Raw genomic sequence first — 56694 nt, forward strand, 5'->3', positions numbered from 1 at the left:
TGACCGGCCCGCAGCGGAGCGAGGAGCCGGTCATCAGGAGCACAGTCCCGCGGTCAGGCCGACGCCGGAGCGCAGCGGAGGTGGCGGCATGACCGCTGACTGGGTACGGCAGCTGCTGACCGTCACGGACGTGTTCATCCTGACGTACTTCCTGCTGATCAACTCCAGCTACCTGGTGCTGATCGTGCTCGCGTCGGCCGAGTTCGTGCACCACATGCGGCGGGTGCCGTTCGCCGGGCACGAGGAGACCTACCGCAGCCCGCTCACCCAGCCGGTGTCGGTGCTGGTCCCGGCGTACAACGAGTCGGCGGGCATCGTGCAGTCGGTCCAGGCGATGCTCGCCCTGCGCTACCCGGTCTTCGAGGTCATCGTCATCGACGACGGGTCCACCGACGACACGTTCGAGCGGCTGCGGGAGGAGTTCGGCCTGGTCGAGGTGCCCCGCGTGGTGCCCGACGCGACCCCCACCCGGGGACGCATCCAGTCGGTGCACGTGCCGCGGGAGCGGCCGGACCCGCTCGTCGTGGTGCGCAAGCAGAACGGCGGCAAGACCGACGCGGTCAACACGGGCATCAACGTCGCCCAGTACCCGCTCGTCTGCATGGTCGACGCCGACTCCGTGCTCGACCCGCAGGCGCTGCTGTCGGTGGCGAAGCCCTTCACCGACGACCCGATGCGCACCGTCGCGTCCGGCGGCGTCATCCGCGTCGCGAACGGCTGCACGGTCGTCGCCGGTCGTATCGTCGACGTCCGAATGCCGCGCAACTGGCTCGCCAGGGTGCAGGTGGTGGAGTACCTGCGGGCGTTCCTGCTGGGCCGGACCGGCTGGTCGAGGATCGGCGGGCTGCTCATCATCTCCGGCGCGTTCGGCATCTTCCGCCGGGACCTGCTCGTCGAGGTCGGCGGCCTCGACCACGACTGCATCGGCGAGGACGCGGAGCTGGTCGTCCGGCTGCACCGGCACCTGCGCCGGCAGCGCCGCGACTACCGGATCGTGTTCGTCGCCGAGCCGGTGTCCTGGAGCGAGGCGCCCAGCTCGCTGAAGGTGCTCGGCAAGCAGCGCCGCCGCTGGCACCGGGGCATCACCGAGATCCTCGGCAAGCACCGGTCGATGATCCTGAACCCGAGGTACGGGCGGATCGGGCTCGTCGCGATGCCCTACTACGTGCTCTTCGAGCTGCTGGCGCCGATCATCGAGCTGGCCGGGGTGGTCCTGGTCCCGCTCGGGCTGTACGTCGGCGCGATCGACGGCCGGTTCGCGCTCGTGTTCATCGCCGTCGCGTACGGCTACGCACTGCTGCTCAACCTGATCGCGCTGACGGTCGAGGAGTACTCGTTCCACCGGTACCACCGCTGGACGGACCTCATCGCCTCGGTCCTCGCGTCGGTGCTGGAGAACTTCGGCTACCGGCAGCTGACCGCGATGTGGCGGACGCTGGGCATGTGGGCCGCGATCAAGGGCGGCAAGCACGAGTGGGGGCAGATGACCCGCACCGGCTTCCAGACGGTCCTGACGCCCGAGAAGACACCCGAGAAGTCGGCAGAGAAGTCACCAGAGAAGAAGACGTCCGGGAGGACACCGGCGGAGGAGGCACCGGCGGAGAAGCCGGCGGAGAAGCCGGCGGAGCCGGTCACAGCCAAAGAGGACGTTCGCGTGGAATCCTGATCGTGAAGGTGGTGCCGGCGCCGACGACGCTGTCGACGGCGATCTCGCCGCCGTGACCCTCCACGATCGTCTTCGTGATCGCCAGGCCGAGCCCGGCACCCTGCACGGCCTCACGGACGGCGAACGTGCCGCGGAAGAACCGCGTGAAGAGCTTCCCCTGCTCCACGTCGTCGATGCCGACCCCCGTGTCACGGACCGCGACCACCACGTGGTCGCCGTCGTGCTGCGCGGTCAGCTCGATGAGCCCACCGTCGGGGGTGAAGTTGATCCCGTTGACCAGCAGGTTGACCAGGGCGCGCTGGAACTGCTCGGGGTCGGCGTCGACGGTGCCGAGGTGCGGGGCGGTGCGCAGCTCCAGGCGGTGGCCGCGGCGCTTGGCCCGCGACTCGACGGCGCGGCGCGCGGCGACGAGCACCTCGGTGAGGTCGGTGCGGACCAGCTCGAGGTCGAAGACCCCGGCCTCGACCTTGGAGATGGTGAGAAGGTCCTCGATGAGCGCCCGCAGCCGGTCGGAGTTGCGGCCGATGACCTGCAGCATCCGGGCCTGCGCCGGGTTGAGCTCGCCGGCCTCGCCGGAGGTGAGCACCTCCAGGTGGCCGATCACGTTGGTCAGCGGCGTGCGGAACTCGTGCGACACGGTCGCCACGAAGTCGCTCTTGACCAGGTCGAGCTCGCGCAGCCGGGAGACCGCCTCGCGCTCGTGCTCGTAGGCGGCGCGCAGCGCGTCCTCGGTGCGTTTGCGGTCGGTGATGTCATGCACGAAGGCGTTGAAGCTCCAGCCCTGCATCGCGTCCCGTACGGCCCAGACGGCGAGCTCGACCGGGAACTCGTAGCCGTTGGCGTGCCAGGCGACGATCTCGATCCGGTTGTCGAGCACGTGCCGCTCGCCCGTGGTCAGGAAGCGGCCGACGCCGAGGTGGTGGGCCACGCGAAACCGCGGCGGCACGATCGTGTCGGCCAGCCTGCGGCCGATCGCCTCTTCCTTCGACAGGCCGAAGACCTTCTCGGCGGCGGCGTTCCAGCCGGTGATCATGCCGCCCTCGTCCATCGCGACGAACGCCTCGATGCAGCTGTCGAGGATGCGCTCCATGCGCTCGGTGCCGAAGCGCAGCGCCTGGGTGGCGGCCATCCGGTCGGCGACCCGGCCGAGCTGGATGCCGACGTCGGCCATGATCTCCAGCAGCCGCGGGTCGGGCTCCGCCGGCTCGCGGGTGAAGAACTCCAGCACCGCCGCGACGACGCCGCGGGCGGTGATCGGGAAGGCGATGGCGGCCCCGACGCCCGCGGTCGCGCCTGGGAAGCGGGCGCGCAGGAAGTTGACGTCCGCGGAGACGTCCGCGGTCCAGACGGGGCGGCCGGTGCGGGCTGCGGTGCCGACGATGCCGCCGCCGTACGTGAACCGGAGCCCTTCGCTCGCGCTGCGCAGCGGGCCGAAGGTGCCGGGGACCTCCTCGTACCAGATGTCCGTGGACACGAAGACGCGCCGGTCGCGCTCGTCGGGCAGGCACAGGTGGCCGGCGTCCCAGCCGGTGGCGGCGCAGACCGCCCGGATCACCGGCAGCCCGGCGTCGGCGATGCTGTCCGCCTCGTTCGCGATCCGGGTCGCCTCCTGCAACAGGGAGACGAGGACGAGTTCGCGATCCTTCGGCACAACTTCGATCCTAAAGTCGGACCCGCCGTGATCTGCCCTTTTCGAGCGGATAACGGCGGGTCCTGGCTGGATCGCGGGCGGAACAGTTCCGAGCCGTGGCCGGCTCGCGGGTGGACGTTTCCAGCCGTGGCCGGTTCGCGGTTGAGACCGTTCAGGCCGTGGCCGGCGAGCACTGCAGCGCCGCCGCGACCTCGCGGACGTACCGGTAGTAGCCGACCTCGCTGGCGCGGACCGCGTCGCTGACCGCGACCAGCCGCACGCCGCCCTCGGCGCACGCCTGGGCGAAGCGCAGCCCCGGCAGCCGGTGCCGCTCGCTGACCTCGACGACCGTGCCGTTGGCGCGGCACGCCTCGACCAGGTCGGCGATCGCCGTCTCCGGCACCGCGGACTCCTCGATGCCGGCCCGGGAGAGGAAGTCCAGCGGGCGGGCGAGGCGCGTCGGCGCGTAGCGGGAGACCCGCTCCACGGCCAGGCCCGTCACGGTGACGACCTGGTCGATGACGTCCAGGGCGCGCATGGTGCCGTTGTCGATGAGCCCGCGCACGGCGTCGGGGCTGAGCAGCCCGGCGGGCAGCGGCAGACGGTTGAGCCCGACGGAGATGACCTCCAGGCCGTTGAGGTCGGACGGGAACGCCAGCCAGCCGTCGATGCCGATCGCCTCGACCTCGACGCCGCGGCGCAGGACGAGGTCGGTGCGCTGCTGGGCGCGCTGGATCGAGGCGAGGTACGGCGACAGCCAGCTCGTGTCGGGACCCACGCGGTCGGCGAACGTCACCTCGGTCAGCCCCGCCTGCTCGGCGCTGGCGACGAGGACGCTGACGCTGTCCCGGCCGGACGAGAAGGCGGTGTGGACGTGACCGTCAACGTGCTGGTCGATCATGTGGGCTCTCTTCCCTGGGGCTGGCTGTTATTTCCAGCTATCAGGCTGCCGGGCCCGGGTCCTTTCCCCCGGTCCCGGCCAGTTGCGCTTGGGTTGACGCGGTCCGTCATTCGCCGGCACGGTCCAGGACCGGCCGCCGGTACCGGTAGCCGAACCCCCGCACGGACTCGATCGGCGACGCGTCCGGGTCGGTCCAGCCGAGCTTGCGCCGCAGCCGCAGGACCGCGAACTTGACCCGCTCCGGGCCGATGCCGGTCGGGTCGTCCCAGGCCTGGGCGAGCAGCTGGTTGGGCGACAGCACCGCGCCGGCGTGCCGGACCAGCACGTTCAGCAGGCGGAACTCGGTGGGCGTGAGGCGCACCTCGTCGCCGGCGACGAACGTCCGGCGGGCGGCCGGGTCGATGCGCAGGACGCCGTCGTCGTACACCTCGTCGGCCCAGGACGCGGGTCCGGCACTGCGTCGCAGCAGCGCCTCGACCCGTGCCACGAGCTCCGCGTTGGTGAACGGCTTGGTGAGGTAGTCGTCCGCGCCGCCGCGCAGCCCGCGCACCTTGTCGGACTCCTGCCCGTGCGCGGTCAGCAGCAGCACCGGGACGTCACTGACGTCGCGCAGCCGCTCCAGGACCTGCCAGCCGTCCATGCCGGGCAGCCCGATGTCGAGGATGACGAGCTCGGGGCGCTCCGTATAGGCGTCCCTGAGCCCGGTCCTGCCGTCCTTGGCGTGTGCGACCTGGTGTCCGGCCCGCGTCAGCAGCAGGCGCAGTGCCATGGCGATATCCGGATCGTCCTCGACCACGAGAAGCCGGCTCACGATCATCCCCCATTTCGTGCTGGTCGCGAAGGCAACGACAGCGTGACCGTCGTGCCGACCCCTTCGGTGCTGGCGACGCTGATGCCGCCGCCGTGTAGTTCGACGATGGCCCGGCTCACCACGAGCCCGAGCCCCGTGCCGGGCATGACCTGCCGCCCGACCACCGCGGCGACGTTGGAGCCGCGGAAGAATGCGCTGAAGAGCCGGGGCAGGTCAGCGGCGGGTATGCCGACACCCGAGTCCGCCACGGCGACCGTCCAGCCGTCGCCGTCGGGCCCTGCCCGGACGGTGACCCTGCCGCCGCTCGGGGTGAACTTCACGGCGTTGCTCACCAGGTTGTCCACCACCTGGTGCACCCGGGTGTCGTCGCAGATCACCTCGGGCCCGTCCTCGCACTCCAGCACCAGCTCGAGCCCGGCCGCGAGCGCCGCCGGGGTCCGCTCGGCGACGGCGACGGCGAGGAGCTCAGGCAGCCGGGTCGGCATCGGCCGCAGCTGGAGGGTGCGCGCCTCGAGCCTGGACAGCAGCAGCAGGTCCTCGATGAGGCGCAGCAGCCGGTTGGCGTTGCGGTCGATCACGTCGAGGTAGGTGCGCTGGTCCTCGCTCAGGTCGCCGGTGGTGACGTCGCCGAGCAGGTGCGCGAACGCGACGACCGACGACAGCGGGCCGCGCAGCTCGTGCGAGACGGTGGCGACGAACTCGTTGTTGAGCGCGGTCGCCTCGACCAGCGCCTGGTTGCGCTCCTCCAGGCCGCGGCTGCGCTCCTCCAGCCCGCGGCGGACCGCGACCCTGGCGGTGACGTCCCGGAGGTGCACGAGCGAGCCCGAGTCCGTCTCGCCGGGGCCGGCGACCGGCACCAGATCGATCTCCAGGACCCGCCCGTCGTCGAGCGGGATCTCCTCGCCGACGATCGCGTGCCGCAGGACGAACGCCTCGCGCAGCCGCTGGATCCGCGCCGAGTCCCTGCCGGCCCGCTCGACCGTGCGGCCGATGACCGCGGCCCAGTCGAGCGGGTCGTCGTCGGTCAGGTCGCCGCGCGACGTGCCGGGGCCGACCATGCCGGTGTCCAGGAGCCGGTGCGCGGCGAGGTTCGCCAGCCGGACCCGGCCCTGCTCGTCGAGCAGCAGCAGCCCGTCGTCCATCGTCTCGACGAGCCGCGCGAGGCGCTGCCGCTCGACGGCGGCGGTGCGCTCGGACTCGCGCTGGCGGGTGACGTCGATGCCGAAGAAGACGACGACGCCGACCTGGGCGTCGTCGACGAAGCTGCGGGCGGCGACCTCGATGACGCGCCACCGGCCGGCGGCGGTACACAGCCGCAGGTCTGTGGTCCCGGCCGGGTGGTCGCCGGCGCAGCAGGTCAGGAACATGGCGACGGCCGCGGGCCGGTCGTCGGGGTGGATCAGGTCGATGAGGCGGTAGTCCGGGGGTCTGTGGCGGTCGTGCCCGAGGACCGCGCCGAACGAGTCGGACAGCGCGCTCCATCCCCGGGCGGGGTCGACGGTCAGGATCATGGCCCGCGCGCCGGTGGTGATCGCCCAGGCGAGCGGCGAGCCGAGCATCGGCGGTGGCGGCACGGCGCGGCACGGCTGGGCGAGGGCGCGGTCGGCGGCGGCGGCGATCTCCGCGGCGGCGGCGAGCAGCTCGGTGCGGGCGGGCGCGGCGCTGAAGTCGACCCGCAGCTCCTGACCCCACTGGGCCGGTCCGACCGGGAGCCGCTCCAGCAGGTCGAGCTCGCCGACGACCGGGGTCAGCGCGGCGACGATCTCCGCGGAACGGACGCCGGAGAAGCCCCGCAGCTCCGCGACGAGGCGCTGCGCGTCCACCACGGTGGTCGCGCTCGCGGCACGGACCACCAGGTCGACCACGGCACCTTCGATCAGGCCCGTGTCAACCAGACGGTCGGTCTCTCCACGCAAAGCTCTCCTCGGCCGGCAGCCTTTGCGACATTCGCCGCTTACTGTCGGTACACACATATCCTACGCAATGTAATGACATGTCCTGTAACGTTTCCGAAGGACCGAGGGGGTGCTCATCGCTGACGACACCGCCACAGAAACCACCGGATCGCCCGACACGACGACCGGCTCCGGCATGTCCCAGCTGGGGACCGAGTTCATCCGGGTGGCCGCGCACGAGCTGCGGACGCCATTGACCTCGATCATCACGTTCGCGAACATGCTCGACGCCGCCGAGGACATCCTCGAGCTCGACCCGGCCGACCGGCACTCCGCGCTCGCCGCCATCCGGCGCAACGCGGAGCGCATGCAGCTGACCGTCGCCGACCTCATGCTGCTGGCCGAGCTGGAGTCCGCCGAGGCGCCGCTCGACGCGGTCCGGGTCGAACTGCGGCCGCTGCTCCAGGAGGTCACCGGCGGGCTCGCCATCGCCCTGGACGTGCCGGACGCCGCGCACCTCTTCGGTGACGGGCCACTGCTGCGGCAGTTGCTGCGCACCGCCGTGGACGTCGCGGGCGCGGTCAACGACGCGGACCGGCCGATCACCGTGACCGCCTCCCGTGCCGGCGGCACCTGGACGGTGCTGGTGGCCGCCACGGTCGCGGGCCCGCTGAGCGCCGAGCGCCTGCTGTCCATGCGGATCCCGCACCCGGACCACCCGGGCGAGCACCGCACCGCGGCACTCGCGCTCATGCTCGGCCGCGAGATCGCCGCTCGTCACGGCGGCGGCATGGTGACCTCCGTCGAGCAGCGCGGCGTCACCGTACGGATCACGCTGCCCCATTCCTGACGGCGGTTGTCAGGTTCGTACGGGAGGCTGCGACCCATGGAAACCAAGGCCGTCGCGCCCTTCACGATCGAGACCTGGGAAGAGGACGCCTGCGACGAGCGCTCCGGCGCCCGCCTGATGCGCACCAGGATCACCAAGACCTTCACCGGCGACTTCGCCGGCACCAGCGAGGCCTTCACGGTCATGTGCCACGCGGCGGTCCAGGAGTCCTCCGCGTACGTCGGCTTCGAACGCTTCCTGGGCAGCCTCCACGGCCGGTCCGGCACGTTCGTGCTGCACCACACGGCGTCGGGCGCCGGCGCCTCCTGGACCGTCGTCCCGGACACCGGCACCGGCGAGCTGACCGGCATCCGCGGCACCGCCGACATCTCGATCGCCGAGGGCGGCGCGCACACCCTGACGCTGCGGTACGAACTGGGCTGACCAGCAACTTTCGGCGCCTATGGTCGCACCATGACCAGCGCATCGCACTCGAGCACGAAGACGCGCGCCTTCCCGGTGCCGGCCGACGAGCAGGAGCGGCTGCGGTCCCTCGCGGACTACGGCATCCTCGGGGTGCCCCCGCTGCCGGACCTGCCGTCGGTCGTCGAGCTCGCCGCCTACATCTGCGGCGTGCCGAACGCGGTCGTCAACATCATCTCCGCGACCCAGCAGCACCAGATGGCCGCCTACGGTTTCGAGCCCGGCATCTGCGACCGCGGGGACTCGATGTGCGCGATCAGCATCGTCGAGCCGGAGACCGTCGTCGTCCGCGACGCGACCCTCGACCCCCGCTTCAACCGCAACCCGTTCGTCACCGGCGAGATCGACGACGTGCGCTTCTACGCCTCCGCGCACCTGCGCGACCGGGACGGCCACGTCCTGGGCAGCCTCTGCGTCTTCGACCAGCGGCCGCACGAGCTCAACCCGCAGCAGCGCGAGGGCCTGGAGAAGCTGGCCCGCATGGTCATGGACGTGATGGACCTGCACCGGCACGGCCAGCTGCTCGAACAGGCCCTCGACACGGTGCGGCGCACCACCCGCGAGCTGCAGCGCTCCAACGCCTCCCTGCAGCACTTCGCCGGCCAGGTCAGCCACGACCTCAAGAACCCGCTCACCGGCGTCCTCGGCTTCGTGGCGATGCTGGCCGAGACCGACGCGGTGCTCGCGGACGCCACCGCGAAGCGCTGCGTCGACAAGGCCCTGTCCTCCGCGACCCGGATGTGGCGCATGATCGAGGACGTCCTGTCGCACGCGTCGCTCGGTGGACGGCCGTCCTTCGCCCAGGTCGACCTCGGCGCCGTCGTGCAGCAGGTCCTCGACGACGTCGGCGCCGCGATCTCGGCCGCGCGGGCGACGGTCGACACCGGTCCGCTGCCCATGGTGTACGGCGACGCCACCCAGCTGCGCGTCCTCGTCCAGAACCTGGTCAGCAACTCGCTGAAGTTCCGCGACCGCAGCCGCGCCTGCCACATCTCGATCACCGGCGCCGAGGACCCCGACGGCTGGACCTTCGCCATCGCCGACAACGGCATCGGCATCGCCGAGGAGGACCGCCCGCGCGTGCTGGAGATGTTCACCAGGCTGCGCACCGACGTGGAGGGCTCCGGCATCGGCCTCGCCACCTGCCAGCGCATCGTGGAGGCGCACGACGCCAAGCTGGTGATCGACGAGACGCCCGGCGGCGGCACCACCATGCGCATCACCCTGCCCCGCGACGCCCTGCCCTTCCCGGTGCTCCTCTCCTGAGCGCCCGGGCCGCTCGGGAAGGTGCGAATCCGGCCGGATAGCTGACGGTGTCCACCGGTGTCCGATTGTCCTGCGGTGCAGCACGGTTGCCGACGAGCGCAGGTCAATTGCAGCGTCTGGCACCCGGCCGGTGCGTCCTGCGACGCTTACCAGGCAATGATCCACGCCGTAAACGTGCAGGCCACGACACCCTTTCCTGAGGAGCCCAGATGACGATCCGACTGGTCGCCGTCGATGAACACGTCCTACTCCGACTCGGCCTCAACCGTGTCGTGGCGACCGTCCCGGACATCACTCTGGTCGGCGAGGCCGGCAGCGCCGCCGAAGCCGAGCGCGTCGTCGCCGAGACCCGCGCCAACGTCGTCACCATCGACGCCTCCCTCGCCGACAGCGACGGCATCAGCCTCGCCCGCCGGCTGCGCACCGCCAGCCCCGACCTCGGCGTCGTGCTGCTCAGCGCCGTCAGCGACGACAACCTCCTCTACCGCGCCCTCGACGCCGGCCTCTCCGCCTACGTCACCAAGGCCGCCCCGATCCCGTCGGTCCTCGCCGCCATCCGTCACGCGGCGGTCGCCCCGCACTCCTTCACCGCCCCGGGCCTCTCCTCCGCCCTCTCCCGGCGCCGCGGCCAGACCGGCCTGCTCAGCCAGCGCGAGCAGGAGGTCCTCTCCCTCATGCGCGACGGCCTGAGCCTGCCGACCATCGCCCAGCGCCTCGCCGTCTCCGAGGCCACGGTCAAGACCTACGTGTCCCGCCTGTACAGCAAGCTCCGCGTCAACAACCGCTCCCAGGCCCTCATGGCCGCCGTCAACCAGGGCCTCCTCGTCTCGGTGGACGCCGCCTAAAACGCTGCACCCACAGTCGAAACGCGGACCGGCACCCCCTCGCCGGTCCGCGTTTTTGCCGTCTGTACGTCATGCTGCTGCGCACGGACCGCCAGGCACCTGCCACCTCGGCTGGTGGGCCAACTCCTCCACAGCGTTCAGCGCCGGCGATCCGGGTCACTGCACGATGACCGGGCACACCGACCCGACCGCTGGCCGACCTCGAAGGTCCGGCCGGCGTGGGCCCAGGTGGTGAGGGTCAGCGGAAGTGCGACGTCCGCCGCGGCGAGCTCCGGCTCGTCGAGCAGGTCACCGCTTGCCCGCACGAGGTCGGTCGCTGCCCGGCCCGCTGAGGTTGATCGCCGGTTCGCTTCAGTACAGGATTGCGAGGTGCACGGTGACTGGTCGCTGTTGCGGTGTGAGGCGATCGCCTGGGTCGACCGGGACTGGCCGGGCTGGATCAGGGTACGTCTCGTGGATGCCGACGGCCGGGAGTGGCAGTTCGTGGACAAGGTTCCGATCTTCACGGCGGCCCTGGGACCTGACGAGGAGAGCGTCCCGATCCCGGTTCACCTTCGTTGCGACATCGAGGACGGTGACGACCAGGTCCTCATCGTCACAACCGGTCGCGATCACGTGGCGGCGACGGACGGGACTTCGCGGTTCCGCGTCCGTCGTGATCAGGTTGAGCAGCACACGGTCCAGTAACGCAGCCGGCGGCGGCCACGTCCGGGGTGAGCCGGGCGTGACCGCCGCCGTTGTTCGTACCGGCGCGACAACCGCCTACAGGGCGAGGTCGTACTGGTAGAGGTTGTACTTCTGCATGAGCGCGACCAGCTTCGTGGTGTAGAGCGGGTCGGTGGCGTAGCCGCCCTTGTGGACCTCGGCGACGAACTGGTTCGGGTCGTTGACGTAGTTGAAGGCGGCCGCGTAGCGGGACAGGTTCTTCAGGGCCATGCCGTGGTCGGTGAACGAGGCGGCGGCGGTGGCGTACGTGCGGAACGTGGCGACCGTCGTGCCGCAGAGGCCGGCGGCGGTGCACTCCTGGGTGCTGTAGGACTTGCAGCCGGAGGCGTAGGCGCCCGGGGCGTTGTTGAAGCACTTCATGCCGAAGAAGTTGCGGTCGTTGGCCGACAGGGAGCTGCGGCCCCAGCCGGACTCGAGAATGGCCTGGGCGAGGGTGACGGAGGTCGGCACGCGGGTGTCGCGCTGGCTCTGCTGGGCGGCGGGGATCGACGCGGCCAGGAACTGCGCGTTGGTCATCGTGCCGGTCGGGCCCATCGGGACCGCGGCGGCCGGGGGCGCGACGGGCGCGGCGGTCGTGGGCGCCGGTGCGGGGGCGGGCGGGGCGATGACGCAGGTCGGCAGCTTGGGGTTGCCGGAGACGTACGCGTGGGAGATGAAGTCACCGATCGCGGTGCGGTCCCACTGGGCGGTGCGCCGGACCTTGCCGCGCAGGTACTGGCCGGTGACCTTGCAGGTGACCGTCACCTTCTGCTTGTTCTTGATCTGCCGGGTCTGCGCGAACCAGTTGGCGGCGCCGCTGCGGGCGGCGAGGGTGCCGCTGACGCGGACGGAGACGACTGCCGCGTCGGCCGGGGCGGTGGTCACGACGAGCGTCGTCGCCGTCGCGGCGAGCGCCAGAGCGGGAACGAGGACGTACTGCTTGAAGCTTCGCAACATGAACTGATCTCCCATGAGGGGTGGGTGGTCCCCTTCAAGGTCGCCAGCTCAGGTAGCTCGACCAGGTACGCGCCGGGTTGCCGGAGCGTTGCCGCCGTCAGTTCGTGCCGTACTGCTGCTTCAGGGTCAGGTAGTCGCCGAGCCCGAGCCCGCGGTAGGCGGTGGAGCAGTCCGGGAGCCCGTCGGTCATCGTCTGCGTCCCGTGCTCGGCGAACGGCACGTGCCCCAGGCCGAACGCGTGGCCGAACTCGTGCGTGACCGTGCCCTCGAGATCCCAGCGCGACGAGCAGTCCGGGGGCGTCGTGGTGAAGAACAGGCCCTCGGTGTCGTCGATGAGGATGTCGGTCTCGACGCTGCGGCCGTTCTCCTTGCCGCCGAACCACCAGATGCACGTCACCGCGAGCAGCCCCTGCTCCAGCCGCCCGAACGAGACGGTGTTGTGGCCGTCCCGCTCGCCGCAGCCACCCGCGGCGGTCACGCCCGCCTTCTGGTCGGTGCGTCCGGCGTACGACTCCTGGATGCCGAGATTCGCCGGCAGCCCGCAGTCGTTGCGGCCGATGTCCACGTTGGTCGCCGCGCTGCGCAACGAGTCCACGACGGTGCTGCGGTCGCCGAGGTACGCGGGGATCGTCTGCTCGTTGACCCGCCAGCGCAACTCGTTGCGCCAGTGCATGCCCAGCCACGTGCCGGTCGCATCGGCGCACCGGCCGCCGCTGTCGGCGGCCTCCGCGGGCTCGCCGGTGGGTGGAACAGGAATCACCGGCAACCAGCCGCGCGCGACCGCGGCGCGTGACACGTTCACCGACGCCGTTGGTGCGGTCAGTGAACCGGCCACGAGGACCAGCGCGAGCAGCTTTGCCAGACCAATGTCGATCTTTGGCACAGACTCATTCTGGTCCGCGCGCCACCCCGAAGGGGTGACTTTCCGCAAACAGGGTGCCGACATGGCCCGCTGAATTCCCTTCTGCCGCCCTCCGACACCTCCCCGGCAACCCCATGTCAGGCGTTCATCCCGCCCTCACCGCACCCGCATCGGACAGCGCCAACCAGTCACGTTCCGTCATGCTTACGTCACCGAAAGCCGCCCCCGAAGGAGTTGCGATGACGAACCTGATCGCCAGGCTGCACGCCCGTCTCGTGCGCGACGACCGCGGCGCCGCCACTCTCGACGTCGGCCTCGTGGCCGTCCTGGTCGGCATCACGTCGGTGGCCGCGGTGACCCTGATCGGCGGCGACGTCTCCACCTGGTGACGACCCGGTCCGCGGCTCACGCGTCCGGGGCCGCCGGCGGGAGGCCTTGGCTCGCGCCGGTCCGGCGGGATGCCGAGTGCCGCGGGATCGCCGATGTCAGGCGGTGCGGGCGGGGACCGGGGCGGCGTGCAGGGGCAGGAGGCAGGTGACGACGGTGCCCTGACCGTTGGCGGGGCCGGCCCAGATGCGGCCGCCGTGGCGTTCGACGATGGACTTCGTGATGGCGAGGCCCAGGCCGGTGCCCTGGCTCTGGCGCTCCTGGGAGCGGCTGGAGCGGAAGAACCGGTCGAAGATCTGGTCGAGCTCGGCCGGTGGGATGCCTATGCCGGTGTCGGTGACGGTGAGGCGGACCTGGGGGCCGTCGAGGTCGGCGGCGAGGCGGGCGCTGCCGCCGGGCGGGGTGAACTTCAAAGCGTTGTCGAGGAGGTTGATGACGACGCGTTCGAGCTGGTCGCGGTCGCCGTGGACGACGAGGGGGGTGTCGGGCAGGTCGATGTCGAGGTGGACGTCGCGCTGGCCGCGGACGGCCTGCAGGGCCTCCAGGGCGCCGGAGACGACGGCGCGGAGGTGGACGGGGCCGGCGTTGATCTTCACCTGGCCGGCCTCGATGCGCGACAGCATGAGGAGGTCCTCGATGAGGGCGAGGAGGCGGCGGGCGTTGCGTTCGACGGCGGCGAGGAGGCGGGCCTGGGGGCGCTGCACGGGGCCGGCGTCGCCGTCGACGATGACCTCGACGTTGCCGAGGATGCTGGTGAGCGGGGTCCGCAGCTCGTGCGAGACGGTGGCGACCAGGTCGGCGCGGACCTTGTCGAGCTCGCGCAGGCGGGCGGCGGCGGCCCGCTCGCGGTCCAGGGCGTGGCGCATCGCCTCGACGGTGCGGCGCTCCCGGGTGACGTCGCGGGCGACGGACAGGTAGCCGGTGACCTCGCCGGACTCGCCGCGGATGACGCTGACGGTGAGGGCGACGGGCAGCGTGGCGCCGTCGCGGCGCACGTAGGTCCACTCGCGGGGCTCGGAGTCGCCGGCCTGGGCGGGCTCGAAGAGGGTGGCCAGGCCGGGGAGCTCGGCGGGCAGGTGGAAGCGGTCGAGGGTGACGGCGCCGACGACGTCGGCGGCGCGGTGGCCGAGGAGGCGTTCGGCGCCGGCGTTGAAGACGGTGACGGTGCCGCGCCGGTCGGTGCCGATGATGGCCTGTTCGGTGGCGGCGGCGAGGACGTCGGCGAAGAGGCGCTCGGTGTGCCGTTGCGTGGTGACGTCGAGGCCGGTGCCGATCACGTGGGTCAGGTTGCCGTGCTCGTCGGTGAGGGCGGTGTTGCTCCAGACGATGCGGTGGCGGCTGCCGTCGGCGGCGAGCCAGTCGTTCTCGAACGTGTTGGGGAACGCGTCGGCGGTGAGGTGGGCGAATGCGTCGTCGCCGCGGCCGGTGTCGTCGGCGGACATGCCGGCGCTCCAGAACGGGCGGCCGATGACGTCGTCGGCGGTGAAGCCGGTGACCTCCTCGCAGCGGCGGTTGAAGGCGGTGATCCGGCCGTCGGTGTCCAGCACCATGACCAGGAAGCCCGCGCTGTCGAGGATCGCGCGGTTGAAGTCGCGTTCGCGGCTGACCTCGCGGGTACGGGCGGCGAGCTCCGCGGCGCCGGCGCGGTTGCGGCGGACCCAGCTCTGCGCCGCGGACGCCATGAGGGCGCCGATCGCGAACACCAGCACCCCGCGGCGCCACTCGTTCTGGGCGACGTCTTCGCTGCGCAGCATCGGCAGGGAGAAGACGACGGCCAGCGCGACGACGCCGATCGCGGTGGCCGCGCGGCCGTGGTACAGCGCCAGCCAGAAGACGGGCAGCAGCGCGAGCGCGCCGTAGCCGGCCGGGCCGTCGCCGGTCTCGGGGATGTTGAGCAGCGCGACGACGCCGAAGAAGCCCAGCGGCGGCGCCGCCTCGTAGATGCCCGGCAGGCGGTGCCACGGCACGGTGACGGTCAGGCCGATCACCAGAGCGAGCACGACCACGGCGGACACGAGGGCCACGCGGTCGACCGCGGGCGGGAAGAGGGCCGTGCCGAAGGCGAGGACCGCCACGGTGAGGAACGGCGCGATGCGCCGCCAGCGCTCCGGGGCGCTCAGCGTCCGCAGGTCAGCGTCGCTGTAGAGCATGCCTTCAATTTTCGGCGGCGGTGGCCCTGACGTCTGCCGATTGCCACAGAACGAAAGCGGCGAGCAGCGGCGGCGACGAAGGCGGCGAGCAGCGTCAGTACAGATGCGCCGAGCAGCGCCGCCAACGAAGGCGGCGAGCAGCGCCAGCGGCGGAAGCGGCGGGCAGGGTCAGAAGCGGAAGCGGCGGGCAGGGTCAGAAGCGGAAGCGGGCGACCAGGGCGTTCATGTCCTCGGCCATCCCGGCGAGCTGGCGGGCCGCCGTGAGCGACGTGTCCGCCTCCGCGGTGTTGCGCCCGGCGACGTCGGCGATGTCCGCGATGGTGGCGGCGATCTCGCCGGTACGGGCGGCGACGTCGTGGACCGTCCGGCTGCTCTCCCGCGTCGAGGCCGTCTGCTCCTCGACGGCGCTGGCGATGGTGACCTGGAAGTCGTTGATGCGGGCGATGATCGAGCCGATCTCGCTGATCGCCTCGATGGCGCGGTCGGCGTCGGCCTGGATCTGCTCGACCCGCCGGCTGATGCCGTCGGTGGCACGGGCGGTCTCCTGCGCGAGGTCCTTGACCTCCCCGGCGACGACCGCGAAGCCCTTGCCCGCGTCGCCGGCGCGGGCGGCCTCGATCGTGGCGTTGAGGGCGAGCAGGTTGGTCTGCTCGGCGATCGACGTGATCACCTTGACGACGTCGCCGATCTCGCCGGACGAGGCGCCGAGGCGCGACATCATCGCGTTGGTCTGGTCGGCCATGCTGACCGCGTCGCCGGCGACCCGCAGGGCGTCGTCGGTGTTGCGGGAGATCTCCGCGATGGAGCCGCCCATCTCCTCGCTCGCCGACGCCAGGGTGTCGATGTTCTGCGAGACCTCGCCGGCGGCCCGGTTGGCCGCGCCGGCCCGGTCGCTGGCGAGCCCGGCCGCCGACGCGATCCGCTGCGACGCGCCGGACAGCTCGTCGGCGGACGTGGCGACGGTGCGCGCCGACGTGGACAGCGCCTGCACGGTGCCGCGGACACTGTCGATGGCCCGGTTGAGGTCGCGGGCCATCAGGCCGACCTCGTCGGTGGAGTCGACCGCCGAGGTGCGCGAGAGGTCACCCTCGGCCATGCCGTTGAGCACGGAGGACACGTCGCGCAGCGGCACGACGATGCCGCGCATGACGAGCCAGCTGATCGCGACGATGAGCAGCATGCCGATGACGCCCGCGGCGGACAGGGCGAGCACGGCCCGGTCGCGCTCGTCGCCGACGGACTTCGACGCGGCCGCGGCGACCCGTTCGAGGGCGTCGCTGACGCCGGGGAGCGCCCGCTCCACCTCGGAGAAGGCGGCCTGGAACTCCAGGTACGACGCCGGGTTGCGGTCGCCGCCGGCCGCCGCGGCGACCGTCTGGCCGGCGAGGTCGATGTAGTTCGCGATCGCCGGGTCGACGGCCTGCGCGGCCGCGCGGACGGAGGCGTCCATGCCCGTGGCGGTGAAGGTGGGGGCGACGTCGCCGAGGATTCCGCTGTGGTTGGCGAGGTCGGTCCGCACCTCGGCCGCCTCGCCGCTGGTGTCACCGCCGCGGGAGGCGGCCAGGAGCATGCGCAGCACGTCTCCGCGGATCGCGTCGTGGGCCATGTCGGCCTCGAGGGTCACGCGGGTCAGCTTGCCGATCTGCTCGAGCTCCCGGGCACGCGTCTCACCGTCGGAGAGTGCGCGCACCCCAACGAGCAGCAGCGCGCCGACGGTGACCAGGGCGACCGCGCAGACCGCTCCCAGTTTGACGGCGATCGGCCGATTTCGGAGCCAGTCGCGCAGAGCGCCCATGACGTGCCCTTCTCGAGGCGTTACCCACCTGGCCGATCGGCATCGGCGGAGACGTCCTGAGAAGTCGGGTTCGGGCCCGCTACTGCTGTTCGACGTCGGCGCGGAGCAGGCGGCTCAGGGCACGCACGGCGACGTCGCTGGGCGACGCGGCCTCGCGGTTGACCTTCTGGAGCTCGCGGTAGACCTCTTCGCGATGGACCTGGATGCTGCGCGGCGCCTTGATGCCCAGCCGCACGACGTCGCCGCGCACGTCGAGCACGGTGACGACGACATCGTCACCGACCATCACGCTTTCCCCGGGACGTCGGGTCAGGACGAGCACAAGCCGCTCCTTCGCTGGGCGATACGCGAACAGTACCCGATTTGCCGTTTGTCCGGGGTGAAAGACCCGATCAGGCGACGGCGACGAGCTTCTGCCGCACGGACAGACCGCTACGGGTCAGCACCAGCTGCACCGCGCGGCGGCTCTGCTGGTCGAGGACGATCGGGGCCATCAGGTTGACGGTGGCATCCTGGACGCCGTCGCCGGCCGTGACGACGAGCAGGACCAGCAGCCCCTCGGCGTCACTGACGCCGAGGGCGGCGAGCGCGTCGTCGTCGACCTCCGGCGCGTAGTCGGGGAAGAACTGCGCCGGCGGCACCACCAGGAACCGCAGGCCGGCGGAGTCGACGGAGGTCAAGGCATACAGCATGCCCGTGTCCTCCAGACGGACGAGCACGAACCGGCGGTCGTCCGGGAAGCCCGGCATCGGCGCTACGAAGTCGATCACCGGCAGCGTGGTGGTCTCTGGCTGTCCCACGGTCGCGACGCTCATGGATTCCTCACGTGTGTGCTGGCGGCGGGCCTACCGCAGGAAGTCGACCAGCGAAGGCTGGATCACCTTCGCGGTGGCGGCGAGGGCGGCCTGGTAGGCGGTCTGCTGCAGGGCGAGTTCGGTGATCGTCTTCGGCAGGTCGATGTCCTCGACATCGGACAGCTGCGCCTTCAGATCGAGCACCCGATTCTGGGCAGTTTGCTGCATTTCGGACACTTGATTGTATCTGGAGCCGACCCCGGAGAGGCCCGCCTGGATGCGTTTCTGCGCCGTGTCGACCTCGGCGAGGTCCTGCTGCAGGCCCGCGGGGTTGTTGCGCAGGTGGTCGGCGATCGAGCCGAGCAGCTTGAACACGTTGCCGTTGCCAGCCTCCGGGCCGAAGACGTCCTCGGCGCCGGTGTCGACGCGGACGGTGGCGTTACCGCTGATCGTACGGTTGATCTTACCGTCGTCGCCCTGGTAGTCGCCGTTCTTGTCGTAGGCGAGCGAGCCGGGCGTACTGCCGCCGAAGATCGGCCGGTCGAGGTACGTGGTGTTCGAGAGGTTGATCATCGAGTCGCGCAGGTTGTCGACCTCCAGCGCGATCGCCTCGCGCGCCTCCGGGCTGCCGGCCGTGCCGCTCGACAGACCGGACAGCACCAGCTCACGCGCCCGGTTCATCTGCGTCGAGGCACTCTTCAGGGCCGTGTCGGCCATGTTCAGCCATCCGATTCCGTCGTCGGCGTTGCGGGAGTACTGGTTGAGCGTCGCCACGTCGGCGCGGTGCTGCATCGCGATCACCGCGCCGCCGGGCGAGTCCGACGCCTTGGTGATGAGCTTGCCGCTGGACAGCTGGTTCTGCAGCTGCTGGTTGCGCGAGAGATTGACCTGAAGGTTCGACAGCGTGTTGCTGGCCATGGAGCGTTCCGTGACGCGGAAGCCGGGCATCCGTTCCCCCCTACCGTTTCATGTTGATCAGCGAGTCGAGCGTGCTGTCGACCACCGAGATGACCTTCGCCGCCGCCTCGTACGCACGCTGGAACTGCAGCATGTTGGTCATCTCCTCGTCGAGGCTGACGCCGGACCCCGCCTGCTCGGCGGCGGTCACGTCGTCGGCGATGACCTGCTGGGCGTCGGCGCGCCGGTTGACCGTCTGCGCCGCGATGCCGACGTCGACCACGTAGTTGCGGTACTGGACGTCGGCGCCCGCCGGGTTCTTCGCGAGGTCCGCCAGCGCGGTCGCGTTGTCCCCCTGGAACGGGTTGCTCGACGTGCTGGACGCAGCGACCTTCGTCGGGTCGGTGATCGCCACACCGATGGTGCGCGCGTCCGTGCCGGAGAAGAAGGCACCGCCCTGCTGCGGCGTCGGGACCGTGGCGGGCGGCACGACGGTGATGTCCCAGCCCTGGGCGTGCTGGGTGTTGACGGACTGGATGAGCAGGCCGGCGACCCTGTCGAGGCCCGCCACCGCGTCCGGGACCGTCGTGGTGAGCGACTCGAGCCGCGAGGCGATCCTGCCGGTGGTGATGGACACGGCCGTGCCGTCGCTGAAGGTCACCTTCGCCGGCGCGAGGAGCCGGCCGTCGACGGCGGACGAGCCGGACGCGACCAGCTCGCGCGCCGTGTCGCCCTGCACCAGCACGGCACCGGCGAGCAGCACGTCGGTGGTGCCGTCCTCCTTGGGCCGGGCGGTCGCGCCGGTCAGCTCCGACAGCCGCAGCACCAGCTGGTCGCGCTTGTCGGTCAGCTCGTTCGTCGGCATGTCGGCGACCTTCGCCAGGGCGATGCGCGTGTTGAGGTCGGCGACCGAGGCGGTGGTCTGGTTGACCACGTTGACGTCGGCGGTGAGCTGCTCGCGCGTGGCGGAGTACAGCTGCTCCAGGTTGGCCCGGGTGGTGCGCATCGACCCGGCGACCGTGTTGGCGCGGGAGAGCAGCTGGGTGCGGGCCGAGGTGTCGCCGGGGCGGTTCGCCACGTCGGACCAGGCGGACCAGTACTCCGACAGCTGCGCCTGCAGCCCGGTGTCGCTGGGCTCGCCGAGCGCCTGCTCCACGTTGGCGTAGACGGTCTTCTGCGCCTGGAGGTACTCGTTGAGCCCGTGCTCGGCGCGGGTGCGGTTGGTCATGAACTCGTCGTGCAGCCGGGTGACGCCGGTGATCCTGACGCCGTCGCCGACGCCGCTGCTGGTCGAGTAGCGGGCCGGCTCGGTCACGTTCTCGACCGGCGTGAGCTCCACCCGTTGCCGCGAATAGCCCTCGGTGTTGACGTTGGCGATGTTCTGGCCGGTGATGTCCAGTGCCCGGCGCTGCGCGTAGAGCGCGGACAGCGCGGTGTTCAGGCCGGAGAAGGTGCTCATCTACATCGCCTCGTCAATCAGCCGGTTGCGGGGTGCCGAACCGACGGTCTGCCCCCGCCGCCCATAGGTCTCGACGGAGCCCGCGACCGCCAGCATCGTCTCGCGGGCGGCCCGTGCGCCGGTGGTGAGAATGTCGCGGTTGGCCTCGGCGAGCGCGCTGACCTCGGCGGTCAGCGTCAGGAACGCCATGCGGTGCTGGTTGAGCAGGTCCGACCAGGGTGCCGGGGACGCCTCGGCGAGCTGGCTGAGGCTCGGGTTCGGGCCGAGCCCGAGGGAGGCGCCGATCGCCTCGACCTCGGCGGCCCGGACGACCTCAGTACGCCGGATCTCCTCCAGCACGACCTCGACCTCACGGGTGGCGTGCGCGAGCCAGCGGGTGCGCCCGCCGGCGAGCACCAGCTGCTCCTCCTCGAGCTTGAACAGCAGCAGCTCCAGCATCTCGCGTTCCCGCCACAGGATGCTCGCGAGATCCGCCAGCCCCATGCGTGCTCCACCCCTCACCGCGTCATCGATCGCTTCACCCATAGAGGTCGGCAGGTCGATGACGGGCTTGAGTACAACCTCACCGCAACTTTGCGTCACCGTCGCCTGCACCCGTGGCTACCGAGGCTGGTTCTCGACCAACTCCTGCCACGAAGAGGTTGCCGTGACTGTCACCACCGAAGCCCAGACCGAGACCCGGACCTCCCTGAACGCCGCGGAGCTGGACGCCGCCGTGCGCAGCCACCTGCCCCTCGTCGGGCACCTGGTGCGCGAGATGCTCGGCCGCCTGCCGGCCCACGTGTCCCGCGAGGACCTGATCTCGGCCGGGATGGCGGCGCTCGCCCACGCGGCCAAGGGCTTCGACCCCAGCCGGGGGATCCCCTTCGGCAGCTTCGCCACCACCCGCATCCGCGGCGCCCTCCTCGACGAGCTGCGCGGCCTCGACTGGGCCAGCCGCTCCGTGCGCACCCGCGCCCGCAAGGTGGAGCTGGCCCAGCAGGAGCTGACCGCCGCGCTTGGGCGCACTCCGACGCAGGCGGAGCTGGCCGAGTCGCTCGGCGTGGCGCCCGAGGAGCTGAAGGCGATCGGCGACGACGTGCAGCGCGCGGTCGTGCTGTCGCTGCAGGGGTTCACCGCCGGCACCGCCGAGGACCTGGTGCCGGAGCGCACGCCGGGCCCGGAGGACCTGATCCTGCACCGGGAGAAGATCGGCTACCTGCACCACGCCGTCAACGCGTTGCCGGAGCGGCTGCGGTACGTGGTCACCGCGTACTTCTTCCAGGAGCGGCCGATGGCCGACATCGCCGCGGAGCTGGGCGTCACCGAGTCGCGGATCAGCCAGCTGCGCTCCGAGGCGCTCGTGCTGCTGCGTGACGGGCTCAACAACCACCTGGACCCGCAGCTGCTGGCCGCCCCGGAGCGGGGCAACGGCTGCGTCGCCCGCCGGCGGGAGGCGTACTACAGCCAGATCGCGCGGCAGGGCGACCTGAGCGCCCGGCTGGCGCACACGACGGCGCTCGGCATGCCCACCTCCGGCCTGGGAGAGGCCGCCTGAGGACAACAACCTGTTAGCAACCCAGCGCGACCTCTTGTGTACCCAAAGTGACAGAGGCTGGATCTTGCCGGGGGTTCCCGGCACACGAAGACCCACTCCTGCCACGAAGAGGTTGCCGTGACCAGCACCATCCAGGAACGCAGCAGCAGCGCCACCACCACCCGCGAGCGGGACGACCTCGTCCGCGCGCACCTGCCCCTCGTCGGGCACCTCGTGCGCGAGATGCTCGGCCGCCTGCCCGCCCACGTGTCCCGCGAAGACCTCGTGTCCGCGGGCATGGCCGCCCTCGCCCACGCCGCCAAGGGCTTCGACCCCAGCCGGGGGATCCCCTTCGGCAGCTTCGCCACCACCCGCATCCGCGGCGCCCTCCTCGACGAGCTGCGCGGCCTCGACTGGGCCAGCCGCTCCGTGCGCACCCGCGCCCGCAAGGTGGAGCTCACCCAGCAGGAGCTGACCGCCGCCCTCGGCCGGACGCCGACGCAGACGGAGCTCGCCGAGACCCTCGGGATCGCGCCGGACGAGCTCAAGACGATCGACGACGACGTCCAGCGGGCCGTGGTGCTGTCGCTGCAGGGGTTCACCGCCGGCACCGCCGAGGACCTCGTCCCCGAGCGGAATCCGGGGCCCGAGGATCTGATCCTGCACCGCGAACGGATCGGCTACCTGCACCACGCGATCGGCGCGCTGCCCGAGCGGCTGCGCGCGGTCGTCACGGCGTACTTCTTCGAGGAGCGCCCGATGAACGACATCGCCCGCGAGCTGGGCGTGACGGAGAGCCGGGTCAGCCAGCTGCGGGCGGAGGCGCTCATGCTGCTCCGCGACGGGCTCAACAACCACCTCGACCCGCACCTGCTGAACGCGCAGGAGCGCGCCGGCGGCTGCGTCGCCCGCCGCCGGGAGGCCTACTACAGCCAGATCGCCGGCCAGGGCGACCTGAACGCCCGGCTGGCGCACACGTCGCCCCTCGGCGTCCCGTACAACCTGTGACCGAGAGACCCGGTTCCGCTGCGGAACCGGGTCCCTCGCGTTATATTTGAGTTGCGGAATATTTACTCAGCAGATTCCTCATGCGCTGGGCGCTGACGCCGATGTCGACGGCGAGCGGGCCAAGGACGGCTCGCGCAGCACGGCCCAGATCAAGGAGGAATCACCATGGGTCTCCGTATCAACAACAACATCGCCGCGCAGAACGCCTACCGGAACCTGTCGGTCACGGACAGCCAGATGAGCAAGTCGCTGGAGCGGCTGTCCTCGGGCTACCGGATCAACCGCGCCGCCGACGACGCGGCCGGCCTGTCGATCAGCGAGGGGCTCCGGTCCCAGATCGGCGGCATCAAGGTCGCGGTCCGCAACGCGCAGGACGGCATCTCGGTCGTGCAGACCGCTGAAGGCGCGCTCACCGAGACGCATTCGATCCTGCAGCGCATGCGCGATCTGTCGGTCCAGGCGTCCTCGACCGGTTCGCAGGACACCGACGCCCGCACGGCCGCGCAGACCGAGTTCACCCAGCTCAACGCCGAACTGAACCGGATCGCGACCACCACGTCCTTCGGCGGGCAGAAGCTGCTCGACCCGTCGGGCTCCTACACCGGCACCTTCCAGGTCGGCGCCAACACGACGACCGCCGACCAGATCGCGGTCAACCTCGGCACCGCCGCCTTCGGCAGCGTCACCGGCGTGACCGGCTTCGACGCGACCGGCCTCGGCACCGCCAGCCTCGACCTGGTGACCGGCGCCTCGGCCGCCATCACGGCGATCGACACCGCCATCAAGGGCATCTCGACCGCCCGGGCCACCCTCGGTGCCTACCAGAACCGCTTCGAGCACACCATCAACAACCTCAACACCACGGTGGAGAACCTCTCCGCGTCCGAGTCCCGCATCCGTGACACGGACATGGCCCAGGAGATGGTCTCGTTCACGAGATCGCAGATCCTGACCCAGGCCGGCACCAGCATGCTGGCCCAGGCCAACCAGGCGCCGCAGAACGTCCTGTCCCTGCTGCGCTAGCAGTTCCCTCTAACCACACGACCAACGCACACACGCACCATCCTCCTCAGTCGATGACACACGGCGGCGCCTCCACCCACGGGGGCGCCGCCGCTGTCTCCGCCAGGAAATTCCTGCCCAGAACCCTTATGTGGCAGGGCGGGGCGCCGATGTTGAGTACGAACGGGCCACGGATGGCCCGGGACGTGACCCGATTCAAGGAGGAACTTCATGGGTCTTCGCATCAACAACAACATCGCTGCCCAGAACGCCTACCGTAACCTGTCGGTCACGGACGGCCAGATGGGTAAGTCGCTGGAGAGGCTGTCGTCGGGTTACCGGATCAACCGTGCCGCCGACGACGCGGCAGGTCTCTCGATCAGCGAGGGTCTTCGGTCCCAGATCGGCGGTCTGAAGGTCGCGGTGCGCAACGCTCAGGACGGCATCTCGGTCGTGCAGACCGCTGAAGGTGCTCTCACCGAGACGCACTCGATCCTGCAGCGTATGCGTGACCTCTCCGTTCAGGCGTCGTCCACGGGTTCGCAGGACACCGATGCGCGCACGGCCGCGCAGACCGAGTTCACTCAGCTGAACGCTGAGCTGGACCGGATCGCGACCACCACGGCCTTCGGCGGGCAGAAGCTGCTCGACCCGTCGGCCAGCTACACGGGTACTTTCCAGGTTGGCGCCAACACGGCGTCCGCCGACCAGATCGCGGTCGACCTCGGTACCGCCGCCTTCGGTGGCGTGACCGGTGTGACCGGCTTCGACTCGACCGGCCTCGGGGTCAGCTCGCTCGACCTCGTGACGGCCGCGTCGGCGGCCATCACCGCGATCGACACGGCGATCAAGGGTATTTCGACCGCTCGGGCCACGCTCGGTGCATACCAGAACCGGTTCGAGCACACCATCAACAACCTGAACACAGCCGTGGAGAACCTGTCCGCCTCGGAGTCGCGCATCCGTGACACGGACATGGCCTCCGAGATGGTGTCGTTCACCCGCTCACAGATCCTGACCCAGGCCGGCACGAGCATGCTGTCCCAGGCCAACCAGGCGCCGCAGAACGTCCTCTCCCTGCTGCGCTAAAGGAGCTGGAGTTCGATGACCTGACGAGGGCATGACAGGGCACGGCACCCACCCAGGGCGCCGTGCCCTGCCAGTTCTTCTCAAGTGTTCGCGTCCCAGGCCGATCTGCCCCGTGAACAGGCCACGGAGGGCCGGACCGAGCTCAAGGAGGAACTGGCATGGGCCTCAGGATCAACAACAACATCGCCGCGCAGAACTCCTACCGGAACCTGTCGGTGACTGACAGCCAGATGAGCAAGTCGCTGGAGAAGCTGTCGTCCGGCTTCCGGATCAACCGGGCGGCGGACGACGCGGCCGGCCTGTCCATCAGCGAAGGCCTGCGCTCGCAGATCGGCGGCCTGAAGGTCGCGGTCCGCAACGCGCAGGACGGCATCTCGGTCGTGCAGACCGCTGAGGGTGCGCTCACCGAGACGCACTCCATCCTGCAGCGCATGCGCGACCTGTCCGTGCAGGCGGCCTCGACCGGTTCGCAGGACTCCGACGCGCGGACCGCCGCGCAGACCGAGTTCCTGCAGCTGAACGAGGAGCTGAACCGGATCGCGACCACCACGTCCTTCGGCGGGCAGAAGCTGCTCGACCCGTCGAGCAGCTACGTCGGCACCTTCCAGGTGGGCGCCAACACCGCGTCCGCGGACCAGATCACGGTCAGTCTCGGCACCGCCGCCTTCGGCGCGGTCGCCGTGAGCGGCTTCGACTCGACCGGCCTGGGGACCGACTCGCTGGACCTGGTGACCAACGCATCCGCGGCGATCACCGCGATCGACACGGCCATCAAGGGCGTGTCGACCGCCCGGGCGACGCTCGGTGCGTACCAGAACCGCTTCGAGCACACCATCAACAACCTGAACGTGGCCGTGGAGAACCTGTCCGCGTCCGAGTCCCGGATCCGCGACACGGACATGGCCCAGGAGATGGTCTCGTTCACGAGATCGCAGATCCTGACCCAGGCCGGCACCAGCATGCTGGCCCAGGCGAACCAGGCGCCGCAGAACGTGCTGTCGCTGTTGCGCTGACAGCGCTGGTAAGGCGGGGAGGGGACCCAGGTTTCCTCCCCGCGCGCTTGTCTTGCAGTTCTTCTAGGGGGTTCCACCATGGGTAGCGTCGACGGCCTGATCTCGGGCATGAGCACCTCGTCGGTCATCAGCGGGCTGATGCAGGTCGAGGCCGCCCCACAGACGGCCCTCAAGGCCAAGGTGGCCACGCAGCAGAAGGTCGTCACCGCGTACCAGGGCATCAACACCAAGATGAAGGCCCTGCTCACCGCGTCCAAGGCCCTGGTGGACCCCACCGCCTGGAAGGGCGGCGTCGCCACGTCGAGCTCGGACGCCGCCACCGCGACGACGACGTCGAGCGGCGCGCAGAGCGGCGCGCTGTCCTTCCGCGTGAACAAGCTGGCCGCCGCCCACGCGGTCGTCTTCAACGGCACGGTCACCGCGACCACCGACACGATCATGAGTGGTTCGTCGTTCCAGATCGACGTCAACGGCACGCCGAAGACGGTCAACGTCACCGACGGGTCACTCAAGGGCGTCGTCGACGCGATCAACAAGACCCCCGACCTCGGCGTGAAGGCCACCGCGTTCCAGGTCTCCCCCGGCCAGTACACGATGCAGCTCACGTCGACCACGACCGGCAAGGCGTCGACCTTCGACTTCAGCAGCGGCGGCAACCCCTTCACCCTCGGCGCCGAGCAGATCGTCTCCACGGGCGCGGACGCCGAGCTGCTCGTCGGCGACCCGGCCACCCCGCTGAAGGTGACGTCGTCGACGAACACGTTCAAGGACCTGATGAACGGCCTCACCGTCACCGCCACGAAGGTGCAGCAGCCGACCGACCCGCCGGTGACCGTCACCGTCGCCCGCGACAACGAGGGCATCGCCACCAAGGTCCAGGCCATGATCGACGCGGCGAACCAGGCGCTGTCGGAGATCTCCACCCAGACCAAGAACAAGAGCGGCGCGGTCCCCGGCGGCCCGCTCGCCGGCAACGGCACCATGTCGCAGGTCGCCAGCAGAGTGCTCAACACCGTCTCGGGCGGCACCGCCAGCAACGGCAGCTACAAGGACGTCGGCATCGAGCTGACCCGCGACGGCCAGCTCACGTTCGACAAGGCGAAGTTCATCGCGGCGCTCGACGCGGACCCGGAGAAGACCGAGGCGCTCTTCATCGACACCGCCCAGACCGACGTCACGATGAAGACCGGCCTGGCCGACAAGCTGGCCGGCGTGGCGGACACGGCGACCCAGACCAACACCGGCACGCTGTCCCGATTGATCACCAGCGGAAACGACGCGATCACGGACCTCAACCACCGCGTCGACGACTGGGACGTCCGGCTGCAGGCACGGCAGGCGGCGCTGCAGAAGCAGTTCGGCGCCATGGAGACCGCGCTCGGCAAGCTGAAGAACCAGAGCAGCTGGCTGTCCGGCCAGCTCGCCTCGCTCGGTTAGGCCGGCTCCCCCCTCAGGCCCCTGGAGATCGAATGACCACGCAAGCCCTGCGCAACCGCTACGTCAGCGACAGCGTCGCGACCGCTCCCCCGAGCCGGCTGCTCGTCATGCTGTACGACCGGCTGGTGCTTGACCTGATGATCGCCGGCCAGTCGCTGGAGACGGGCGACAAGCCGACGGCGTCGGCGCGGATCCAGCACGCCCAGGAGATCATCATGGAGCTCCGGGCGACGCTGGACACCACCGCGTGGAGCGGCGGCCCCGGCCTTTCCTCGCTGTACAGCTACCTGATCACCGAGCTGGTCCAGGCCAACGTCACCGGTGACCGGAGCAAGGTCGAGGCCGTGCAGAACTTCGCCGAGCAACTGCGCGACGCGTGGCGGGAGGCGGCCGCGCAGGTGATCGGGTCCGGGACGTGACCGCTCCCCAGGACGAGGCCGGCGGCGAGTGGGACGAGGCCTGGGTCGCCGCGCTCGACGCGATGGAGCTCGAGGCCGACGAGGTCGAGCAGATGCTGCGGCACCGCGACGTGCTGGAGTCCGCGCCGGTGACGCCGGTGACGTTCAGCCCGCCGGAAGGGCTCGGGCCGCTGCCGATCGCGCTCGCGGACCGGGCGCGGCGGCTCGTGCAACGACAGCTCGACCTCTCGAGGGAGCTCACGATCGCGATCGCCGGCAACCGCCAGCAGGCGCGGCTGGTCAACCGGCTGCACCGCGAGGCGGTCGACAGCGTGCCCGTCTACGTGGACAACCGCACCTGAGGGATCACTGAGGGATCTCTGCGGGATCCGGGCCGGAAAGCTCGTCCGCACCCGAAAAGCACTGCGAATACGCCTGAAACTGCCGATGACACCGGTATGACCCACATCCCGGTGTCCGTGATCGTCGCCGCGGGGGGCAGCGCTGACGACTTCCACGCCTGCCTCCTGTCGCTGCGCGCCTCCCTCGGCCTGCGCGACGAGGTCGTCTGCGTGCTGCCGGCGGACCGCCATGACCTGCGCGGCGAGCTGCGCGGCGAGCAGTGGCTGAAGGTGATCGAGTCGCCCGCCGGGGCGGGGGTCGCCGAGCGGTGGGCCGCCGGCGTCGACGCCACCCGCCACCCGATCGTCGTGCTCGTCGACGGCGACGTCGTGCTGTCCGCGCACTGGCTCGACCCCGTCCTGGAGCCCTTCGGCGACCCGTCCGTGGTCGCCACCGGCCCGCGCTGCCACAACAGCTTCGGCCCCCAGCAGGCCGAGCTGCCGAAGGAGGCGATGGCCAGCGCGGCGGCGTTCAAGTCGTACGCCAGGCAGTGGCGGCAGGACCATCGCGGCGAGTTCAGCGACGTGGACCGGCTCGGGCCCGTGTGCGTGGCGATCCGCCGCGACGCGCTCGCGATCGCCGGCGGGCCGACCGCCGACCTGCCCTGGGACGGACTCGCGGTGCAGGGCCGCGTCACCGTGGCGCACGCGGCGCTGGTGGCGCACGTGTCGTCGACCGACTGCGGGCTGCGCCGCGAGTTCACCGACGAGCCCGGCGCGCCACTGATCAGCGCGTCGCTCATCGTGAAGGACGAGGCCGACGTGCTGGCCCGGTCGCTGGAGGCGCTGCGCGACCTGGTCGACGAGATCGTCGTCTACGACACCGGCTCGACCGACGACACGATCGCGATCGCCCGCGCCCACGGCGCCCGGGTCGTCGAGGGGTACTGGAACGAGCACTTCGGCGACGCCCGCAACCGCTGCCTGGAGCACTGCCGCGGCACGTGGGCGCTGTGGGTCGACGCCGACGAGATCTTCACCGGCGACGCGAAGGCGGTGCGGGCGGCCGTCGCCGCCGGCGGCGACACCCGGGCCTTCTTCGTCACCATCGACAACCAGGAGGGCCACGAGGGCGGCTCCGGGCACAGCACCATCTACTTCCCCCGGCTCTTCCGCCGGTCGCCGTCGCGCCTGTACGGGCGGCTGCACGAACAGGTCGTCGACCGGGTCGCCGGGACCCCCATGGTCGGCCCGCAGCTGACCATGGCGGTGCTCACCCACGTCGGCTACACCGAGCTGCGCAGGACGGTGAAGGGCAAGGCCGAGCGCAACCTGCGCCTGGCGGAGCTCGCCGCGGAGGATGTCAGCGGCATCACCGCCATCGGCAACCTCGCCCGCGCCCAGATCGGCTCCGGCCACATCGAGGAGGCCGTCGAGACGTCCCGCCGCGGCCTGGAGCAGGCGAAGGAGAACAGCCACCGGGTCCTGTTCCTCAAGATCCTCGCCGATGCGTACCTCGCGCTGAAGCGCCTGACCGAGGCGAACGAGACCATCGAGGAGCTGCGCGGCATCGCCAGCACCGCGTTCACCGTCGACGAGCACGAGGTCAAGCTGCGCTTCGCCGAGGGCGACTACGAGCGGGCCCTGGAGATTGTCACGAGGCTGCCGGAGTCGGGCATGAACGACCTGCTGTACGGCGTCGGCAAGGGCCGCTTCGCCGGGCTGCACATCGACGCGCTCAGCCGGCTGGACCGGCACCAGGAGGCGGCGGAGCAGCTGCGGAGGTCGCTGCGGGACGGGCGGGTGCCGGTGCCGGTCGCCCGGATGGCGCAGGTGCTGGGCGCCGCCGACGGCAGTCTCGCGGAGGTCGCCGAGCTGCTGCCCCGCGAGGGGGTGCGCGGGCTGCTCTTCGGCATCGCGGAGGCGCCGCCGGAGGCCGCCGACGAGCTGCTTGAAGCGTTGTGGCGCCGGTACCCCGGCGAGCCGACGGTGCTGACCGTCGCGGCCCGGGTCGGCCGGCTGGTCCCGCTGATCCGGGCGATGGAGTGGTCGGCACGGCTGCGGCAGCACGGGTTCGCGGAGCGCTGCACGCTGCTCGCCCTGTCCGCCAACACGCGGCGCACGCCACGGGAGCGGACCCTGGCGGCGGCGATCGCCCTGGAGATGTTCCACGACGAGGCCGCGCTGCCGCTGCTGAACGAGGCCCTGGCTGCGGTCCCCGACGACCAGAGCGCCCCGGTCCTGGAGGAGATGCGCATCCTCGCCCCGCGCGTGTCGGACTCGATCGAGCTCGCCGACGCCTGAACCCCCGCCGGCTGAGCCCCGGCACGCAGACGCCGACACGCAGCAGGCGGCATGCCGGCAAGTCGAACGGCCGGACGGTCAGGTTTCCTGGACGGTCAGCTTCTCCGGACGGCAGGCTCCCCCGGACGGCAGGCTCCCCCGGACGGCAGGCTCCCCCGGACGGCAGGCTCCCCCGGACGGCAGGCTTCCCTGGACATGTCCGCTGCGCGAACATGTCCGACATTTCGGTTATGTCGGTGAGCGAAGCGAGTCGACATAACCGGGACGGCGTCCACGAAGCCGAAGCAGCCTCCACCGAATCGGAGCAGCGACCACGGAACCAGAGCAGCGTCCACGGAACCAGAGCGGTCTCCGCGGAACCGAAGCCGCGGAACCGGAGCAGCGGAACCGGAGCAGCGGAACCGGAGCAGCGGAACCGGAGCGGCGACAGAAGCAGCCGGCACCGCCCCACAGGGAGCGGTGCCGGCGTTGCGTGGCTTCGGGGTCAGCGGCCCGCGCCGACCAGCTCGCCCTCGATCACCGGGGCGGGCGGCCGCGGCGCCTCGCGGGGCCGTATGAAGCGCGGCGCCCACCAGTTGGCGTTGCCGAGCAGGGTCATCAGCGAGGGCAGGACGACCGCGCGGATGATCGTCGCGTCGAGCAGGATCGCGGCGGCGAGGCCGACGCCGAGCTGCTTCATGTCGATGGTGCTCAGCGTCGCGAAGATGGAGAACACCGCCACCATCACGATCGCCGCGCTGGTGACCACGCCGGCGGAGCCGGTGATGCCGTGCGCCACCGCGTCACGGGTCGGCATGCCCTGCTTGACCGCCTCGCGGATGCGGCTGACGACGAAGACGTGGTAGTCCATCGACAGGCCGAACAGCACCACGAAGAGGAACAGCGGCAGCCACGACACGACCGCGCCCATGGACGTGAAGCCCAGGATGCCCTCCGCCCAGGTGCCCTGGAAGATCAGGACGACCAGGCCGTAGGACGCGCCGGCGGAGAGCAGGTTGAGCGCGATCGAGGTGACCGCGACGACCACCGAGCGGAACGTGAACGCCATCACCAGCAGCGTCAGCACCAGCACGAACCCGACGACCAGCGGCAGCTTGTGCTTGACGTGGTCGGCGTAGTCGACGTCGGCGCCGACGAACCCGCCGACGGCGGCGTCCGAGCCCGCCTTCACGCCCGGCACCTTGCCGACGGTCTGCGGGACCATGACCTCCCGCAGCTTGTCGAGTGACTCCTTCGCCTGCTCGGAGCGGCCGGCGTACGGGGTGGCGACGCCGAGCACGGCGACCTTGCCGTCGGCGGACACCTCGATGTCGGGCGCTGCCCCAGCAGGAAGGTCCAAGGGCGCGAACAGCGGGTCGGCGGCGGCGGCCTCGGCCAGCTCGGTCAGCGCGGCCTTCGTGGCGTCGAGCTGGCCGGCCGGGACGCGGACGGCGACGGTGTGGACGGTGCCGTTGCTCGGGTACGCCTTCACCAGCCGGTCGTAGGCCTGCATCGCGGGCGTGGTGCGCGGCAGGTCCTCCATGCCGGGGAAGCTCAGCCGCATGCTCAGCGCGGGCGCGGCGAGGGCCAGCAGCGCCAGGACCGAGATCGCCAGCGTGGCCACCGGGCGGCGCAGGGCGGGCCGGAGGATGAAGCTCCAGACCCTCGACTGGCCCTCGCCCTCGGCGCGGGGCCGGGTGAGGCGCCACAGCACCGGGACGCGGGGCCGGTCGATCCAGCGGCCCAGCTTCGACAGCAGCGCCGGCAGGACGGTCAGCGAGCCGGTCACGGAGACGAGCACGACCAGGATCGAGCCGACGGCGAGGGACGAGAAGACCACGTCACCGGCGAGGAACAGGCCCGCCATCGCGATCGTGACGGCGATGCCGGAGACGACGACCGCGTGCCCGGACGTCTCGGCCGCGATCTCGACGGCGTCGAGGTGCTTGCGGCCCTTCGCCCGTTCCTCACGCTCCCGGCGCAGGTAGAACAGGGAGTAGTCGACGCCGACGGCCATGCCGATGAGCAGGATGACGCTGGCGGTGGTGTCGGTCGACGGCACCAGGTGCGAAGCGAGCGTCGAGAGGCCGAGCGCGGCCGCGACCGACGACAGCGCCAGCAGCACCGGCACGCCGGCGGCGATGAGCGCGCCGAACGCGACGATGAGGATCGCGAACGTCACCGGCAGGCTGAGGAACTCGGCCCGCTGGAAGTCCTTGCCGAGCGTGTCGTCCATGGCCTGGCCGATGGACTCGCCGCCGGTCTCCTCGACCCTCAGCCCGGGGTGGGCGCGCTGCACGCCGGCGGTGGTGTCGCGCAGCTTGCCGACGTGGTCCTGGGCGGTCTCGGGGTCGCCGCTCATGGTGACCCGGACCAGCAGCGCACTGCCGTCGTGGGAGGGCAGCGGGTCGCTCACCGAGGCGACCTCGGGCAGCGCCTTCATCGCGGTCGCCACGTCGGCGGCGGCCTTGTCGGCGGCGGTCCTGTCCAGCGTGCCGGACAGGGCGGTGATGAGGACGCTCTCGGTGGCCGGGTCGTCGAAGTGGCCGTCGTTGACGATGACGTCGGCCCGGCCGGACTCGCCGATGGCCTGGTCGGAGTTGCTCGCCTCGACGGTCCCCGCCAGGTTCCCGCCGACGAAGCAGACCGCGACGGACACGACCCACAGAGCGATTGCGCGCCAAGGGTGCTCCGCGCTCCAGCGCGCCACCCGTACGGTAACTGGTCTCTTCTCCACGCAAGAGACGCTATGGATTCCGCAGCCTCCGAACATCCGGGCTGCACCCGAGCCGCACCCGGATTCGGGCATTGGGGGTTTTCCCCGAGGCCGAATTCCTCAACCCGGGCCGACGTGTGCCGATGGCTCCAATGAGCAAGGATCGCTCACTTCAAGGGCCAGGGACCGGCGACACACCGCAAGAAGCCGTTTTTCGGTGGACGGGAGCGTCCCACTCGTGTTCGAAGACGTCACGTCGGTCACCCTGCACAGCGCCCTGACGGGGCTGGCGAAACGGCAGCGGGTGATCGCCGACAACATCGCCAACATCGAGACGCCCGGCTTCCTCGCCGGCCGGGTGTCCTTCGAGGACTCCCTGCGCGACGCGGTCGAGGCCGGCAGGCCGCAGGACGCGACGATCGCCGTGGCCCGGTCGATGGAGCCGACCCGCGAGGACGGCAACAACGTCAACCTCGACCACGAGGTCCTCTCCAACATCGACACCGGCCTGCGGTACCAGACGATGCTGCGCGGCGTGGACGACAAGTTCGGCCTCCTGCGGACCGCGATCAGGGGCTGACGATGACCATCTTCAGCGCCATCGGCATCGCCGGCACGGGCGTCACCGTCTACCGCAAGTGGCTGGACGCGGTCGCCGACAACGTCGCCAACATGAACGACGCGCAGTCGACGTCGGGCCAGGTGTTCCGCGCCCGCTACGTGCAGGCCCGGGCCGTCGACTACGGCACCGGGGAAGGCGGCGCGGTCGTGGCCGGCATCGCGCTGGGCGACGCGAAGGGGCGGCTGGTGTACGAGCCGGAGAACCCCCTCGCCGACCGTGAGGGCTACGTCAAGTACCCCGACATCGACCTCGGCTCGCAGATGACACAGATGATCATGGCGCAGCGCGCCTACCAGGCGAACCTCACGGTCGTCGACCGGGCGAAGGACGCCTACCAGGCCGCGATCCAGATCGGGAAGGGCTGACCATGACCATCGACGCCGTCGGGGCCGTCAGTGCCCTTCCCGCGCTCCCACCGATCTCCGCGTCCGACTCGAGCGCCCCGTCGTCGTCGGGCACCGACTTCGGCGCCGTGGTCGCGCAGGGCCTCCAGCGGCTGCAGCAGGTCCAGGACACCGCCGACGACCTCGCCGTGCGGGCCGCCACCGGCAGCCTGACCGACGTGCACGACTACATGATCGCCGCGACCGAGGCGAACCTCGCGACCAGCCTCACCGTCGCCGTGCGGAACCGGGCCCTTGAGTCCTTCAACGAGATCATGAGGATGCAGGCCTGATGCGTGACCGGCTCACCGCCCTCATGCGGCGGGGGACCGACGGCTGGAAGGCCTTCACCCCCGGGCAGCGGGCGGTCACGATCGTCGCCGTGCTCGCCCTGGCGATCGGCGGGTACTTCTTCGCGACCTGGGCCGGCAAACCGACCATGGCGCCGCTGTTCTCGAACCTGGCCGCCGCCGACGCGAGCGCGATCGTCGACAAGCTCAACGCCGACGGCGTCACCTACACGCTGTCCGACGGCGGCAGCACCATCAACGTGCCCAGCGACCAGGTGTACAGCCTGCGGATCTCGATGAGCGGGGCCGGCCTGCCCGCCGCGGGCGACGCCGGCTACTCGCTGCTGGACAAGCAGGGCATCATGACCAGCGAGTTCATGCAGCAGGTCACCTACCGCCGGGCCCTGGAGGGCGAGCTCGCCAAGACGATCGAGGCGATCAACGGCGTCAACAAGGCGACCGTGCACCTCGCGATCCCGCAGAAGGACGTCTTCACCGACGACCAGATCGCGCCGACCGCGTCGGTGCTCGTCGACACCGGCGCGAAGCCCCTGGCGGGCGGCGCCGTCACGTCGATCGTGCACCTGGTGTCCTCCAGCGTCGAAGGGCTCGAACCGGGCGCGGTCACGGTCGTCGGCGCCAACGGCAAGGTCCTGTCCGGCTCCGGCGACGGCCCCGGGTCCTCCCCCGACGGGCAGTCCGGCCAGACGACGGCCTACGAGCAGCGGCTCAACACCGCGCTGCAGAACATGCTCGACACGGTCGTCGGGCCGGGCCACTCCGTCGTGCAGGTGACCGCGGACCTCGACTTCGACGCGACCGAGACCAAGACGCAGAAGTACGTCGCGGATCCGGCCGTGCCGCCGCTGTCGGAGTCCAAGACGTCCGAGCAGTACACGGGCGGCAACGGCACCCCGGTCGGCGGCGTCCTCGGCCCGGACAACATCCAGGTCCCCAACGGCACCGGCGCCGGCGGCGACGGGACCTATCAGCAGTCCACCGAGACCCGCAACAACGCCGTCGGCATGGTCACCGAGACGAAGAAGACCGCGCCGGGCGCGGTGCGCAAGCTCGCCGTCGCGGTCATCGTCGACAGCTCCGTGGCGAAGGTCGACGAGGCGCAGCTGCAGCAGCTGGTCTCCTCCGCCGTCGGTCTCGACGCGACCCGCGGCGACCAGATCGCGGTCAGCTCGATGGCGTTCGACACGACCAAGGCCACGGCCGAGCAGAGCGCGCAGGCGGAGGCCGCGAAGGCCGAGAAGGACGAGCTGCTGCAGAAGTACATCCAGATGGGCCTGATCATCCTGGCCCTGCTGGTTCTGCTGATCATCGCGGCCATCTCCAACCGCCGCCGGCGCAAGCGGGAGAAGGTGCAGCTCACCGAGCAGCAGAACGCGGCGCTGGAGGAGATGCAGGCGGCGATCGAGGCGGCCCGCGTCAAGCTCGCCCTGGAGGGTCACGGCGGCGTCGGCGGCGCCCACGAGCTCGAGGGCGCCGGCGGGCCCGGCGCCGAGTTCGACCGCGACGGGCGCTTCCGGGACATCACCCAGATGGTCGAGAAGCAGCCCGACGAGGTCGCGCAGCTGCTGCGCGGCTGGCTCGCCGACCGGCGCGGCTGAGCGGGCCGGTGACCGATGACGACCGGGGAGATGACCGGGCTGCGGAAAGCAGCCATCCTCCTTGTCCAGATGGGCAAGGACGACGCCGCGAAGATCATGGCGCATCTTCGCGAGTCCGAGGTCGAGGAGCTCACCGCCGAGATCATGCGGCTCGGGCAGGTCGAGGGCGACATCGCCGACGTGGTGCTCGAGGAGTTCCACGACATGGCGACCGGCCACCGGTACGTGGGGCAGGGCGGCCTCGACTTCGCCCGTGACCTGCTGGAGGCATCGCTGGGGCGCGAGCGGGCCGGCGAGATCGTCGGCCGGCTCAACACCGTCTTCATGGACGTGCCGTTCGGCTTCCTCGGCCAGGCCGACCCGCGCCAGCTGCTGTCGTTCCTGCAGGACGAGCACCCGCAGACGATCGCGCTGGTCCTCGCCCACATGACCGCCACGCAGGCGTCGCAGATCCTCGGCGGGCTCGCCCCCGAGCTGCAGGCCGACGTCGCGCACCGCATCGCCGTCATGGACCGCACCTCCCCCGACATCATCCGCAAGGTGGAGGCGACCCTGGAGCGCAAGATGTCCTCGGTGCTGCAGCCGGGCGACCTGTCCGCGGTCGGCGGCCTCGAACCGCTCGTGGAGATCATCAACCGGACCGACCGGGCCACCGAGCGGCTGATCCTCGAAGGGCTCGCCGGGCGCAACCCGGAGCTGGCGGAGGAGATCCGCTCGAAGATGTTCATGTTCGAGGACATCGTGTCCCTCGACGACCGCTCCATCCAGCTCGTGCTGCGCCAGGTGGAGACCAACGACCTCGCCACCGCGCTGAAGGGCGTCCGCGAGGAGGTCCGCCAGAAGGTCATGAAGAACCTCTCCGAGCGTGCCGCGGAGAACCTCGCCGACGAGATCGAGATGCTCGGCCCGGTCCGCCTGCGCACCGTCGAGGAGTCCCAGGCGAAGATCGTCCAGGCGATCCGCACCCTGGAGGAGTCCGGCCAGATCACGATCCGCCGAGGGGACGACGATGAGTTCGTCGGCTGAGTATCCGCTTGCCTTCCCGCCGCCGGCGAAGAAGCGCGCGGGCACGCCACGTCCGGCGTTCCCGCCGCCGCCCCCGCCGCCACCGACCCCGGCGACCCGCGCGTTCCCGCCGCCGGAGACCCCCGCGACCGTCCGGTACGGCGAGAGCGTCCTCACCGACGACCGCGCCGGCGCCGCGCCGCAGGCCCGGTTCGACGTCGACCTCCGCGAGCGCGAGACGTTTCCGCCGGAGCTCGTCGAGCGGGTCCGCGAGGAGGCGGAGGCCGCCGGGTACGCCGCCGGGTGGGCGCAGGGCATGCGGGAGGCGAAGACCGGCGCCGACGCGCAGGCCGCCAGGGTCGCCGCCGAGGCCGCCGCGACCGCCGAGGAGCACCGCCGCCTCGTCGAGTCGGCCCTGCGGGCGATCGGCGCCGCCGCCGACGCGCTGGAGCGCCGGGCGGTGCCGGCCGCGCAGGACATCGAGGACCAGATCGTGGCGACGGCGTTCGCGCTCGCCGAGGCGGTCCTCGGCCGCGAGCTGCGGACCGCGACCGAGCCCGGCCGGGAGGCCCTCGCGCGGGCGCTCGCGCTCGTGCCCGGGACACGTCCGGTGACGGTCAGGCTCAACCCGGCGGACCGGCGGACGATAGGACAGACGGAACTGGTCATGGACGGCCGCACGGTGTCCCTCGTGGACGACCCGGCGCTCGGACCGGGCGACGCCCTCGCACTGTGCGACGCCACGTCGGTCGACGCCCGGCTCGCGCCGGCGCTCGACCGGGTCCGGGAGGTGCTCGAACAGTGACGTCGTCGCTCCAGCAGCGCATCGCCGCCGCTCGCGAGGCCGCCAACCCACGCGTCAGCGGCCGGGTCACCTCGATCGTGGGCCTGTCGGTGACGGTCGCCGGCGTCGACGGCCGCGTCGGCGACCTCGTCGAGATCGGCGCCCCCGCGGGGCACGGCGGCCACGGGGTGACGGTCCCCGCCGAGGTGGTCTCCATCGACGGCGACCGGCTCGCCTGCCTGCCCCTCGGGCCGCTCACCGGCGTCGGCGCCGGCAGCCCCGTGCGCGGCACCGGCTCGCCGCTGCGGATCGCCGTCGGCCCGCAGCTGCGCGGCCGCATCCTCGACGGGCTCGGCCGCCCGATGGACGGCGGGCCGCCGCTCACCGGCCTGGAGCGGGTCCCGGTCGAGCACGACGCGCCCGACGCCCTCGCCCGCGGCCGGGTCCAGGAGCCGCTGTCGCTCGGCGTGCGCGCCCTGGACACGCTCGTGCCGTGCGGGCGCGGGCAGCGCATCGGCATCTTCGCCGGCTCCGGCGTCGGCAAGAGCAGCCTCATGTCCATGATCACCCGTGGTACGGACGCCGAGATCTCCGTGATCGGCCTCGTCGGCGAGCGGGGCCGCGAGGTCCGCGAGTTCATCGAGAACGACCTCGGGCCCGAGGGCCTCGCCCGGTCCGTCGTGGTGATCGCGACCTCCGACCAGCCGCCGCTGGTGCGGCTGCGGGCCGGCTTCGTCGCGACGCGGATCGCCGAGTACTTCCGCGACGGCGGCCAGGACGTGCTGCTGCTGATGGACAGCCTCACCCGCACCGCGATGGCGCAGCGCGAGGTCGGCCTCTCCGCGGGTGAGCCGCCGGCGACCCGCGGCTACCCGCCGAGCGTGTTCGCGCTGCTGCCGCGCCTGCTGGAGCGGGCCGGCCCGGCGCCGGTCGGCTCGATCACCGGCCTGTACACGGTCCTCGTCGAGGGCGACGACCACAACGAGCCGATCGCGGACACCGCCCGGTCGATCCTCGACGGGCACATCACCCTGGACCGGCGGCTCGCCACGTCCGGGCACTTCCCCAGCATCGACGTGCTGGAGTCGGTGTCCCGGGTCGCCAACGCGGTCACCACCCGCGAGCAGCGCGCCAACGCCACCGCGATGCGGCGGATGCTCGCCGCCCACCGCGACGTGCGGGAGCTGGTCGAGATCGGCGCGTACGTGAGCGGCAGCAACCCCGACGCCGACCGCGCCCGGGCGCTGTGGCCGCAGATCAACGACTTCCTGCGACAGGACATGGACGACACCACCCCGGCTCCGCGGGCGTGGTCGATGCTGGATGCGCTGGTGAACTCCTGATGGCGAAGAACGGTTTCCGGCTCGGTGCGGTCCTGCGGGCCCGCAAGGCCCAGGAGGACGCGGCGAAGGCGGCCGTCGTCCGGGCCCGCGGCGAGGCCGCCGCGGCGCACGGGGCGGTGCACGCCCGGGAGCGCGACCTCGACGGCCGGCGGGTCCCGGACGGAGCGTCGTCGGCGGCGTTCGCCGCGACCCTCATGGCCCGGCAGGCGACGGCGACGGCCCTCGCGGCGGCGATCGGCGTGGCGGAGCTCGCCGACCAGACCGTCCAGGACCGGCTCGACGACCTCACCGACGCGGCCGTGCAGCGCCGCACGATCGAGAAGCTCCAGGAGCGGCACGACCTGACCCGCAAGCGGACGGCGGCCGCGATCGAGGCCAAGGCGGTCGACGACCTCACCACCGCCGCCGCCTTCAACCGCAGGGGTGACGCATGACGGTGTTCGAGGCACAGGCGCGCGTGGCCGAGATCCGCAACCGGATCGGGCTCGACGCGCCGGCCGCGACCGGCGGCGGGGCCGCGTTCGCGGCGACCCTGAAGTCCACATTGGACAGCACGCCCGCGGTCACCGGCGGGGACGTCGTGGACGCGGCGAAGCGGTACCTCGGCACGCCGTACGTCTTCGGCGGCACCAGGCCGGAGAGCGGCCTGGACTGCTCCGGTCTCGTCCAACGGGTCTACGCCGACCTCGGCGTTACGCTCCCCAGGGTGGCGAAGGACCAGGCGCGCCAGGGCACCGCGGTGCACGACCTGGCCCACGCCCGCCCGGGCGACCTGCTCGCCTTCGGCAGCCCCGTCGGCCACATCGGCATCTACCTCGGCGGCAACCGCATGATCGCCGCCCCGCACGCCGGTGACGTGGTGAAGGTCCAGGAGGTGTACGAGACACCCACCGCCATCCGCCGGATCGTCAACACCTCCCTGGACCCGGCGTGGTCGGCGGCGTTGACCGGTGGGGCGCAAGCCGGTTCGCTCGCCGCGGCGCCGGCGCCGGCGGCGCTCCGGCCCGCCGCCCTCACCGGGGCGACCGCGGTGACGCCGGCGGAGGTGCCCTACGCGGAGCTCTTCCACCAGGCCGGCGCGAAGTACGGCCTCTCACCCTCCCTCCTGGCCGCCGTCGCGAAGGTCGAGTCCGGGTACGACCCGGCCGCCGTCAGCGGCGCCGGCGCGCAGGGCCTCATGCAACTGATGCCGGCCACCGCCCGCGGCCTCGGCGTCGACGCCCTCGACCCGGCCCAGGCGGTCGACGGCGCCGCCCGGATGCTGTCGTCGAACCTCGAACGCTTCGGCTCGATCGACCTCGCCCTCGCCGCCTACAACGCGGGCGGCGGCGCGGTCAGCCGCTACGGGGGCATCCCGCCGTTCGCGCAGACCCAGGCCTACATCCCCAAGGTCAAGGCGGCCATGGAGCAGCTCGCGGGAAGGGGTTTCGCATGACCGCACCACTGGACGTCACCCGGCTGGCCGCCGCCACCCGCGCCGCCGACCAGCCCACCGAGCGCGGCTCCTCGGACGCGTTCGCGGCGGCCCTGGCCGCCGCCACCCACGGCCGCGCCTCCCAGGGCGCACCGACCCAGGGCGCCCGCGACCGCCGCCTGGATCAGGGTCATGCGCAGGACCGCGACTGGGACAGGGCGCGGGACCGGCGCTTCCCGGTGCGGGACCGCCGGGCCGGCGACGACCGCCGCCGCACCTCCGAGGCGGACACCCTCGCCTCCACCGCGGCCGCCCAGCAGCACCGCGAGCCCGTGATGCGGCGCCCCGACCCCGAGCGGCCCCAGGCGCCCCGCGATGCCGCCGCCGCTCCGGTACGGGATGCGCCCCGCCCTCCGGCGGACCCGGCTGCCGACGCCGCGCGGCCTCGCTCGCAGCGCCCCGCCGGCCCGGTCACTGCAGAGCAGCACAGCGACGGCGCGGTCGCCGAAGGGCGGCCCGGCGGCCCGGCTGCCGGCCCGGTCGCCGAGGGGGCCGTGCGGCGCCCTCTGGAGGCGATGCTGCGGGCCGCCGCCGCCCAGACCACCCCGACCGTGGTGACCGTCCCTCTCGCCGCCGCCGAGCCAGGAGCCCAGCCGGCGCTTCCCGCCACCGTCCAGCCGGCACCGCCGGCCGGGCACCGGCTCGAAGCCCAGACCGTGCTCCAGTCCGTGCCCCAGTCCGTGCCCACAGCCGGGTCGGAGACGCAGGAACAACCCCTGGCGCAGACCCTGTCCCAGGCGCGGCCCGGCCTGCGGCCCGACACCCCCACCGGGACCGGGAGCGGGGCCGCAATCGGGGCACAACCGGAGGGGCAGACCGGAGCGCAGGCCGGGTCCCGGACCACGCCCTACTTCGGGGTCCAACCCGGGGCGCAGCTCGCGGCGCAGGCCGGGACGCACCCCACGGCGCAGGCCGGGGCGCAGCTCGCGGCGCAGGCCGGGGCGCAGCTCGCGGCACAGGCCGGCGGGCAGGCCGCGGCACAGCTCGCGGCACAGGCCGGCGGACAGGCCGAAGCGGCGCAGGCCGGGACGCAGCTCACGGCACAGGCCGGAGCGGCTCAGCTCGCGGCACAGGCCGGGACGCAGCTCGCGGCACAGGCAGGCGGGCACGGCGCGGCGCTGATCGGGGCGCAGGCCGCCGGCCAGGCGCTGCCCGACCCGGCGGCGCGGCTCGCGACTCCGCCGCAGTCGCCGGCCGACCCCCGAGCCGTGCGGCCGGCCGCCGGCGGGGCCCGGCCGGATCTGGCCGCCTGGACCGGCAACCCGCTTCCCGGTGCCGGTCTGACCGCCACCGCACCGGTGACCGCGCCCGTCGGGCCGGCGTCCGGCGCCACGCAGGCGCCTCCCTCCGGGGCAGCACCCGTCGCCGTCCCGGCCGCCCCCGCGCAGAGCCTGCTCGCCCAGGCGACGGCGCTGCTGACGGCGCAGGAGGCGGCACCCGCGACGCCTGCCCCGGCGGCCGACCCGGCCCAGCTCCCGCAGGCGCCGCAGCGAACCGCCCCGGCGACCGCCCAGAACACCGCCCAGCACGCCGGCCCGGCGACCGTCCAGGTCACCGGCGACGCCGCCCTGGCGGCGCAGGCACCGCAGCCCGCGGCCGCGCCGGCCACGACGCCCCTCGAAGCGCCGCACCGCGCCCACCCGGCAGCCCACTCCGGCACCCAGCCGGGCGGCGCCCAGCCGGTGGCCCGGTCCGCCGGTGAGGCCGGCGACCAGGCGGGCCCGCAGGCGCTCCTCCAGAGCGTGCCCCCGGCCGCGATCGCCGCCACCGACGCGGTGCCGGCCGAGGCGCGCGGCGGGGTCACCGACGGCGGCCAGCAGGTGTCGCAGCTCGTGGCGCAGCAGGCGGCGCAGGGGGCGCTCGCCGGCGACGCGCAGGGGCGGGGCGGGCAGAGCGGGACACCCGGCGGGCACGGCCACGCGCAGCGCTCCGCGCGGATCGAGGATGCTGCCGGCGGAGGGCAGGCGGTCGTCGTACAGCTGCCGCAAACGCCGATGACGCAGGCCGCCGCGGCAGCTCCGGCGCCCGCGCAGGCACCGCCGCCCGCGCCGGTGGCGACGCAGGTGGCGATGGTGCTGACGCCGCTGCGCAAAGGGCCCGACGGGGTGCACCGGATGACGATCCAGCTCAGCCCCGGGGACCTGGGGCAGGTCAGCATCGTCGCCGAGGTGCGGGACGGGACGATCGCCGTGCAGCTGGCGGCGGGCAGTGACGCGGCGCGGGCCGCGCTGCAGGCGGCGATGCCGGACCTGCGGCAGGACCTGCGGGACGCGGGGTTCGGGCAGTGCACCCTGGATCTGCACCAGGACGCTGACCGGCCCGGCAACCAGTCGCAACAGTTCTCAGGTTGGCAGTCGCGAGGTCGATCTCATCAGCAGGCAGCCGAGTCGAGGACCACCGAACCGGTCCTCGACCCGGACGCCCTGGTCGACGTGCGCATCTAGGTAGGGGGTTTCGCCATCACCACCCCGATCACGCCGGTCTCCGGCCCGGTCAGCGGCAACGTCGGCGACTACGTGCCGAAGCCGGTCTCCGGCAACGTCAGCGACTACGTGCCGAAGACCGACGCGCCCGGCGACGTCGCGAAGACGGACGGCACGAAGCGGGAAGCACCCGCGAAGCCCGGCGGCGACCTGGGCAAGGACGCGTTCCTGAAGCTGCTCGTCGCGCAGCTGAAGTACCAGGACCCGCTGAAGCCGATGGACAACTCGGAGTTCCTGGCGCAGACGGCGCAGTTCACCACGGTCGAGAAGCTGACCGATCTGGCGACGGCGCAGCAGAGCCTGCTCACCGCGCAGTTGCAGCTCGGCGCGAGCAACCTGATCGGCAAGACCGTCGCGTACACCGACAAGGACGGCAAGGAGCAGTCCGGCGTGGTGACCGCGGCGACGTTCTCGGGCACCAGCCCCACCCTGCGGGTCGGCGACACGGATGTCGCGCTCACTGCGGTCAAGGAAGTCCGCAACCCGGCATCCTGAAAGGACCCCTCCCTATGCTCCGCTCACTCTTCTCCGGCATCAGCGGTCTGCGGGCCCACCAGCAGATGATGGATGTCACCAGCAACAACATCGCCAACGTCAACACCGTGGGGTTCAAGTCGTCGCAGGTGGTGTTCCAGGACACGCTGAGCCAGATGATGCGGGCCGCGGGCGCGCCGCAGCAGGGGCAGGGCGGCACGAACCCCGCCCAGGTCGGCCTGGGTGTGCGGCTCGGCGCGATCAACACGAGCTTCATCCAGGGCTCGGCGCAGACGACGGGTCGCGCGACCGACGTGATGATCTCCGGCGACGGGTTCTTCGTCGTCAACTCCGTCGACGAGATGCTCTACACGCGGGCCGGTGCGTTCAACTTCGACGCCGAGGGCAAGCTGGTCACGCCGACCGGCGCCGCGGTGCAGGGCTGGCCGGCGGTGAACGGCACGGTCAACACGAACGCCCCGATCGGTGACATCCGGCTGCCGATGGGCACGCTGATCGCGCCGAACGCCACCCGGAACATGGTCATCGCCGGTAACCTGCCGGCCGACGCCCCGGTGAACACCACGATCCCGCGGTCCATCAAGACGTACGACGTGCAGGGCAACGTGGTGACGCTGACGTCGACGTTCACGCTGACCCCCGGCGGCTGGGAGGTCAGCGTCAGCGACGGCACCACGCCGTCGTCCCCGGCGAGCCTGACGTTCCTGCCGAACGGGCAGATCAGCGGGCCCACGTACACCGACTCGAACGGCAACACGAAGATCGGCCTGCTGTACGACCCGGACAGCGACGGCGTCGGCGTCGAGGTGGACCTGGCGGGCCTGACGGAGTACACCGGCAGCACGACGGTGAGCCCGCTGAGCCAGAACGGCTCGCCGGCGGCGACGCTGCAGTCGTTCAACATCAACCCCGACGGTCAGCTCGTCGGCGTGTTCTCCAACGGCAACAAGCAGACGGTGGCGCAGCTCGCGCTCGCCAACTTCAACAACCCGCCCGGTCTGGAGAAGGTCGGCGACTCGCTGTACCGCTTCACGGTGAACTCGGGCCTGGCGCAGGTCGGCGTCGCCGGGACCGCGGGTCTCGGCACGCTGCAGAGCGGTGCGACGGAGATGTCCAACGTCGACCTGGCGCAGGAGTTCACGAACCTGATCGTGGCGCAGCGCGGCTTCCAGGCGAACTCGAAGGTGATCAGCACGTCGGACGAGGTGCTGCAGGAGCTGGTGAACCTGAAGCGGTAAAGGATTTTACCGGACAAAAGGCCCACCCTTCGGAGTGGGCCTTTTGCGTAGCACCTCCACGGCAACCGTCAACTCCTCACCTGTCGGCCGATCGGTCCGATGTGAAATCCGAAGGCACCACGGAGGGGGCCTCGCCCACTACCACCAAGGACGGGAGCGCGTCGATGATCCTGCTGACCCGGCTCAACGGCCCGGTGTTCGCCCTCAACCCCGACCTGGTCGAGCGGGCCGACTGCACCCCCGACACGGTCGTGACCCTGGTCGACGGCACGAAGTATCTGATCGCCGAGTCACTGCCGGAGCTGGTGGCGCTGATCCGCCAGTACCGGGCCCAGGTGGTCGTGGACGCACAGCAGCTCGTGGGGCAGACGTCGGCGGAGCGCGCCGACGAGGTCCGGGAGCGCGCCAAGGAGACCAACGTCGTTCATCTCCACCGTCGGGAGCGCTGACACATGGATCCGGCCACCATCATCGGGATCGTGCTCGCCTTCATCGCGATCTTCACCTCGATGATCCTTGAAGGCGGCAGCCCCGGCTCCATCTTCCTGTTGCCGCCACTGATCCTGGTCTTCTTCGGCACGATCGGCGCGGCCATGGCCGGCGGCATGCTCAAGGACACGATCGCGCTCGGCGACTCCTTCAAGCGGGTGCTGCTGGGCAACGTGGTGCCGGCCGACGCGCTCGTCGACGACATCGTGAAGCTCGCCGAGAAGGCCCGGCGCGAAGGGCTGCTGGCCCTCGAGGACGCGATGAAGGAGGTGCAGGACCCGTTCCTCAAGAAGGGCCTGCAGCTCGCCATCGACGGCACCGACTCCGAGGAGCTCGCGACGATCCTCGAGGCCGAGGTGGACGCGAAACGCAAGGCCGACAAGCAGGCCGCGACGATCTTCACGGGCATGGGTGGGTACGCGCCGACGATCGGCATCATCGGCACGGTCATCGGCCTGATCCACGTACTGGAGAACCTGAGCGAGCCGGACAAGCTCGGCCACCTCATCGCCGGCGCCTTCGTGGCGACGCTCTGGGGAGTTCTCTCAGCAAACGTCATGTGGCTGCCGATGGGAGCCAAGTTGAAACGGCTGTCCGAGCTCGAGTGCGCACAGATGGAGCTCGTGATCGCCGGCATCATCAACATCCAGGCAGGGGCCAACCCCCGCCTGGTCGCACAGAAGCTCCGAAGCCTGCTGCCGCCGGGCAGCGCCACTGACAAGAAGGAGGCCGCCTGATGAGCGGACAGCGAAGCGGCTCGGTCCGCTCATCTTCGGCGCAGGTTGGCTCAGGCCGACGCCGTAGCGCAGCGGAGGTGGCGGCGTGAGCGGAGGTGGGCACGCCGCCAAGGGCGGCACCAAGGGCGCGCACGCGAAGGGCCACGGCAAGAAGCACGGCGCGCACGAGGAGGAGCACGAGAACCACGAGCGCTGGCTGGTCAGCTACGCCGACATGATGACGCTGCTGATGGTGCTCTTCATCGTGCTCTTCGCGATCAGCCAGGTCGACCAGAAGAAGTTCGCGGAGCTCAAGAACGGTCTCGCGGTCGGTTTCGGCTCCCCCTCGGTGGCGTTCGACGGTGGCGAGTCCACGCTGATGGAGTCCTCCGACAGCGACTCCCCGATGGACCTGTCCTCGGGCATCGGCGGCACCACCAGCGACGCGACGGCGATCCAGGAGGCCGTGGCGGCGAAGGAGCGGGCGTCGGCGTCGGCGAAGCAGAAGGCCGCGCAGCAGGAGGTCGAGAACTTCGAGAAGATCAAGGCCCAGATCGAGAAGAGCCTCGAGAAGCAGGGCCTGCAGGACTCGGTGAAGTTCAGCATCGACGAGCGCGGCCTGATCGTCACCGTCGTCACCAGCTCGATCGTGTTCGACGGCGGCGAGGCGCAGCTGCTGTCCGCCGGCCGGGAGATCATGGCCGGGATCGGCCCGGCGATCGCCGGCCTGCCCAACAAGATCGAGGTCGACGGGCACACCAACCAGCTCGCCGCCACGACCGGCAGCTACCCCAGCGGCTGGGAGCTGTCCACGGCCCGCGCCTCGACGGTGGTGCGCTTCCTGCACAGCAACGCCGGCATCCCGGAGAACCGCCTGATGGCGTCCGGCTACGCCGACACGAAGCCGCTGTACGCGGTGGAAGACCCGCGAGCGGCGTCGCTCAACCGGCGGGTGGAGATCATCGTCCTGTCCTCCCTTCCGGCCGACACCCGGGCGCTGCTGCCCTCGGCCGCCCCGACCTCGTAAGGAGCGGCCCGGATGGCGAAGGACGAGAAGGCGGCCGCGGCTCCCCCGGAGACCGGCGAGGCGCCGAAGAAGGGCAGGAAGAAGCTCATCATGATCATCGCGATCGTGGTGGTGCTGCTGGGCGGCGGGGCGGGCGGCTGGTTCATGTTCAAGCCGTCCTCCGCGACCGCGGAGCCCGAGCCCGAGCCGGGCGCGGTGGTGCCGCTGGACCCGGTCACGATCAACCTGGCCGACGGGCACTTCCTGAAGCTCAGGCTGTCGCTGCAGGCGACCGCGGACGTGACCGAGGCCCCGGACGGCAGCAAGGCCCTGGACATCGCGATCGAGCTGTACAGCAACCGGCCGATGGCGGAGCTCATGTCCAACACCGAGCGGGAGCGCTCGAAGGCGGAGCTCAGGGAGAAGATCGAGAAGGCGTACACGGTCAACAAGGAGAAAGAGATCATGGACGTGTACTTCACGTCGTTCGTGATCCAGTAGGCCCGAACCGGCGGATCTGGGGGGTTTCAAGGAAACCTCTAGGTCCGTTTCGGCCGTTTTCCGTCAAGCTGCACCCAAAAAGACCGATGGTAAGAGAGTGACGCAGTCAACGTCGGCGACCGGGAGCGGCCGCACGCCCGGCAAGATGAGCCGGCGTGGCGGTAAAAGCTCCGGTCCCGAGCCGTATGACTTCCGTCGTCCGACCAAACTGTCCCGGGAACACATCCGGACCCTGCAGATCTCGTACGAGACCTTCGCCCGCCAGTACGCCACGCTGCTGACCACCAGCCTCCGGGCGGTGTCGCAGGTCAGCCTGATCTCGATCGAGCAGCTGACCTACGACGAGTACATCAGCGGCCTGTCCAGCCCGACCGTCGTCGCCATGTTCAGCATCGACCCGTTACCCGGCACTGCCATCCTGGAGTTCTCCCTGAGCACCGCCATGGCCTGCATCGACCACATGCTCGGCGGCCCGGGCGGTCCGCAGCCACAACGCCCGCTGAGCGACATCGAGATGCCGTTGCTGCACGGCCTCATCGAGCGGACGCTCGGCGAGCTGCGCTACGCCTTCGAGGGCATCGTGGCCTTACGGCCGGAGATGACGACGATCGAGTACAACCCCCAGTTCGCCCAGGCGGGCGCCACCTCCGACGCCGTGATCGTGGCGTCCTTCGAGATGCGGGTCGGCAGCGAGGAGTGCGTGGCCAGCATCTGCCTGCCGTTCGGCTCGATCTTCCCGAAGCTGCAGGGCGAGCAGGGCAGCGCGGTGCTCACCGAGGCGCAGCGGGTCGCCCGCGAGGTCGCCTACCGCAACGTGGTCGCCGGTCTGGAGGGCGCGCCGATCGAGGTCGCGGTGCGCTTCCAGCCGGTCCGCATGCACCCCGCCGACCTGATCGGGCTGCGGCCGGGCGACGTCGTGCCGCTCGCCCACACCACCTCGACGCCGCTGGCGGTGACCACGGCGGACATCACGTTCGCCTACGCCGTCCCGGGCGCGCAGGGCAACCGTCTGGCCTGTCTCGTGGTGCCGAGCCCACAGCCGGGTCAACGACCGACACACCGGCCCACAGGACAGCCGGCCGGACAGCTCGGCCAGAACCGCGCTGAGGAGAACCGCCGATGACCATCGCCACCAACGAGGCACTGCTGGCCCGCGCCGAGGCGGCCGCACGGGCCGCCGTGGCGCTGCTGCCCGCCAGCTCCCCGCTCTCCGTCGGTGCGCCCACGCAGAACGTCGACGAGCTCGCGATCGACGGCCAGGCCGTTCGCGCGCGGTTCGCCGGCACCGCGCAGGGCGAGGTCGCGATCGTCGTCACCCAGGACCTCGTCGAGGCGCTCGCGAACTCCCCCATGGGCGCCCTGGACCTGAGCCAGGCCGTCCGGCCCGCCCTGGAGGCCGCGGCGACCACCGTCGGGCCGGTCGTCGTCGATCCGGGCGAGGTGCTCCAGCCCGCCGACGCCATGGGCCAGCTCGTCGCCGTGGGCGGGGTCCTGGTGCCGCTCACCACCGACGAGGGCGCCGTCCACGCCGTCGTCGCGCTGGCCGTGGCGGTCGAGGTGACCTCCGGCGGGGGCTCCGGCGACTTCCGCGACGATCGCGACGACCGCGGCCGGCCGCCGGCCTTCGACCTTCTGCACGACGTCGAGATGGAGGTCACCGCCGAGCTCGGCCGGACCCGGATGAGCGTGCGGGAGCTGCTGTCGCTCGCCCCCGGCGCGGTGATCGAGCTGGACCGGGCCGCCGGCGGCCCCGCCGACCTGCTCGTCAACGGGCGGCTCATCGCCCGCGGCGAGGTGGTCGTGATCGACGAGAACTTCGGCATCCGGATCACCGAGATCGTCGGCCCGTCGGATCGGGCGTAGTCGCTGATGTTCGAGCTTGCTTTGCGAGTCATGTGCTCACTCACCGTAGTGTTCATCTTACTTTGGGCGCTGGCGCGGCTGGCCCGGCGCGGTGCCGGCGGCGGCCACGGCGCGGGACTGGTCACCGTGCTCGCCCGCCAGCAGCTCAGCCGGGGCTCGTCGGTCGCGGTCGTGAAGGTCGCCGACCGGGCCCTCGTGCTCGGCGTCAGCGACACGGGGGTGTCACTGCTGGCCGACGCGGACGCTTCGCTGTTCTCCACCGGCGCGCCGGAGGACCCGCGCCCGTCGCCCCTGGCCGGGTCGCTGCTCTCGGCGGAGACCTGGCGGTTCCTGAAGGGCCGGCGATGAAGTCCCTGCTGGCCTTCGCAGCCTTCGGTACGGCGCTGCTCCTGCCCGCCGCCGCCAACGCCGCCCCGACGCCGAAGCCACCGGTGTCGCCGAGCCCACCCGACGGCACGGTCAACATCGACGTCGGCGGCGTGCAGCCCAGCCAGTCGATCACCATCATCATCCTGCTGACGCTGCTGTCGATCGCGCCGTCGCTGCTGCTGATGACGACCAGCTTCACGAAGGTCTTCGTGGTCCTGTCGATCACCCGCAACGCGCTCGGCCTCAGCAACGTGCCGCCCAACCAGGTGATCGCCGGCCTGGCGCTGTTCGTCAGCCTCTTCATCATGTCGCCGGTCGTCTCGGAGGTGAACGACGTCGGCCTCCAGCCCTACCTGAAGGGGGAGAAGACCCAGGCGGTGGCCTTCAAGGACGGGGTGCAGCCGCTCGAGGCGTTCATGCTCAAGCAGACGCGCAAGGACGAGATCGCGCTCTTCACGAAGATCGCCGACCGTCCGCTGCCGAAGAACAAGGACGATGTGCCGCTGTCGACGCTGATCCCCGCGTTCGTGCTGTCCGAGCTGCGGGCCGCGTTCATCATCGGCTTCGTCATCTACATCCCGTTCCTGGTCATCGACATGGTCGTCTCGGCGGCCCTCATGTCGCTGGGCATGATGATGCTGCCGCCCGTCACCATCGCGCTGCCCTTCAAGCTCCTGCTGTTCGTCCTGGTCAACGGGTGGGGGCTGATCCTCACCGCCCTCGTGGCCAGCTACCACTGACGAGGTGAACCCCGCATGACCGACACCAAGATCCTCGAACTCAGCCTGCAGGCCATGACGATCGCCGCGAAGCTCGGCGCGCCGATCCTGCTCACGGCGCTCGTCGTCGGCTTCGCCATCTCCCTCTTCCAGTCCGTGACCCAGATCCAGGAGTCGACGCTCTCCTTCGTGCCGAAGGCCGCCGCCATCGGCCTAGCGCTGCTCTTCGCCGGCAACTGGATGCTGCACGAGATGGTCACCTACACCGAGCAGCTCTACGCCCAGATCCCGGACCTGATCAAGGGTGCCTGAGTCCTACACTGTGCCGCTGAGCACGGTCCTGGCGATCCTGCTCGGCTCGATCCGGGCGGGCGTCTGGCTCGCCCTGTGCCCGCCCTTCAACAACCGCGGCGCGCCCGCCACGGTGAAGGCCCTGCTGGCGGTGGCGATCGCCCTGCCCCTCGCCCCGCGCCTCGCCCCCCAGATCCCGCCCGGCATGTCCACCGGCGTGCTCGTCCTCAACGCCGTCGAGCAGGCCGTCATCGGCGCGGCGCTGGCCTTCATCACCGCCCTGCTCTTCGCCGCGGTCCAGATCGCCGGCAACATGATCGACCTGGTCGGCGGCTTCAGCCTGGCCTTCTCGATGGACCCCTTCATGCTCCAGGGCAACGCCATCTTCGGCCGCTTCTACAACCTCATCGGCATGGCGCTGATGTTCGCCACCGACTCGCACCAGCTGATCCTGCGCGGCTTCGCCCGCTCGTACACCGCGATCCCGCTCAACGACGCCTTCTCCCTGGAAGCATTCACCCACGTCATCACCGACGGTTTCGGCGAGATGTTCCTGGCCGGCCTCCAGATCGCGGCGCCCCTGGTCGCGATCATGCTCGCCGTGGACGTCGCCCTGGGCCTGCTGACCCGCGCCGCCCCCGCCCTCAACCCGTTCTCCTTCGGCTTCCCGGCGAAGGTCCTGCTCACCCTGACCATCGTCGGCACCGCCATGCTGCTCCTGCCGAACGCCATCACCAACCTGACCAACCGCTCCGTGACCCTGGTCCTGAAACTCCTGGCCGCCTGACCACCGCCACGACCCAGCCGCGGATGTCATCGGCAGATGACGGCAGCGGCATCGGCACGACGACGGGCGCATGACAGCGCCACGGCTTCCGCGGCGCGAGGGGTCATCGGCCACCGGCACGCGGCGGGGTGGGCCTCGCCGCACCTCCTGACCGCTCCCGAACGGCCGGCGTCATCACCACGACGATGGCCGGCGTCATCACCGCAACGACGGCAGCGGTCGTCATCACCACCGCTGCGGCACAGCCAGTCATCCGCCGCGACGACGACAACACCGAGGCACTGCACCAGACCGTTGCGGATGTCATCGGTACGTCGACGGCGGCGGCGTCACCGAGGCGACAGCGGATGCGGTGGTGGCGCCGGTGTGGCCGGGTCAGGAGTTGTCTTCGGCGCGGCGTTGGGGGAAGGGTTCGCCGGCCACGGCCTCGGCGCGCAGCGGCTCCTCGTCGGTGGCAGCGTCCGGGGCCGGCTCGCGCTTCTTGTCGGCCTTGCCGTAGTCGCGGGTCACCATCCGGAAGACGGCGAGCATCACCGCGGCCACCGGCACGGCGATGAGCAGGCGGAGCAGGCCGGTCTGCAGGTCGAGGTGGTGGGTGACGAAGGTGGCGTAGAGGGCGGGCGACGCGATCACCACGGCGAGGAACAGCGTGGAGAAGCGGGCCATCCCCAGCACGTCAGCCGCCCACCAGACTCAGGCGCTCGCAGAGCATCGCGGCCCACTGGAACGGTGTCGACGGGCGGCCGTCCAGGAGGGCGACGGGCACGCGCAGGGCCAGCGGGCTGGCCGGGTCGCCGCTGGACATCGTGCCGCGCAGGCAGATGGCGTCGACGCGGCGCAGGCCCTGCAGGTGGTGGGCGACGTCGGAGGTCTTGCGGCTGGCGTCGACGACGACCCAGACCGCGACGGGGCGGACCGCCTCGACGATCGCGGCGGCCCAGGCGGACTCGTCGAGGGCGGCCTCGACGGCGACGACGCTGGGCGCGTCGGACTTGCGCAGCTTCTTCGCCCAGAGGCGGGCGTCGTGGGCGCCGGTGATGCGGCGCTTCGCGTCGATGCCCGCGGCGGCGGCGTTGCGGCCGGCGAAAAGGATGTGGTCGCTGTCGAGCCGCTGGGTCTCCGCGACCCACCGCGCGACCTCGACCGCGTGCGTCGACTCGCCGACGACGATGAGCGTCTCCCCCGGGCCGTCGGGCGCGGGCTCGGCGATGGGCAGCGCCGAGAATGCGTCGACGACGGCACTGTAGGTGTCGGCGGCGTTGGCCCGGAACGCGATGTCCGACGGCACGCCCAGCGACTGCAGCCGGCGGCCCAGCGCGGTCGGCCGCTCGGACTTGTCCGCGCCGGCCCGGTCGCCGCCGGAGCGCTCGGCGGTGGCGCGTTCGGCGGCGGCGGCGCGCTCCGCGGCAGCTGCGGCCCGCTCGGCGGCGGCGGTGCGCTCCGCGGCGGTGCGCTCGGCAGGGGCCGCCGCCTGCGCGGCCGCCGCGGCCTGTGCGGCGGTGTGCGGGCTGTAGGCGCCGGCGAGCCGTTCGCTCTTGTCCGGTGTCCGCGGCTTCTCCACGGTGGCGGTGGCTTCAACAGGCATTGAGGACTCCTGCCAATATTCGATCTCGTCGTCGGACAGTGGGCTGGGCGGGTTCGGCCGCGCCGGGGCGCGCCGTCGCGGGTCCATCCGCGTCTGTTCGGGCCAGATCCCCTCGCCGCTCGGTGCGGCGGGCGGCTGATACCGCTGTGGCTGCGGCAGATCGTGACGCTGCTCGAAGCGCGGGTCCAGGTCCGGCGCGGCGGGCGGCGGCGGCTGATACCGCTGTGGCTGCGGCAGATCATGGCGCTGCTCGAAGCGCGGGTCCGGGTCCGGCGCGGCAGGCGGCGGCTGATACCGCTGTGGCTGCGGCAGATCGTGACGCTGCTCGAAGCGCGGGTCCGGGTCCGGCGCGGCAGGCGGCGGCTGAAACCGTGGTGCCGGCTGGGCATCGCGGCGCGCGTCCACGTCCGCCGGCGCCTGCGGCACGTCGCGGCGCGGGTCCACGTCCGGCATCGGCGGCGGCTGGAACCGTGCCGCCTGCGGCACGTCAGGGCGAGGCTCGAAGCGCGGGTCCACGGTCACCTGCTGCACGCCGAGCTTCGCGATCGGCTGGCCGGCCGCCGGCCGGAACGGCCGCACCGACGGCGCGCCTGCGGGCACCTCCGGGGCAGGGCCCTCGGCGAGCAGCCGGTTGAGCGCGTCGGCGGCCGTCGGCGGCCGCGGCGGGCCACCGGCCGGTGGCCGGGAAGGACCACCGTCGGACGGCCGTGCCACCGCACCCGCGGGTGGCCGCGGCTGCCCGCCAGCACCCGCCGCCGGGCCCGGGGCGGCCTGCGGCGGCCAGGCCCCACCGGCAGGCGCTCCGGCAGCCCCGGGAGGTCCGGAAGGCCCGGGAGCCCCGGGAGGCCCGGGCACCGGGGGGCGCGCCGGCACACCGGCAGGCGGGCGCGGAGCCGCGGCCCGCGCATCCGCGAGCGCGTCCGCGAACGTCGGATTCCTGCCCTGCGATTCGGCGGCATCCGCCAGCGCGGCCAGATCCTCGATACTCAGCGTGCGATTCGGCGTGTCGCCTTTGCGCGGTGCCTGGCCTGATGATTGAGTTGTCGCAACGGCATCGGGGACCTCCACCGTCAGCTCATATTTCTGAGTGCCGAAAAGGCCACCGACCCCGCCGGTGCGCACTTTTTCGGCAGAGACGATGACAGCATCCGGCCCGTGCTCGGCGCGCACCTGCGCGAGCAGCTCTTCGAGGTCACGACCTTCAAGCAGCAACCGGGTAGGCACCATTCACCACCCCAATAGTCTCAATCCGCAGCGTACTCCCGGCGATCTCTGAGTAGGACAGAACCGGTAAACGCGGCAATGCCATCTGCACCAGTTTCCGCAGAGCGTTGCGCAGTTGCGGCGAGCAGACGAGGACGGGACTGACGCCCCGTTCCTCGCCGAGTTCGGTGATTCTGGTCAGGTCTGCGAGCATCGACTCGGCGCGGGCCGTGTCGATCAGCAGCTGCAATCCGCTGTCGGTCGGGCGCAGCGATTCCAGTAGCTGCTGCTCCAGCCTCGGTTCGAGGGTGATCGCCGTGAGGGTGCCGTCGTGGGCGTACCGGGAGGCGATCGCCGGCCCGAGCGCCGCCCGCGCCGCCTCGACGAGCGAGTCGGGGTCGGTGGACTGCTTCGCCTGCAGCGACAGGGATTCGAAGATGCGCACCAGGTCGCGGATCGGCACGCCCTCGTCGAGCATGGTCTGCAGCACCCGCTGCACCTGCCCGAGGCTGAGCGCCGCCGGGGTCAGCTCCTCCACGACGACGGGGTGCGTGCGCTTGACGATCTCGGTGAGCGCGCGGACGTCCTCGCGCCCCAGCAGGCGGCTGGCGTGCAGGCGGACGATCTCCGCCAGGTGCGTGATGATGACGGACGCCCGGTCCACGACCGTGGCGCCGGTCAGGTCCGCCTGGTGGCGCAGCTCGGCCGGCACCCACTTGCCGGCCAGGCCGAAGACGGGCTCGACGCCGGCGCGGCCGGGCAGGAAGTCCAGGCCGTCGCCGATGGCCAGGACCGTCCCGGGCGGCGCCTGGCCACGGCCGACCTCGACGCCGCTGATGCGCACCGCGTACGTCGACAGCGGCAGCTCCAGGTCGTCGCGGGTGCGTACCGGCGGCATGACGATGCCGAGCTCCAGGGCGACCTTCCGGCGCAGGGCCCGGACCCGCTCCAGGAGGTCCCCGCCGCTGGCGTCGACGAGGTCGACGAGGTCTGGCGCCAGGGCCAGCTCCAGCGGGTCGACCCGCATCTCCCCCAGCAGCGTCTCCGTCGGGTCCGGCGGTGGCGGCTCGGCCTCGGCGGCGGCAGCGGCCTGCTGGTCGGCCTCGCTGACCGGATTCGGCAGGCGCTGCGCGATGATCAGCACCGCCGCGCCGACCAGCAGGAAGGGCAGCTTCGGCAGCCCGGGGATGATGCACATGGCGAGCGCCGCGCCGCCGCCGATCTGCAGCGCCCTGCGGTTCTGGCTGAGCTGCTTGCTGACCGTGGCGCCCATGTCGCCGTCGTTGGCGGAGCGGGTCACGATGAGACCGGTCGCCACCGACAGCAGCAGCGCCGGGATCTGCGAGACGAGGCCGTCGCCGACGGACAGCAGCGAGTAGGTCTGGATCGAATCGGTCGCCGACAGTCCGCGCTGCAGCATGCCGATCGCGAAGCCGCCGATGAGGTTGACCAGCGTGATGATGATGGCGGCGATCGCGTCGCCCTTGACGAACTTCGACGCGCCGTCCATCGCGCCGTAGAAGCTCGCCTCGGAGGTGATCTCGGTGCGGCGTTTGCGGGCCGTGGCCTCGTCGATGAGGCCGGCGTTGAGGTCGGCGTCGATCGCCATCTGCTTGCCGGGCATCGCGTCGAGGGTGAAGCGGGCGCCGACCTCGGCGACGCGCTCCGCGCCCTTGGTGATGACGATGAACTGGACGATGAACAGGATCAGGAAGATGACGAGGCCGACGATGAGCGAGCCGCCGACGACGAAGTGGCCGAACGCCTCGATGACGTCACCGGCGAAGCCCTCGGTGAGCACGAGCCGCGTCGCGCTGATGTTGAGCGACAGGCGGAAGAGCGTCGCGATGAGCAGCAGCGAGGGGAACGACGAGAATTCGAGGGGCCGCTTCACGTACATGCTGACCAGGACGATCACCAGTGCCAGCGTGATGTTCGCGGCGATGAGGGTGTCCAGCAGCACCGCAGGCAGCGGCACGACCATCATGAGGATGATCAGCACGATGCCGATGGGCACGATGAACTGCGACAGGCGTTTGGGCACGCTCTCCCCGTCTTTCTGATGTGACGCGTTCCCCTGATCGGTGCCGAACGGGTAGTTCTGAGGGTTTTCCTTTGGTTGCAGCGCCGGGTGCCGATCGTCAGGGGCGTGCAGCCCGCAACGACCTCCACTCCCGACTCGACGCAGCTCGTCCACATCGGGCGCCAGCCGCTCTACGACTGGTCCGGGCACGTCGTCGGCTACGAGCTGCTGTTCCGCGGTGCCGCGGACGAGGTGGAGGCGTCCCGGCGCA

Annotated in this window: 56 protein-coding genes (1 of these 56 running past the window's edge); 39 read left to right on the top strand and 17 right to left on the bottom strand. The window is 71.4% G+C overall.

What is annotated here, in order from left to right; translation table 11 throughout:
- Positions 1–88 precede the first annotated feature (88 nt).
- Entirely contained in the window at positions 89–1666 is a 1578-nt protein-coding gene (locus ACFY3L_RS36035) for a glycosyltransferase (RefSeq protein ID WP_389334636.1), read from the top strand.
- Here ACFY3L_RS36035 and ACFY3L_RS36040 read toward each other — a convergent pair.
- From ACFY3L_RS36040 to ACFY3L_RS36055, 4 genes are all read right to left on the bottom strand, one after another.
- Entirely contained in the window at positions 1632–3317 is a 1686-nt protein-coding gene (locus ACFY3L_RS36040) for an ATP-binding protein (RefSeq protein ID WP_389334639.1), read from the bottom strand. The genes ACFY3L_RS36035 and ACFY3L_RS36040 overlap by 35 nt on opposite strands.
- Before the next feature lie 151 nt (positions 3318–3468).
- A complete protein-coding gene (locus ACFY3L_RS36045) occupies positions 3469–4197 on the bottom strand; it encodes a hydrolase (protein ID WP_389334642.1) in 729 nt (242 codons plus the stop codon).
- A gap of 106 nt (positions 4198–4303) precedes the next feature.
- On the bottom strand, positions 4304–5014 hold the full coding sequence (locus ACFY3L_RS36050) for a response regulator transcription factor (protein ID WP_344512041.1): 711 nt from the start codon (positions 5012–5014) through the stop codon (positions 4304–4306).
- Complete coding sequence (locus tag ACFY3L_RS36055; RefSeq protein WP_389334645.1) at positions 5011–6873, bottom strand: ATP-binding protein; 1863 nt, start codon at positions 6871–6873, stop codon at positions 5011–5013. The genes ACFY3L_RS36050 and ACFY3L_RS36055 overlap by 4 nt, the downstream gene beginning before the upstream one ends.
- Positions 6874–7033: 160 nt before the next feature.
- Between ACFY3L_RS36055 and ACFY3L_RS36060 the strand changes: the two genes are divergently transcribed.
- From ACFY3L_RS36060 to ACFY3L_RS36080, 5 genes are all read left to right on the top strand, one after another.
- Entirely contained in the window at positions 7034–7753 is a 720-nt protein-coding gene (locus ACFY3L_RS36060; protein ID WP_389334648.1) for a sensor histidine kinase, read from the top strand.
- A gap of 36 nt (positions 7754–7789) precedes the next feature.
- A complete protein-coding gene (locus ACFY3L_RS36065; RefSeq protein ID WP_389334651.1) occupies positions 7790–8176 on the top strand; it encodes a DUF3224 domain-containing protein in 387 nt (128 codons plus the stop codon).
- A 30-nt stretch (positions 8177–8206) separates the two neighbouring features.
- Positions 8207–9481, top strand: coding sequence for an ATP-binding protein (locus ACFY3L_RS36070; protein WP_389334654.1), 1275 nt, complete (start codon positions 8207–8209; stop codon positions 9479–9481).
- A 209-nt stretch (positions 9482–9690) separates the two neighbouring features.
- Positions 9691–10326, top strand: a complete 636-nt coding sequence (locus tag ACFY3L_RS36075; RefSeq protein ID WP_389334657.1) for a LuxR C-terminal-related transcriptional regulator — start codon at positions 9691–9693, stop codon at positions 10324–10326.
- A gap of 453 nt (positions 10327–10779) precedes the next feature.
- A complete protein-coding gene (locus ACFY3L_RS36080; RefSeq protein WP_389334660.1) occupies positions 10780–11013 on the top strand; it encodes a hypothetical protein in 234 nt (77 codons plus the stop codon).
- A gap of 75 nt (positions 11014–11088) precedes the next feature.
- On the opposite strand, the gene gsmA is transcribed toward ACFY3L_RS36080, so the two are convergent.
- Both gsmA and ACFY3L_RS36090 read right to left on the bottom strand, forming a co-directional pair.
- Complete coding sequence (gene gsmA / locus ACFY3L_RS36085) at positions 11089–11988, bottom strand: sporangiospore maturation cell wall hydrolase GsmA (protein WP_389334663.1); 900 nt, start codon at positions 11986–11988, stop codon at positions 11089–11091.
- Between the two features lie 97 nt (positions 11989–12085).
- On the bottom strand, positions 12086–12871 hold the full coding sequence (locus tag ACFY3L_RS36090) for a hypothetical protein (RefSeq protein WP_389334666.1): 786 nt from the start codon (positions 12869–12871) through the stop codon (positions 12086–12088).
- 218 nt (positions 12872–13089) lie between these two features.
- Here ACFY3L_RS36090 and ACFY3L_RS36095 point away from each other — a divergent pair, with 218 nt between their 5' ends.
- Positions 13090–13239 (top strand): hypothetical protein, encoded by a 150-nt coding sequence (locus ACFY3L_RS36095; protein WP_360565968.1) that lies wholly within the window; start codon positions 13090–13092, stop codon positions 13237–13239.
- A 96-nt stretch (positions 13240–13335) separates the two neighbouring features.
- On the opposite strand, the gene ACFY3L_RS36100 is transcribed toward ACFY3L_RS36095, so the two are convergent.
- The 7 genes from ACFY3L_RS36100 to flgN all read right to left on the bottom strand — a co-directional run bounded on the left by ACFY3L_RS36100 (position 13336) and on the right by flgN (position 20815).
- Complete coding sequence (locus tag ACFY3L_RS36100) at positions 13336–15387, bottom strand: ATP-binding protein (RefSeq protein WP_389334669.1); 2052 nt, start codon at positions 15385–15387, stop codon at positions 13336–13338.
- A gap of 193 nt (positions 15388–15580) precedes the next feature.
- Positions 15581–17182, bottom strand: coding sequence for a methyl-accepting chemotaxis protein (locus tag ACFY3L_RS36105; protein ID WP_389334672.1), 1602 nt, complete (start codon positions 17180–17182; stop codon positions 15581–15583).
- Between the two features lie 79 nt (positions 17183–17261).
- Positions 17262–17504: a carbon storage regulator CsrA gene (gene csrA, locus ACFY3L_RS36110; RefSeq protein WP_389334675.1), complete on the bottom strand. Its 243-nt coding sequence runs from the start codon at positions 17502–17504 to the stop codon at positions 17262–17264.
- A 70-nt stretch (positions 17505–17574) separates the two neighbouring features.
- Positions 17575–17982 carry a flagellar assembly protein FliW gene (gene fliW / locus ACFY3L_RS36115; RefSeq protein WP_389334678.1) on the bottom strand — a complete coding sequence of 136 codons (408 nt, stop codon included), beginning with the start codon at positions 17980–17982 and terminating at the stop codon, positions 17575–17577.
- A gap of 45 nt (positions 17983–18027) precedes the next feature.
- Positions 18028–18924, bottom strand: a complete 897-nt coding sequence (gene flgL / locus ACFY3L_RS36120) for a flagellar hook-associated protein FlgL (protein WP_389334681.1) — start codon at positions 18922–18924, stop codon at positions 18028–18030.
- Positions 18925–18934: 10 nt separating this feature from the next.
- Positions 18935–20332 carry a flagellar hook-associated protein FlgK gene (gene flgK / locus ACFY3L_RS36125; RefSeq protein WP_389334684.1) on the bottom strand — a complete coding sequence of 466 codons (1398 nt, stop codon included), beginning with the start codon at positions 20330–20332 and terminating at the stop codon, positions 18935–18937.
- Entirely contained in the window at positions 20333–20815 is a 483-nt protein-coding gene (gene flgN / locus ACFY3L_RS36130; RefSeq protein WP_389334687.1) for a flagellar export chaperone FlgN, read from the bottom strand.
- A gap of 163 nt (positions 20816–20978) precedes the next feature.
- Between flgN and ACFY3L_RS36135 the strand changes: the two genes are divergently transcribed.
- The 9 genes from ACFY3L_RS36135 to ACFY3L_RS36175 all read left to right on the top strand — a co-directional run bounded on the left by ACFY3L_RS36135 (position 20979) and on the right by ACFY3L_RS36175 (position 30440).
- Complete coding sequence (locus ACFY3L_RS36135) at positions 20979–21869, top strand: sigma-70 family RNA polymerase sigma factor (RefSeq protein WP_389334690.1); 891 nt, start codon at positions 20979–20981, stop codon at positions 21867–21869.
- A gap of 117 nt (positions 21870–21986) precedes the next feature.
- Positions 21987–22856: a sigma-70 family RNA polymerase sigma factor gene (locus ACFY3L_RS36140; protein WP_389334692.1), complete on the top strand. Its 870-nt coding sequence runs from the start codon at positions 21987–21989 to the stop codon at positions 22854–22856.
- Positions 22857–23021: 165 nt separating this feature from the next.
- Complete coding sequence (locus ACFY3L_RS36145; protein WP_389334695.1) at positions 23022–23879, top strand: flagellin; 858 nt, start codon at positions 23022–23024, stop codon at positions 23877–23879.
- Positions 23880–24089: 210 nt separating this feature from the next.
- Positions 24090–24947 carry a flagellin gene (locus ACFY3L_RS36150; RefSeq protein WP_389334698.1) on the top strand — a complete coding sequence of 286 codons (858 nt, stop codon included), beginning with the start codon at positions 24090–24092 and terminating at the stop codon, positions 24945–24947.
- A gap of 158 nt (positions 24948–25105) precedes the next feature.
- Positions 25106–25960, top strand: coding sequence for a flagellin (locus tag ACFY3L_RS36155; RefSeq protein WP_389334701.1), 855 nt, complete (start codon positions 25106–25108; stop codon positions 25958–25960).
- 78 nt (positions 25961–26038) lie between these two features.
- A complete protein-coding gene (gene fliD / locus ACFY3L_RS36160; protein WP_389334703.1) occupies positions 26039–27397 on the top strand; it encodes a flagellar filament capping protein FliD in 1359 nt (452 codons plus the stop codon).
- Positions 27398–27429: 32 nt separating this feature from the next.
- The gene (gene fliS / locus ACFY3L_RS36165) at positions 27430–27816 is read left to right on the top strand and encodes a flagellar export chaperone FliS (protein ID WP_389334706.1); all 387 of its coding nucleotides are present in this window, start codon (positions 27430–27432) and stop codon (positions 27814–27816) included.
- Positions 27813–28157: a hypothetical protein gene (locus tag ACFY3L_RS36170; RefSeq protein ID WP_389334709.1), complete on the top strand. Its 345-nt coding sequence runs from the start codon at positions 27813–27815 to the stop codon at positions 28155–28157. The genes fliS and ACFY3L_RS36170 overlap by 4 nt, the downstream gene beginning before the upstream one ends.
- Before the next feature lie 96 nt (positions 28158–28253).
- Positions 28254–30440 carry a glycosyltransferase gene (locus tag ACFY3L_RS36175; protein ID WP_389334712.1) on the top strand — a complete coding sequence of 729 codons (2187 nt, stop codon included), beginning with the start codon at positions 28254–28256 and terminating at the stop codon, positions 30438–30440.
- Positions 30441–30924: 484 nt separating this feature from the next.
- On the opposite strand, the gene ACFY3L_RS36180 is transcribed toward ACFY3L_RS36175, so the two are convergent.
- The gene (locus ACFY3L_RS36180; protein WP_389334715.1) at positions 30925–33078 is read right to left on the bottom strand and encodes an MMPL family transporter; all 2154 of its coding nucleotides are present in this window, start codon (positions 33076–33078) and stop codon (positions 30925–30927) included.
- Between the two features lie 295 nt (positions 33079–33373).
- Between ACFY3L_RS36180 and ACFY3L_RS36185 the strand changes: the two genes are divergently transcribed.
- The 22 genes from ACFY3L_RS36185 (at position 33374) to fliR (ending at position 51612) form a co-directional block, all read left to right on the top strand.
- On the top strand, positions 33374–33715 hold the full coding sequence (locus tag ACFY3L_RS36185; protein WP_389334718.1) for a flagellar basal body rod protein FlgB: 342 nt from the start codon (positions 33374–33376) through the stop codon (positions 33713–33715).
- A 2-nt stretch (positions 33716–33717) separates the two neighbouring features.
- On the top strand, positions 33718–34122 hold the full coding sequence (locus ACFY3L_RS36190) for a flagellar basal body rod protein FlgC (RefSeq protein WP_389334721.1): 405 nt from the start codon (positions 33718–33720) through the stop codon (positions 34120–34122).
- Between the two features lie 2 nt (positions 34123–34124).
- Positions 34125–34433: a flagellar hook-basal body complex protein FliE gene (gene fliE / locus ACFY3L_RS36195; RefSeq protein ID WP_389334724.1), complete on the top strand. Its 309-nt coding sequence runs from the start codon at positions 34125–34127 to the stop codon at positions 34431–34433.
- A complete protein-coding gene (gene fliF, locus ACFY3L_RS36200; protein WP_389334727.1) occupies positions 34433–36049 on the top strand; it encodes a flagellar basal-body MS-ring/collar protein FliF in 1617 nt (538 codons plus the stop codon). The genes fliE and fliF overlap by 1 nt, the downstream gene beginning before the upstream one ends.
- Positions 36050–36064: 15 nt before the next feature.
- Positions 36065–37075 carry a flagellar motor switch protein FliG gene (gene fliG / locus ACFY3L_RS36205; RefSeq protein ID WP_389334730.1) on the top strand — a complete coding sequence of 337 codons (1011 nt, stop codon included), beginning with the start codon at positions 36065–36067 and terminating at the stop codon, positions 37073–37075.
- Positions 37059–37859: a FliH/SctL family protein gene (locus ACFY3L_RS36210; protein ID WP_389334733.1), complete on the top strand. Its 801-nt coding sequence runs from the start codon at positions 37059–37061 to the stop codon at positions 37857–37859. The genes fliG and ACFY3L_RS36210 overlap by 17 nt, the downstream gene beginning before the upstream one ends.
- Positions 37856–39181, top strand: a complete 1326-nt coding sequence (locus ACFY3L_RS36215; RefSeq protein ID WP_389334736.1) for a FliI/YscN family ATPase — start codon at positions 37856–37858, stop codon at positions 39179–39181. The genes ACFY3L_RS36210 and ACFY3L_RS36215 overlap by 4 nt, the downstream gene beginning before the upstream one ends.
- Positions 39181–39615, top strand: a complete 435-nt coding sequence (locus ACFY3L_RS36220) for a cell envelope biogenesis protein TolA (protein ID WP_389334739.1) — start codon at positions 39181–39183, stop codon at positions 39613–39615. Before ACFY3L_RS36215 ends, ACFY3L_RS36220 begins: the two co-directional genes overlap by 1 nt.
- The gene (locus ACFY3L_RS36225) at positions 39612–40616 is read left to right on the top strand and encodes a transglycosylase SLT domain-containing protein (RefSeq protein WP_389334742.1); all 1005 of its coding nucleotides are present in this window, start codon (positions 39612–39614) and stop codon (positions 40614–40616) included. The genes ACFY3L_RS36220 and ACFY3L_RS36225 overlap by 4 nt, the downstream gene beginning before the upstream one ends.
- Positions 40613–43099: a flagellar hook-length control protein FliK gene (locus tag ACFY3L_RS36230; protein ID WP_389334745.1), complete on the top strand. Its 2487-nt coding sequence runs from the start codon at positions 40613–40615 to the stop codon at positions 43097–43099. The genes ACFY3L_RS36225 and ACFY3L_RS36230 overlap by 4 nt, the downstream gene beginning before the upstream one ends.
- A gap of 72 nt (positions 43100–43171) precedes the next feature.
- Positions 43172–43633: a flagellar hook capping FlgD N-terminal domain-containing protein gene (locus tag ACFY3L_RS36235; protein WP_389334748.1), complete on the top strand. Its 462-nt coding sequence runs from the start codon at positions 43172–43174 to the stop codon at positions 43631–43633.
- A 14-nt stretch (positions 43634–43647) separates the two neighbouring features.
- Positions 43648–44871, top strand: a complete 1224-nt coding sequence (locus ACFY3L_RS36240) for a flagellar hook protein FlgE (protein WP_389334751.1) — start codon at positions 43648–43650, stop codon at positions 44869–44871.
- Between the two features lie 164 nt (positions 44872–45035).
- Positions 45036–45320, top strand: coding sequence for a flagellar FlbD family protein (locus ACFY3L_RS36245; protein WP_389334754.1), 285 nt, complete (start codon positions 45036–45038; stop codon positions 45318–45320).
- Between the two features lie 3 nt (positions 45321–45323).
- Positions 45324–46097: a flagellar motor protein gene (locus tag ACFY3L_RS36250; RefSeq protein ID WP_389334757.1), complete on the top strand. Its 774-nt coding sequence runs from the start codon at positions 45324–45326 to the stop codon at positions 46095–46097.
- Positions 46098–46182: 85 nt separating this feature from the next.
- Positions 46183–47103: a flagellar motor protein MotB gene (locus ACFY3L_RS36255; protein ID WP_389334760.1), complete on the top strand. Its 921-nt coding sequence runs from the start codon at positions 46183–46185 to the stop codon at positions 47101–47103.
- Positions 47104–47115: 12 nt separating this feature from the next.
- The gene (gene fliL / locus ACFY3L_RS36260; protein WP_389334763.1) at positions 47116–47583 is read left to right on the top strand and encodes a flagellar basal body-associated protein FliL; all 468 of its coding nucleotides are present in this window, start codon (positions 47116–47118) and stop codon (positions 47581–47583) included.
- Between the two features lie 97 nt (positions 47584–47680).
- A complete protein-coding gene (locus ACFY3L_RS36265; protein WP_389334766.1) occupies positions 47681–48706 on the top strand; it encodes a flagellar motor switch protein FliM in 1026 nt (341 codons plus the stop codon).
- Positions 48703–49446 (top strand): flagellar motor switch protein FliN, encoded by a 744-nt coding sequence (gene fliN / locus ACFY3L_RS36270; RefSeq protein ID WP_389334769.1) that lies wholly within the window; start codon positions 48703–48705, stop codon positions 49444–49446. The genes ACFY3L_RS36265 and fliN overlap by 4 nt, the downstream gene beginning before the upstream one ends.
- Before the next feature lie 48 nt (positions 49447–49494).
- Positions 49495–49794: a flagellar biosynthetic protein FliO gene (locus ACFY3L_RS36275; RefSeq protein WP_389334772.1), complete on the top strand. Its 300-nt coding sequence runs from the start codon at positions 49495–49497 to the stop codon at positions 49792–49794.
- Complete coding sequence (fliP, locus tag ACFY3L_RS36280) at positions 49791–50555, top strand: flagellar type III secretion system pore protein FliP (RefSeq protein WP_389334775.1); 765 nt, start codon at positions 49791–49793, stop codon at positions 50553–50555. Before ACFY3L_RS36275 ends, fliP begins: the two co-directional genes overlap by 4 nt.
- A 15-nt stretch (positions 50556–50570) precedes the next feature.
- Complete coding sequence (fliQ, locus tag ACFY3L_RS36285) at positions 50571–50846, top strand: flagellar biosynthesis protein FliQ (RefSeq protein WP_389334778.1); 276 nt, start codon at positions 50571–50573, stop codon at positions 50844–50846.
- Positions 50839–51612: a flagellar biosynthetic protein FliR gene (gene fliR / locus ACFY3L_RS36290; RefSeq protein WP_389334781.1), complete on the top strand. Its 774-nt coding sequence runs from the start codon at positions 50839–50841 to the stop codon at positions 51610–51612. Before fliQ ends, fliR begins: the two co-directional genes overlap by 8 nt.
- A 375-nt stretch (positions 51613–51987) precedes the next feature.
- Here the strand turns inward: fliR and ACFY3L_RS36295 are convergent, their stop codons facing one another.
- The 3 genes from ACFY3L_RS36295 to flhA all read right to left on the bottom strand — a co-directional run bounded on the left by ACFY3L_RS36295 (position 51988) and on the right by flhA (position 56444).
- Positions 51988–52278 carry a hypothetical protein gene (locus tag ACFY3L_RS36295; protein WP_389334784.1) on the bottom strand — a complete coding sequence of 97 codons (291 nt, stop codon included), beginning with the start codon at positions 52276–52278 and terminating at the stop codon, positions 51988–51990.
- A gap of 10 nt (positions 52279–52288) precedes the next feature.
- Entirely contained in the window at positions 52289–53911 is a 1623-nt protein-coding gene (locus tag ACFY3L_RS36300) for a hypothetical protein (protein WP_389334787.1), read from the bottom strand.
- Positions 53912–54398: 487 nt separating this feature from the next.
- On the bottom strand, positions 54399–56444 hold the full coding sequence (gene flhA, locus ACFY3L_RS36305; RefSeq protein WP_389334791.1) for a flagellar biosynthesis protein FlhA: 2046 nt from the start codon (positions 56442–56444) through the stop codon (positions 54399–54401).
- 105 nt (positions 56445–56549) lie between these two features.
- Here flhA and ACFY3L_RS36310 point away from each other — a divergent pair, with 105 nt between their 5' ends.
- A protein-coding gene (locus ACFY3L_RS36310) for an EAL and HDOD domain-containing protein (protein WP_389334794.1) crosses the window boundary here: on the top strand, positions 56550–56694 show its 5' portion. 1100 nt of this gene lie beyond the right edge of the window; the window shows 145 of its 1245 coding nt (coding positions 1–145); the start codon lies at positions 56550–56552; its stop codon lies beyond the right edge, outside the window.

Origin of the sequence: Dactylosporangium sp. NPDC000521, from assembly GCF_042898305.1 — a bacterium.
In the GTDB taxonomy this organism is placed as follows: Bacteria; Actinomycetota; Actinomycetes; order Mycobacteriales; family Micromonosporaceae; genus Dactylosporangium.

Coding starts and splice junctions, on each gene's coding strand:
- ACFY3L_RS36035 (WP_389334636.1), top strand. CDS start 89: ATGACCGCTGACTGGGTACGGCAGCTGCTGACCGTCACGGACGTGTTC.
- ACFY3L_RS36045 (WP_389334642.1), bottom strand. CDS start 4,197: ATGATCGACCAGCACGTTGACGGTCACGTCCACACCGCCTTCTCGTCC.
- ACFY3L_RS36050 (WP_344512041.1), bottom strand. CDS start 5,014: ATGATCGTGAGCCGGCTTCTCGTGGTCGAGGACGATCCGGATATCGCC.
- ACFY3L_RS36065 (WP_389334651.1), top strand. CDS start 7,790: ATGGAAACCAAGGCCGTCGCGCCCTTCACGATCGAGACCTGGGAAGAG.
- ACFY3L_RS36070 (WP_389334654.1), top strand. CDS start 8,207: ATGACCAGCGCATCGCACTCGAGCACGAAGACGCGCGCCTTCCCGGTG.
- ACFY3L_RS36075 (WP_389334657.1), top strand. CDS start 9,691: ATGACGATCCGACTGGTCGCCGTCGATGAACACGTCCTACTCCGACTC.
- gsmA (WP_389334663.1), bottom strand. CDS start 11,988: ATGTTGCGAAGCTTCAAGCAGTACGTCCTCGTTCCCGCTCTGGCGCTC.
- ACFY3L_RS36095 (WP_360565968.1), top strand. CDS start 13,090: ATGACGAACCTGATCGCCAGGCTGCACGCCCGTCTCGTGCGCGACGAC.
- ACFY3L_RS36100 (WP_389334669.1), bottom strand. CDS start 15,387: ATGCTCTACAGCGACGCTGACCTGCGGACGCTGAGCGCCCCGGAGCGC.
- ACFY3L_RS36105 (WP_389334672.1), bottom strand. CDS start 17,182: ATGGGCGCTCTGCGCGACTGGCTCCGAAATCGGCCGATCGCCGTCAAA.
- flgL (WP_389334681.1), bottom strand. CDS start 18,924: ATGCCCGGCTTCCGCGTCACGGAACGCTCCATGGCCAGCAACACGCTG.
- flgK (WP_389334684.1), bottom strand. CDS start 20,332: ATGAGCACCTTCTCCGGCCTGAACACCGCGCTGTCCGCGCTCTACGCG.
- flgN (WP_389334687.1), bottom strand. CDS start 20,815: ATGGGGCTGGCGGATCTCGCGAGCATCCTGTGGCGGGAACGCGAGATG.
- ACFY3L_RS36145 (WP_389334695.1), top strand. CDS start 23,022: ATGGGTCTCCGTATCAACAACAACATCGCCGCGCAGAACGCCTACCGG.
- ACFY3L_RS36150 (WP_389334698.1), top strand. CDS start 24,090: ATGGGTCTTCGCATCAACAACAACATCGCTGCCCAGAACGCCTACCGT.
- ACFY3L_RS36155 (WP_389334701.1), top strand. CDS start 25,106: ATGGGCCTCAGGATCAACAACAACATCGCCGCGCAGAACTCCTACCGG.
- fliD (WP_389334703.1), top strand. CDS start 26,039: ATGGGTAGCGTCGACGGCCTGATCTCGGGCATGAGCACCTCGTCGGTC.
- fliS (WP_389334706.1), top strand. CDS start 27,430: ATGACCACGCAAGCCCTGCGCAACCGCTACGTCAGCGACAGCGTCGCG.
- ACFY3L_RS36175 (WP_389334712.1), top strand. CDS start 28,254: ATGACCCACATCCCGGTGTCCGTGATCGTCGCCGCGGGGGGCAGCGCT.
- ACFY3L_RS36190 (WP_389334721.1), top strand. CDS start 33,718: ATGACCATCTTCAGCGCCATCGGCATCGCCGGCACGGGCGTCACCGTC.
- fliE (WP_389334724.1), top strand. CDS start 34,125: ATGACCATCGACGCCGTCGGGGCCGTCAGTGCCCTTCCCGCGCTCCCA.
- fliF (WP_389334727.1), top strand. CDS start 34,433: ATGCGTGACCGGCTCACCGCCCTCATGCGGCGGGGGACCGACGGCTGG.
- fliG (WP_389334730.1), top strand. CDS start 36,065: ATGACGACCGGGGAGATGACCGGGCTGCGGAAAGCAGCCATCCTCCTT.
- ACFY3L_RS36210 (WP_389334733.1), top strand. CDS start 37,059: ATGAGTTCGTCGGCTGAGTATCCGCTTGCCTTCCCGCCGCCGGCGAAG.
- ACFY3L_RS36220 (WP_389334739.1), top strand. CDS start 39,181: ATGGCGAAGAACGGTTTCCGGCTCGGTGCGGTCCTGCGGGCCCGCAAG.
- ACFY3L_RS36225 (WP_389334742.1), top strand. CDS start 39,612: ATGACGGTGTTCGAGGCACAGGCGCGCGTGGCCGAGATCCGCAACCGG.
- ACFY3L_RS36230 (WP_389334745.1), top strand. CDS start 40,613: ATGACCGCACCACTGGACGTCACCCGGCTGGCCGCCGCCACCCGCGCC.
- ACFY3L_RS36240 (WP_389334751.1), top strand. CDS start 43,648: ATGCTCCGCTCACTCTTCTCCGGCATCAGCGGTCTGCGGGCCCACCAG.
- ACFY3L_RS36245 (WP_389334754.1), top strand. CDS start 45,036: ATGATCCTGCTGACCCGGCTCAACGGCCCGGTGTTCGCCCTCAACCCC.
- ACFY3L_RS36250 (WP_389334757.1), top strand. CDS start 45,324: ATGGATCCGGCCACCATCATCGGGATCGTGCTCGCCTTCATCGCGATC.
- fliL (WP_389334763.1), top strand. CDS start 47,116: ATGGCGAAGGACGAGAAGGCGGCCGCGGCTCCCCCGGAGACCGGCGAG.
- fliN (WP_389334769.1), top strand. CDS start 48,703: ATGACCATCGCCACCAACGAGGCACTGCTGGCCCGCGCCGAGGCGGCC.
- fliP (WP_389334775.1), top strand. CDS start 49,791: ATGAAGTCCCTGCTGGCCTTCGCAGCCTTCGGTACGGCGCTGCTCCTG.
- fliQ (WP_389334778.1), top strand. CDS start 50,571: ATGACCGACACCAAGATCCTCGAACTCAGCCTGCAGGCCATGACGATC.
- ACFY3L_RS36295 (WP_389334784.1), bottom strand. CDS start 52,278: ATGGCCCGCTTCTCCACGCTGTTCCTCGCCGTGGTGATCGCGTCGCCC.